General features: G+C 72.9%; 61 protein-coding genes, 1 tRNA gene and 2 pseudogenes. 49 read left to right on the top strand and 15 right to left on the bottom strand.

Translation table 11 applies throughout. From position 1 onward, the window contains the following. Positions 1-5: 5 nt before the first annotated feature. The 9 genes from ABD345_RS27610 (at position 6) to ABD345_RS27570 (ending at position 3,426) form a co-directional block, all read left to right on the top strand. Positions 6-830: a DNA adenine methylase gene (locus ABD345_RS27610; protein ID WP_344555756.1), complete on the top strand. Its 825-nt coding sequence runs from the start codon at positions 6-8 to the stop codon at positions 828-830. A gap of 26 nt (positions 831-856) precedes the next feature. Further along, the gene (locus ABD345_RS27605; protein ID WP_344555754.1) at positions 857-1,093 is read left to right on the top strand and encodes a hypothetical protein; all 237 of its coding nucleotides are present in this window, start codon (positions 857-859) and stop codon (positions 1,091-1,093) included. Between the two features lie 3 nt (positions 1,094-1,096). Continuing rightward, positions 1,097-1,339, top strand: coding sequence for a hypothetical protein (locus tag ABD345_RS27600; RefSeq protein WP_344555752.1), 243 nt, complete (start codon positions 1,097-1,099; stop codon positions 1,337-1,339). After that, a complete protein-coding gene (locus ABD345_RS27595) occupies positions 1,336-1,869 on the top strand; it encodes a hypothetical protein (protein WP_344555750.1) in 534 nt (177 codons plus the stop codon). Before ABD345_RS27600 ends, ABD345_RS27595 begins: the two co-directional genes overlap by 4 nt. Positions 1,870-1,912: 43 nt before the next feature. Then, entirely contained in the window at positions 1,913-2,185 is a 273-nt protein-coding gene (locus ABD345_RS27590; protein ID WP_344555748.1) for a hypothetical protein, read from the top strand. A 47-nt stretch (positions 2,186-2,232) separates the two neighbouring features. Further along, positions 2,233-2,466 (top strand): hypothetical protein, encoded by a 234-nt coding sequence (locus tag ABD345_RS27585; RefSeq protein WP_344555744.1) that lies wholly within the window; start codon positions 2,233-2,235, stop codon positions 2,464-2,466. Further along, positions 2,463-2,588, top strand: a complete 126-nt coding sequence (locus tag ABD345_RS27580; RefSeq protein WP_344555742.1) for a hypothetical protein — start codon at positions 2,463-2,465, stop codon at positions 2,586-2,588. Before ABD345_RS27585 ends, ABD345_RS27580 begins: the two co-directional genes overlap by 4 nt. Next, positions 2,585-2,779, top strand: a complete 195-nt coding sequence (locus tag ABD345_RS27575; protein WP_344555741.1) for a hypothetical protein — start codon at positions 2,585-2,587, stop codon at positions 2,777-2,779. The genes ABD345_RS27580 and ABD345_RS27575 overlap by 4 nt, the downstream gene beginning before the upstream one ends. 128 nt (positions 2,780-2,907) lie before the next feature. Then, entirely contained in the window at positions 2,908-3,426 is a 519-nt protein-coding gene (locus tag ABD345_RS27570) for a WhiB family transcriptional regulator (protein WP_344555739.1), read from the top strand. 49 nt (positions 3,427-3,475) lie between these two features. Here the strand turns inward: ABD345_RS27570 and ABD345_RS27565 are convergent, their stop codons facing one another. After that, a complete protein-coding gene (locus ABD345_RS27565) occupies positions 3,476-3,679 on the bottom strand; it encodes a hypothetical protein (RefSeq protein ID WP_344555737.1) in 204 nt (67 codons plus the stop codon). 181 nt (positions 3,680-3,860) lie between these two features. On the opposite strand from ABD345_RS27565, the gene ABD345_RS27560 reads away from it, so the two are divergent. The 25 genes from ABD345_RS27560 to ABD345_RS27440 all read left to right on the top strand — a co-directional run bounded on the left by ABD345_RS27560 (position 3,861) and on the right by ABD345_RS27440 (position 24,474). Further along, entirely contained in the window at positions 3,861-4,649 is a 789-nt protein-coding gene (locus ABD345_RS27560) for a hypothetical protein (RefSeq protein ID WP_344555735.1), read from the top strand. 62 nt (positions 4,650-4,711) lie between these two features. Further along, positions 4,712-5,035, top strand: a complete 324-nt coding sequence (locus ABD345_RS27555) for a DUF6221 family protein (RefSeq protein ID WP_344555733.1) — start codon at positions 4,712-4,714, stop codon at positions 5,033-5,035. A 63-nt stretch (positions 5,036-5,098) separates the two neighbouring features. Beyond that, positions 5,099-5,251: a hypothetical protein gene (locus ABD345_RS27550; RefSeq protein WP_344555731.1), complete on the top strand. Its 153-nt coding sequence runs from the start codon at positions 5,099-5,101 to the stop codon at positions 5,249-5,251. A gap of 78 nt (positions 5,252-5,329) precedes the next feature. After that, the gene (locus ABD345_RS27545; protein ID WP_344555729.1) at positions 5,330-5,761 is read left to right on the top strand and encodes a helix-turn-helix domain-containing protein; all 432 of its coding nucleotides are present in this window, start codon (positions 5,330-5,332) and stop codon (positions 5,759-5,761) included. Continuing rightward, positions 5,758-7,107: a phage terminase large subunit family protein gene (locus ABD345_RS27540; protein WP_344555727.1), complete on the top strand. Its 1,350-nt coding sequence runs from the start codon at positions 5,758-5,760 to the stop codon at positions 7,105-7,107. Before ABD345_RS27545 ends, ABD345_RS27540 begins: the two co-directional genes overlap by 4 nt. A gap of 13 nt (positions 7,108-7,120) precedes the next feature. After that, positions 7,121-9,406, top strand: coding sequence for a phage portal protein (locus ABD345_RS27535; RefSeq protein ID WP_344555725.1), 2,286 nt, complete (start codon positions 7,121-7,123; stop codon positions 9,404-9,406). Continuing rightward, complete coding sequence (locus ABD345_RS27530; protein WP_344555723.1) at positions 9,406-9,744, top strand: hypothetical protein; 339 nt, start codon at positions 9,406-9,408, stop codon at positions 9,742-9,744. The genes ABD345_RS27535 and ABD345_RS27530 overlap by 1 nt, the downstream gene beginning before the upstream one ends. Further along, complete coding sequence (locus tag ABD345_RS27525) at positions 9,744-10,376, top strand: HK97 family phage prohead protease (protein WP_344555722.1); 633 nt, start codon at positions 9,744-9,746, stop codon at positions 10,374-10,376. Before ABD345_RS27530 ends, ABD345_RS27525 begins: the two co-directional genes overlap by 1 nt. 200 nt (positions 10,377-10,576) lie before the next feature. Then, positions 10,577-11,890: a phage major capsid protein gene (locus tag ABD345_RS27520; RefSeq protein WP_344555720.1), complete on the top strand. Its 1,314-nt coding sequence runs from the start codon at positions 10,577-10,579 to the stop codon at positions 11,888-11,890. Further along, entirely contained in the window at positions 11,890-12,120 is a 231-nt protein-coding gene (locus ABD345_RS27515) for a hypothetical protein (RefSeq protein ID WP_344555718.1), read from the top strand. Before ABD345_RS27520 ends, ABD345_RS27515 begins: the two co-directional genes overlap by 1 nt. Continuing rightward, positions 12,120-12,389, top strand: a complete 270-nt coding sequence (locus ABD345_RS27510; RefSeq protein WP_344555716.1) for a hypothetical protein — start codon at positions 12,120-12,122, stop codon at positions 12,387-12,389. Before ABD345_RS27515 ends, ABD345_RS27510 begins: the two co-directional genes overlap by 1 nt. A gap of 6 nt (positions 12,390-12,395) precedes the next feature. Continuing rightward, positions 12,396-13,085 (top strand): hypothetical protein, encoded by a 690-nt coding sequence (locus ABD345_RS27505; protein ID WP_344555714.1) that lies wholly within the window; start codon positions 12,396-12,398, stop codon positions 13,083-13,085. Continuing rightward, positions 13,085-13,516 (top strand): HK97 gp10 family phage protein, encoded by a 432-nt coding sequence (locus tag ABD345_RS27500; protein WP_344555713.1) that lies wholly within the window; start codon positions 13,085-13,087, stop codon positions 13,514-13,516. Before ABD345_RS27505 ends, ABD345_RS27500 begins: the two co-directional genes overlap by 1 nt. After that, entirely contained in the window at positions 13,516-13,953 is a 438-nt protein-coding gene (locus tag ABD345_RS27495) for a hypothetical protein (protein WP_344555712.1), read from the top strand. The genes ABD345_RS27500 and ABD345_RS27495 overlap by 1 nt, the downstream gene beginning before the upstream one ends. After that, positions 13,950-14,411, top strand: coding sequence for a hypothetical protein (locus tag ABD345_RS27490; RefSeq protein WP_344555711.1), 462 nt, complete (start codon positions 13,950-13,952; stop codon positions 14,409-14,411). The genes ABD345_RS27495 and ABD345_RS27490 overlap by 4 nt, the downstream gene beginning before the upstream one ends. Positions 14,412-14,413: 2 nt before the next feature. Further along, complete coding sequence (locus tag ABD345_RS27485) at positions 14,414-14,983, top strand: phage tail protein (RefSeq protein WP_344555709.1); 570 nt, start codon at positions 14,414-14,416, stop codon at positions 14,981-14,983. 68 nt (positions 14,984-15,051) lie between these two features. Continuing rightward, positions 15,052-15,513, top strand: a complete 462-nt coding sequence (locus tag ABD345_RS27480) for a hypothetical protein (protein WP_344555707.1) — start codon at positions 15,052-15,054, stop codon at positions 15,511-15,513. A gap of 209 nt (positions 15,514-15,722) precedes the next feature. Then, a complete protein-coding gene (locus ABD345_RS27475; RefSeq protein ID WP_344555705.1) occupies positions 15,723-19,022 on the top strand; it encodes a hypothetical protein in 3,300 nt (1,099 codons plus the stop codon). After that, positions 19,019-19,864 carry a phage distal tail protein gene (locus ABD345_RS27470; RefSeq protein ID WP_344555704.1) on the top strand — a complete coding sequence of 282 codons (846 nt, stop codon included), beginning with the start codon at positions 19,019-19,021 and terminating at the stop codon, positions 19,862-19,864. The genes ABD345_RS27475 and ABD345_RS27470 overlap by 4 nt, the downstream gene beginning before the upstream one ends. Positions 19,865-19,877: 13 nt before the next feature. Beyond that, a complete protein-coding gene (locus tag ABD345_RS27465; RefSeq protein ID WP_344555702.1) occupies positions 19,878-21,038 on the top strand; it encodes a hypothetical protein in 1,161 nt (386 codons plus the stop codon). Beyond that, positions 21,038-22,204 (top strand): hypothetical protein, encoded by a 1,167-nt coding sequence (locus tag ABD345_RS27460; RefSeq protein ID WP_344555700.1) that lies wholly within the window; start codon positions 21,038-21,040, stop codon positions 22,202-22,204. The genes ABD345_RS27465 and ABD345_RS27460 overlap by 1 nt, the downstream gene beginning before the upstream one ends. Next, positions 22,204-23,004, top strand: coding sequence for a hypothetical protein (locus tag ABD345_RS27455; RefSeq protein WP_344555698.1), 801 nt, complete (start codon positions 22,204-22,206; stop codon positions 23,002-23,004). Before ABD345_RS27460 ends, ABD345_RS27455 begins: the two co-directional genes overlap by 1 nt. A gap of 98 nt (positions 23,005-23,102) precedes the next feature. Beyond that, on the top strand, positions 23,103-23,891 hold the full coding sequence (locus ABD345_RS27450) for a peptidoglycan recognition protein family protein (protein WP_344555696.1): 789 nt from the start codon (positions 23,103-23,105) through the stop codon (positions 23,889-23,891). 83 nt (positions 23,892-23,974) lie between these two features. Further along, complete coding sequence (locus ABD345_RS27445; protein WP_344555694.1) at positions 23,975-24,208, top strand: hypothetical protein; 234 nt, start codon at positions 23,975-23,977, stop codon at positions 24,206-24,208. Next, on the top strand, positions 24,205-24,474 hold the full coding sequence (locus ABD345_RS27440; RefSeq protein ID WP_344555692.1) for a hypothetical protein: 270 nt from the start codon (positions 24,205-24,207) through the stop codon (positions 24,472-24,474). The genes ABD345_RS27445 and ABD345_RS27440 overlap by 4 nt, the downstream gene beginning before the upstream one ends. Positions 24,475-24,646: 172 nt before the next feature. Here the strand turns inward: ABD345_RS27440 and ABD345_RS27435 are convergent, their stop codons facing one another. Then, a complete protein-coding gene (locus ABD345_RS27435) occupies positions 24,647-26,002 on the bottom strand; it encodes an NsdA family TPR-like regulatory protein (RefSeq protein WP_344555690.1) in 1,356 nt (451 codons plus the stop codon). Positions 26,003-26,136: 134 nt separating this feature from the next. On the opposite strand from ABD345_RS27435, the gene ABD345_RS27430 reads away from it, so the two are divergent. From ABD345_RS27430 to ABD345_RS27420, 3 genes are read left to right on the top strand one after another with little or no spacing between them, the layout of a single operon-like run. Beyond that, positions 26,137-26,721, top strand: coding sequence for a hypothetical protein (locus tag ABD345_RS27430; protein WP_344555688.1), 585 nt, complete (start codon positions 26,137-26,139; stop codon positions 26,719-26,721). Continuing rightward, positions 26,718-26,990, top strand: coding sequence for a hypothetical protein (locus ABD345_RS27425; protein WP_344555686.1), 273 nt, complete (start codon positions 26,718-26,720; stop codon positions 26,988-26,990). Before ABD345_RS27430 ends, ABD345_RS27425 begins: the two co-directional genes overlap by 4 nt. After that, positions 26,987-27,196, top strand: a complete 210-nt coding sequence (locus ABD345_RS27420; RefSeq protein WP_344555684.1) for a hypothetical protein — start codon at positions 26,987-26,989, stop codon at positions 27,194-27,196. The genes ABD345_RS27425 and ABD345_RS27420 overlap by 4 nt, the downstream gene beginning before the upstream one ends. Here ABD345_RS27420 and ABD345_RS27415 read toward each other — a convergent pair. Then, the gene (locus ABD345_RS27415) at positions 27,187-27,414 is read right to left on the bottom strand and encodes a helix-turn-helix domain-containing protein (RefSeq protein WP_344555682.1); all 228 of its coding nucleotides are present in this window, start codon (positions 27,412-27,414) and stop codon (positions 27,187-27,189) included. The two genes, ABD345_RS27420 and ABD345_RS27415, sit on opposite strands and share 10 nt — an antisense overlap. An 87-nt stretch (positions 27,415-27,501) precedes the next feature. On the opposite strand from ABD345_RS27415, the gene ABD345_RS27410 reads away from it, so the two are divergent. Beyond that, complete coding sequence (locus ABD345_RS27410) at positions 27,502-27,732, top strand: hypothetical protein (RefSeq protein WP_344555678.1); 231 nt, start codon at positions 27,502-27,504, stop codon at positions 27,730-27,732. Here ABD345_RS27410 and ABD345_RS27405 read toward each other — a convergent pair. Beyond that, complete coding sequence (locus ABD345_RS27405) at positions 27,707-28,693, bottom strand: hypothetical protein (protein ID WP_344555676.1); 987 nt, start codon at positions 28,691-28,693, stop codon at positions 27,707-27,709. The genes ABD345_RS27410 and ABD345_RS27405 overlap by 26 nt on opposite strands. Before the next feature lie 169 nt (positions 28,694-28,862). Between ABD345_RS27405 and ABD345_RS27400 the strand changes: the two genes are divergently transcribed. Both ABD345_RS27400 and ABD345_RS27395 read left to right on the top strand, forming a co-directional pair. Then, positions 28,863-29,027, top strand: a complete 165-nt coding sequence (locus ABD345_RS27400; protein WP_344555674.1) for a hypothetical protein — start codon at positions 28,863-28,865, stop codon at positions 29,025-29,027. Between the two features lie 115 nt (positions 29,028-29,142). Next, the gene (locus tag ABD345_RS27395; RefSeq protein ID WP_344555672.1) at positions 29,143-29,493 is read left to right on the top strand and encodes a hypothetical protein; all 351 of its coding nucleotides are present in this window, start codon (positions 29,143-29,145) and stop codon (positions 29,491-29,493) included. Positions 29,494-29,524: 31 nt separating this feature from the next. Here the strand turns inward: ABD345_RS27395 and ABD345_RS27390 are convergent. Together ABD345_RS27390 and gcl are read right to left on the bottom strand one after the other, a co-directional pair. Further along, positions 29,525-30,181 (bottom strand): annotated as a pseudogene (locus tag ABD345_RS27390) (S1 family peptidase); the annotation flags it as partial. Positions 30,182-30,332: 151 nt separating this feature from the next. Next, positions 30,333-32,114: a glyoxylate carboligase gene (gene gcl / locus ABD345_RS27385; protein ID WP_344555670.1), complete on the bottom strand. Its 1,782-nt coding sequence runs from the start codon at positions 32,112-32,114 to the stop codon at positions 30,333-30,335. Positions 32,115-32,392: 278 nt separating this feature from the next. Between gcl and ABD345_RS27380 the strand changes: the two genes are divergently transcribed. Beyond that, a complete protein-coding gene (locus ABD345_RS27380; protein ID WP_344555668.1) occupies positions 32,393-33,043 on the top strand; it encodes an NAD(P)-dependent oxidoreductase in 651 nt (216 codons plus the stop codon). A gap of 87 nt (positions 33,044-33,130) precedes the next feature. Here the strand turns inward: ABD345_RS27380 and ABD345_RS27375 are convergent, their stop codons facing one another. After that, complete coding sequence (locus ABD345_RS27375; RefSeq protein WP_344555667.1) at positions 33,131-34,690, bottom strand: APC family permease; 1,560 nt, start codon at positions 34,688-34,690, stop codon at positions 33,131-33,133. A 324-nt stretch (positions 34,691-35,014) separates the two neighbouring features. On the opposite strand from ABD345_RS27375, the gene ABD345_RS27370 reads away from it, so the two are divergent. After that, positions 35,015-36,361 (top strand): acyltransferase, encoded by a 1,347-nt coding sequence (locus ABD345_RS27370; RefSeq protein WP_344555665.1) that lies wholly within the window; start codon positions 35,015-35,017, stop codon positions 36,359-36,361. 59 nt (positions 36,362-36,420) lie between these two features. Here the strand turns inward: ABD345_RS27370 and ABD345_RS27365 are convergent, their stop codons facing one another. Further along, the gene (locus tag ABD345_RS27365) at positions 36,421-37,119 is read right to left on the bottom strand and encodes a TetR/AcrR family transcriptional regulator (RefSeq protein WP_344555663.1); all 699 of its coding nucleotides are present in this window, start codon (positions 37,117-37,119) and stop codon (positions 36,421-36,423) included. A gap of 161 nt (positions 37,120-37,280) precedes the next feature. Between ABD345_RS27365 and ABD345_RS27360 the strand changes: the two genes are divergently transcribed. Both ABD345_RS27360 and ABD345_RS27355 read left to right on the top strand, forming a co-directional pair. Then, positions 37,281-38,696 carry an MFS transporter gene (locus ABD345_RS27360; RefSeq protein ID WP_344555661.1) on the top strand — a complete coding sequence of 472 codons (1,416 nt, stop codon included), beginning with the start codon at positions 37,281-37,283 and terminating at the stop codon, positions 38,694-38,696. A gap of 205 nt (positions 38,697-38,901) precedes the next feature. Further along, a complete protein-coding gene (locus ABD345_RS27355) occupies positions 38,902-40,008 on the top strand; it encodes an FAD-dependent oxidoreductase (protein ID WP_344555659.1) in 1,107 nt (368 codons plus the stop codon). Between the two features lie 101 nt (positions 40,009-40,109). Here the strand turns inward: ABD345_RS27355 and ABD345_RS27350 are convergent. Further along, positions 40,110-40,181: transfer RNA gene (locus ABD345_RS27350), tRNA-Val, on the bottom strand. A gap of 119 nt (positions 40,182-40,300) precedes the next feature. Between ABD345_RS27350 and ABD345_RS27345 the strand changes: the two genes are divergently transcribed. Together ABD345_RS27345 and ABD345_RS27340 are read left to right on the top strand one after the other, a co-directional pair. Beyond that, complete coding sequence (locus ABD345_RS27345) at positions 40,301-41,608, top strand: coiled-coil domain-containing protein (RefSeq protein ID WP_425556879.1); 1,308 nt, start codon at positions 40,301-40,303, stop codon at positions 41,606-41,608. 25 nt (positions 41,609-41,633) lie between these two features. Then, on the top strand, positions 41,634-41,852 hold the full coding sequence (locus tag ABD345_RS27340; RefSeq protein ID WP_344555655.1) for an FmdB family zinc ribbon protein: 219 nt from the start codon (positions 41,634-41,636) through the stop codon (positions 41,850-41,852). A gap of 172 nt (positions 41,853-42,024) precedes the next feature. Here the strand turns inward: ABD345_RS27340 and ABD345_RS27335 are convergent, their stop codons facing one another. The 3 genes and pseudogenes from ABD345_RS27335 to ABD345_RS27320 form a co-directional block, all read right to left on the bottom strand. Continuing rightward, positions 42,025-42,843 carry an HAD family hydrolase gene (locus ABD345_RS27335; RefSeq protein WP_344555653.1) on the bottom strand — a complete coding sequence of 273 codons (819 nt, stop codon included), beginning with the start codon at positions 42,841-42,843 and terminating at the stop codon, positions 42,025-42,027. 31 nt (positions 42,844-42,874) lie between these two features. Then, positions 42,875-45,387, bottom strand: a pseudogene (locus ABD345_RS40355) (phosphoribosyltransferase). Between the two features lie 326 nt (positions 45,388-45,713). Then, positions 45,714-46,886 carry an HpcH/HpaI aldolase/citrate lyase family protein gene (locus tag ABD345_RS27320; protein ID WP_344555647.1) on the bottom strand — a complete coding sequence of 391 codons (1,173 nt, stop codon included), beginning with the start codon at positions 46,884-46,886 and terminating at the stop codon, positions 45,714-45,716. 318 nt (positions 46,887-47,204) lie between these two features. Between ABD345_RS27320 and ABD345_RS27315 the strand changes: the two genes are divergently transcribed. Then, positions 47,205-48,296: a TerD family protein gene (locus ABD345_RS27315; RefSeq protein WP_344555645.1), complete on the top strand. Its 1,092-nt coding sequence runs from the start codon at positions 47,205-47,207 to the stop codon at positions 48,294-48,296. Positions 48,297-48,348: 52 nt separating this feature from the next. Here the strand turns inward: ABD345_RS27315 and ABD345_RS27310 are convergent, their stop codons facing one another. Then, positions 48,349-49,092 (bottom strand): TerD family protein, encoded by a 744-nt coding sequence (locus ABD345_RS27310; protein WP_344555833.1) that lies wholly within the window; start codon positions 49,090-49,092, stop codon positions 48,349-48,351. Positions 49,093-49,309: 217 nt separating this feature from the next. Here ABD345_RS27310 and ABD345_RS27305 point away from each other — a divergent pair, with 217 nt between their 5' ends. Beyond that, complete coding sequence (locus tag ABD345_RS27305; RefSeq protein ID WP_344555643.1) at positions 49,310-50,443, top strand: DUF2637 domain-containing protein; 1,134 nt, start codon at positions 49,310-49,312, stop codon at positions 50,441-50,443. A 105-nt stretch (positions 50,444-50,548) separates the two neighbouring features. On the opposite strand, the gene ABD345_RS27300 is transcribed toward ABD345_RS27305, so the two are convergent. Further along, positions 50,549-51,634, bottom strand: coding sequence for a DUF475 domain-containing protein (locus tag ABD345_RS27300; RefSeq protein WP_344555641.1), 1,086 nt, complete (start codon positions 51,632-51,634; stop codon positions 50,549-50,551). A gap of 60 nt (positions 51,635-51,694) precedes the next feature. After that, positions 51,695-52,270 carry a TerD family protein gene (locus ABD345_RS27295; RefSeq protein ID WP_344555639.1) on the bottom strand — a complete coding sequence of 192 codons (576 nt, stop codon included), beginning with the start codon at positions 52,268-52,270 and terminating at the stop codon, positions 51,695-51,697. Between the two features lie 393 nt (positions 52,271-52,663). Here ABD345_RS27295 and ABD345_RS27290 point away from each other — a divergent pair. Continuing rightward, positions 52,664-53,761: serine/threonine-protein kinase (locus ABD345_RS27290; protein WP_344555637.1), on the top strand; the 1,098-nt coding region annotated here is incomplete at its 3' end.

Below are 53,761 nucleotides of genomic sequence, written 5' to 3'. Positions count from 1 at the left end.
CCACCGTGCGCCCGCCCACCCCCTACTTCGGCAGCAAGGCCAGCATCGCCCCCTGGATCGTCAGCCTCCTGCCCGCCCACCAGCACTACGTCGAGCCCTACGCCGGTGGCCTCTCCGTCCTCCTCGCCAAGACCCCGTCCCGCATGGAGACCGTCAACGACCTCGACCACGAACTCGTCACCTTCTGGCGCGTTCTCCGCGACCGGCCCGACGACCTGATCCGCGCGGCCGCACTCACCCCCCACGCCCGCGCCGAACTCGACGCCACCTGGGACCCCACCGACGACGATCTCGAACTCGCCCGCCGCATCTGGACCCGCCTCACCCAGGGCCGCTCCGGCACCCTCCGCAAGACCGGCTGGCGCCACTACATCGACCCCGCCGGCTCCGCCACGTCCATGCCCGGCTACCTCGACGCCTACCGCGACCGCCTCGCCGCCGCCGCCGAACGCCTCATGGCCGTCAGCCTCGAATGCCGCCCTGCCCTCGAACTCATCGCCGCCTACGGGCGCCGCCCCGGCGTCCTGCTGTACGTCGACCCGCCCTACCTCGGCTCGACCCGCGGCTTCGGCAAGAAGAACTACCGGGTCGAGATGCAGAGCGACGACCAGCACCGCGAACTCGCGGCCGCCCTGTGGGAGTGCACCGCGCCCGTCGTCCTGTCCGGCTACGACAGCCCGCTGTACGACGACCTGTACGACGGCTGGCACCGCTACACCGCGGCAACGTGGACCGGCAACGCCCGATCCGACATGGCGCGTACCGAGGTCGTGTGGTCGAACCGCGAACTCGCCGGCCAGTCCGAACTCGACCTGTTCCCCGCCGCCTGACCACACCAGACCAGGAGACCACCAGCATGACCACCACCGACCGCTCCCCGCGCGAGCAGTTGGAGCGCGCGTTGCACGTCAGCTTCAAGCTCCCCGAGCAGGCCCGCGCGATGCTCGACGCCTACCGCGACCAGGTGCTCGCCGAGGCCACCGAGGTCCTGCGCAGGCTCCCCGCGGCCGAGGAGGACCGGTGGTGGGACACCCGAGACCGGGACCTCGCGATCCGCCTGCTGCTCGCGGCCCGCACCGGCCAGGAGGGCTGAGACGTGGCCGACCAGCCGATCTCCGCCCGCCAGCGTCTCGCCGCGCTGCTGGACGCCGCCGGCGTCGACTACGACACCGCCGACGCCGCGATCACCGCCGCGATCGCCAAACAGATCGCCCTCATCGCGCAGGCCCTCGAACTCGCCAACCCGGCCAGATCGCCGGAGTTCAGCGCGGGTGTCGAGTGGGCCGTCAGCACCCTGTACTCGACCGCTGGGCAGCTCGCCAAGGTGGCTGCCCGGTGAGCGCGCCCGAGCAGCAGGCCGCGCCCGAGCAGCCCGACCTCCGGCAGCGCCTGGTCGACGCCCTCCGCGACGCCGCCTACGACTGCGACGGGCACTGCGGCCTCGACGAACAGGACTGCCTGGCCCAGCACCCGATCGAGGTCGCGGTCGAGCACCACGGCGTCGCCACCGACGTGTACGGGCCGATCACCGCGCTCGCCGAGGTCGCGGCCGACGCGGTGCAGCCCGAGCTGGCCGCCCTCCGCGAACAAGCCGAGCGCTACCAGCTCGGCGCGCTGGAGAGGGCCGCGTTGCTGGAGGAGGCCCGCGACGAGCTGGAGGCGGCCGGACAGAACGGCGCGCACGGCGACGCCTGGCCCGCGATCGCACCCGCCATCCGCGCACTCGCCGCCGAGAACACCCGGCTCCGCGCCCTCCTTGCCCGCGACCACGCCGCCGCCTACCACCAGGGCGAGCCCCGCGACAGCCTGCTCTGGCACTGCGGCCGCGACCACTGCACCGTCGCCCCCGCCGCCCGGCCGACCACCTGACCACCATGCTGGACACCACCAACTCCCCATCCCAGGAGGCGACATGACCCGCTGGACCGACGACCCGACACTGAACGCCCCCGACGGCCACACCTGGCAGCGGCCCACCCACGACCCCGAGCCCTGCCCGAACTGCCAGTGCTGCAGCAAGCGCCTCTGCGAGAAGGCCGCCACCACCGTCATCCCCGCCGGCGACGACCACCCCGAGATCCGCGGCATCGGCTGCGAGCTCGCCCTGCCCGACGCGACCCACTACTCCACCGTCGTCGGCTGCCCCTGCACCGCGCACCTGCCCGTCTACGGCCCGTCCGCCTGACCACCCATCCGGCCGCCCCCCGGGGCGGCCCAACCCAGGAGCCCGACATGGCCCGCTGGACCCGCACCGAGACCACCCTCCGCCGCGTCACCCACGCCGTTCCCACCCCAGCCCACCACGCCGACCTGCACGCCGCCCTCGACGCCGCAGCCGGCCGGTGGTTCCGCGACCACGGCCGCAGCGTTGGCGAGGACTTCCCCGACGACGCCCTCACCATCACCGTCACCGACGGCGCCGTGCTCATCTCCTACGACATCACCGACACCGAGGCCGCCGAGTGACCCGCGTCCTGGCCGCCGCCGGCTGGCTCCTCCTCACCGCCACCGTGGCCGTCGTCCCGCTCGCCCTCACCCTCGCCCTCTGCCGCGCAGCAGCCGACCCGACCGACCAGGAACAGCCGTGACCCCCGAGCACACCCCGCGCCCCGGCCACACCTGGAACACCACCGTCCGCCCCGTCGAGCAGCCGGTCACCGACGAGCAGCCCGAGCCCCGGCCGAACCGTGCTGCTCGCCGCGCCCTCGCCCGCCGCCGACGCTCGATGGGCCGCACCGACCTCCCCGACATCGCCAACTACCCGACCACGCCCCGCTGACGCCCGCCAACAGGCAAACGAAGAGGGCCCCACCCCCTATGCAGCCGGCAAGCACCAGTCGGGGGTTGGCCCTCTTCAGGAAGCCAACCACGGTCTCCAACGCCGAGTATCGAGCCGAGGACACCGCCATGCAACTGCCCCACTTCGTACCCCGCACCGACAGCACCACCGGCGTCCTCCCCTGCGTCGGCAACGCTCACCTCTTCGACGAACCCGGCACCGCCGACCAGGCCGCCGAACTCTGCGCCCGTTGCCCGATCCGAACCGCCTGCGACACCTGGGCCACCACCCACCGCGAGTGGGGCACCTGGGCCGGCCGAACCGACGAAGACCGCGGCACCCCCCGCACCGAACTCCCCGACCGACGCCGCATCACCCGCGACGAGGAGTACGACGACTGCGGCACCGAAACAGCCCACCGCCGCCACGCCGCCCGCGGCGAGCAGTGCGACCGCTGCGACACCGCCCGCGCCGAACGAACCCGCGCCGCCCGGGCCGCACGGCTGATCGAAGAACACCAGCGACCCGGCGGCCCGACGCGGTACGGGTACCGACTACACCTGAAGCTCGGGATCCCCGCGTGCCCGCCCTGCTTGGCGGCGCACACCGCAGAGACCGGGAAGAACTGGTACCGGCACGCGGCGTAGCAACAGAAGGGCGGTGGCAGGAAGCTCCTGCTACCGCCCGCTGCACGTGCTACGCCTCGGTGTTGCGGATGGAGTCCGCCACGCCCTTCGCCAGCTCGCCGTCGACCCGCTCGAAAAACCTGACGATCAGGCCGTGGACTCGGTCCTCGGCGACGCCCTCGCTGACCAGCAGCTCGTGCAGCGCGCCGTGCAGGACGCCTCGGGTGTACGCGGTGGCCCGCTCAGTGGCGGTGCCGTCAAGTGTGTTCGACATGTGACCAGGCAACCACGTTCCGGCGCGGGCGCGCCGGGGTTTCACGGAACTCCGCCTCAAGGGCTACGGGAGCAGCACCCGTTGACGGCCCGCCACCAGGTAGGATCGGGCCACACAACAGAGCGGGCCAGGCACGGGGATCGCAGCCCCGGCCCGGCCCTGACCAAGGAGAAGCACCTCCATGGCTACCGCCCAGCCTACCGGCGCCCGCGCCCCCTGGTACGCGCGCACCGCAACCACCGCCGGCCGCCCCGTCGTTCTCGCCCTGGCCCTCGCGATGTGCGCCCCCGGCGAGTACCAGCTGGCCCGCCTCGCGGGCTGGTCCGACCCTTGGGCGTACGGCATGCCGGCCGCCCTGTCCGCGTACGCGGGCATCGCCGCTGTCGTCGCCGCTTCCCGCCCGAAGGGCGCGCGCGGTCGGGTCTCCGCGATCCTCGGGGCCGGTCTCGCCATCGCTCTGGCGCTCGCCGCGCAGATCGGTGCGCACCTGATCGAGCAGGGGCACATGCAGGGCAACCAGGCGTGGTTGATCGCGTTGATCTCGGCGGTGCCCCCGGCGGTGGTCGGGCACCTGCTGCACCTCGCCGCGACGCCGGTTCCCGCTACCACGCCTGCCACGGGCCAGTTGACGCCCCGCCGGTTCTCCCAGGTCGAGCAGACCCCGGCGGAGGCCGTGCCCGCAGGCGCCCCGTCCAGCCCCGTCTCGGCGGTTCCGCCTCGGCCTGCGGCCGCGCCGCATGTTCCTGTCGCCTACTCGGACCCGCGCTGCACCGTGATCCGCAGCCTGTACGCGGGCGGGTACCGGCCGTCCACCAGCAGCATGCGCGACGCGATCGCGACCGCCGGGCTGGAGTTGCGTTCGGACGGGTTCATCCGGGGGACGTTGCGGCGGCTGGTCGAGGAGGCCGAGCCAGAGCTGCGCCTGCTGCCGGAGGAGCCGGTGCGGCGGCTGGCCGCCGTCGGCCCGTAGCCTGATTCCCTGCTGGCCGCCCCGGGACGCGGGGCGGCCAGCGCGACGGAGAGGACACCAACGTGAGTACCGACGGTCTGCTGGAGTTTCTCCGCGCGCGCCTGGACGAGGACTCCGACGTCATCCGCGCAAGCTGGAACAAGGGAGACGTCACCTCCGAGCGCTACCACGGCACGCCCTTCGACCCCTCGCGGGCCATGGCCGAGGTCGACGCCAAGCGGCGGATCCTGGACAAGTACGAGTACTGGGCGAAGAGGAATTCGTTGGGCCTCCCCGACAGTGTCGATGGCGGCCGTGAATACGGCTTGGAAGACGCGGTTCAGTGCCTCGTCCTGCCGTACGCCGCCCACCCCGACTACCAGCCCGGGTGGGCGCCTCAGGCATGACCGACGGTCACAGCTCGGCAACACCCACCACGTGCCCCGCACCCGCCCGGCAGGCTGTCACCCATGACCAAAACCACCGTCGTCACCCGCCGAGGCGCCAACCACGGCCTGCACCTGTTCCTCACCATCATCACCGCCGGCCTCTGGGCCATCACCGGCTGGCCCATCGCCGCCATCATCGGCCGCCGCACCAAGACCACCACGCACACCGAGTAGCAACCCGGGCCCACCCCGGGTTAGCCCGGCAGCCCCCACCGCCCGCCTGCCTACCCTGCCCACCAGGGAGGCAGCACGATGGGCGCACCGAACAACAACTCCGCGAGCACCACCGAAGTGCAGTTCCGGCGACACACCGCCGTGGAGCTGCGCCGCACCGGCATGTCCTACGTCGCCATCGGCGAGCACCTCGGCGTCAACCGGAAGACCGCGTGGCGCTACGTCCAGGACGCCCTGATCGAACGCGCCCGCGAGACCGCTACCGACCGCGACGCCCTCGTCGGCGAGCAGATCGTCGTCATCGAAACCGTGCTGGAGGGCCTGCTCCCGAAGGTCGCTGCCGGTGACGCCCGGGCTGCCGAGGTCGTGCTGAAAGCCCTCGACCGGCATGCTCGCCTCTTCGGCCTCGATGCGCCCGTCCAGATCAAGGCGGAGCTGACCAACGAGCGGGTCTCCCGGGTGATGCAGCTCGCGGAGCAGCTCGCCGAAGCAGCCGGGTCCGGGCAGTGACGATCGCCCCCGACGTGCTCGCCGAGATCCAGCAGCTCACCCCCGAGGAACTGGAGCTGCTGGAGGGCGAGCTGGCGCGCCGCGCGTGGGAGGCCCGCTGGTCGTCGTGGACGCCGTATCCGTGGCAGGTCTGCCCCGGCGAGGTCGAGACGCACGGCATGTGGCTGCAGCTCGGCGGCCGCGGCACCGGGAAGACCGACGGCTGCGCCCGGTACATGGTGAGCCACGTCAACGGGCCGCCGTGCGACCCCAGGTTGCCCGGCGGGCACCGCATGTCGATCATCGCGCCGACGCAGGGTGACGCGGTCGAGTCGGCCGTCAACGGGCCGTCAGGGCTCAAGGCCCACGACCCGCGGGTGGTGCTGCGCACGACCGTCGGTGGCACGTACGTGCGCTGGCCCAGCGGTGCCGAGGCGAAGCTCTTCGGCGCGCACACCCCCGACGACGTGGAGCGCCTGCGCTCCGGCGGCAACAGGTGCCTCGTCTGGCTGGAGGAGGCCGCCGCGATGCGGCACCTTGGCCCCGCGCTCACCCACTCCGCGATGGGCCTGCGCGTCGGGCCCCGCCCGCACTACATCGCCTCGACCACCCCGAAGCCGCGCCGGGATATCGTCGACCTGCTCGCCCGCGAGGACGTCCTCACCACCCGGGGCCGGACCCGCGACGCCCACCACCTGCCGCAGATGATGCGGGACAAGCTGGTCGCGAAGTACGCCGGCACCCGCATGGAGCGCCAGGAACTCGACGGCGAGCTGCTCACCGACATCGAGGGCGCGCTCTGGTCGTTCGCTCTGCTGGACGCGACCCGGGTCGGCGCGGCCCCGCCGATGTCCCGGATCGTCGTCGCCGTCGACCCCGCCGCCACCTCCAACGCCGAGTCCGACGAGATGGGCATCATCGTGGCCGGCCGCTCCGCCGCCGCGATCCCCGACCGCAACGGCACGACCCGGCAGCACGGCTACGTCCTGGACGACCTGTCCGGCCGGATGCCGCCGCTGGACGCCGTGCGCCGCGCCGTGCAGGCGTACCACGCCCACCAGGCGGACGCGATCGTTGCGGAGGTCAACAACGGCGGCGACTGGATCGGCACCGTCGTGCGGCAGGTCGACCCGACCGTCAACTACCGCACCGTGCGCGCCAGCCACGGCAAGACCACCCGGGCCGAGCCCGTCGCCGCCCTCTTCGAGCAGCACGCCGCGCACCTCGTCGGCGGGCACTCCACCTTGGAGGACCAGCTCGCCACCTGGGTCGCCGGCGACGCCTCCCCCGACCGCCTCGACGCCCTCGTCTGGGCCCTGACCGAACTCATGCTCGCCCCGGCCGGCAACTTCGCCGCCGTGGCCTGAGAGGAGACCGCCCGTGGGACGCCGTCACCAGCCCAGCCGCGCCCGAGGCCGCCGCGCCGCCGCGCCCGGCGCCGCCCTGGACGCGCTCAGGGACCGGCGCCCCATCAGCTTCAGCACCGGCTCCGCCGTAACCCTCAACCTCGACCCGGAGTCCCGCGGCTACTCCCACTCCGCGGTCGCGTACCGGTGCGTCGCGGCGATCGCCGACAACGGGTCCAGCATCGACATGGTGGTGCGCAACGGCGAGGGCGAGGTGATCCAGGGCCACTGGGTGTCCCAGCTGTTCAACAAGAAGCCCAACCCCCACATGTCCGCGCTGGTTTTCAAGAACGTGATCCTCCAGCAGGGCGAGTTGGCCGGGCAGAGCCTCGTCTACCTTGACCGCGGCGAGACCCGCCTCGGGCCCGTGCAGGGCGCGTACATCATCTACGACCCGGTACAGCCGGTCGTCGACAAGCCGGCCGCGGACCAGCCCACCCCCGGCGACCTGCTCGGGTTCGTCGTCAATCGGGCGGACGGGCAGCGGATTCCGCTGCTCCCCGAAGAGGTGCTGTGGCTGCGCTACCCGCACCCGTTCGACCCGCTGGGCTGCCTCGCCCCGTGGAAGGCGGCACGCCACGCCGTGGACATGGACGCGTTCGCCCGGGAGTGGCAGCGCTCCTCGTACCAGAACGGCGCGTCGCCGACGGGCGTGATCTACCTCGGTGAGATGAACGAGACCAGCTACCTGCAGGCGAAGGCCGCGTGGCGCGCCGAGATGCAGGGCCCGGCGAACGCCGGCCGGAACCTCCTCGTCGCGTCCCCGCCCGGCGGCTCCGGCAAGGGCGTCTCGTACGCCCGCGTCGGGCTGACTGCCGAGGAGATGGACTACCTGGAGTCCCGCGTCGCGAACGCCTCGGAGGTGGCGCTCGCGTTCGGGGTGCCGCACGACTACCTGTTCGGGCAGTCCACGTACAACAACCAGCAGAGCGCCAAGACCACGCTCTGGTCCGACACGATCAAGCCGAAGCTCGACATCATCGCGTCCGAGGTCGACCTGCGCCTGCTGCCGTCCGAGGCCGAGGACGCCACCTGGGACTACGACTCCGTCACCGCGCTGCAGGACTCCCAGGACTCCGTGGCCAACCGCGTGCGCGCCAGCACGTACGCGGACCTGATGATGATCGACGAGGGCCGGGCGCAGCTCGGCCTCGGCCCGCTCCCGGACGGCCTCGGCCAGCACACCCTGACGCCGTACCGGGCGCAGTTCGCCCCGGTGCAGGGGCAGGCCGCGGCGTCCGGTGACCGGGCGTGGGACGTCGACTGGTCGCAGGCGCTCGCCCCGGACCTTGATGCGGTGGTCGAGCGGGCCGTCACCAGGGCGTTGACGGCCGTCCGCGGCGTGCTCCCGGCCGTGCCCGCGCCCCGGCTGGAGCTGACCCGCGGCACCGTCGGGCCGTCCGTGGCGCAGGTGCAGGCCGACTACGACGCGATCGAGGCTGAGGGCCGGGCCGCCGTGCGGCGCCTCGCGAAGGAGCAGCAGGCCGCGGTGCTGCGCGACTTCGACCGGCTGATGGCCAAGCCCCAGCGCAGCGCCGACTGGCTGGCCACCCTGCTGACGCAGGCCGCGGCGCTCGCGGTCGAAGGCCGGGTTCGGCTCGCGGCCCCGGACGGCGAGCAGGTGCCGGCCGCCGAGATGTCCGAGTTGGAGCTGGCATCCGGCCCGGACGGCTGGGAGCAGCGCATCAAGGCCCGGGACCTGTTCGACCCGCGGTACTGGCGGAAGCGGACGGCCGAGGCGCTGACGCCGTTCATCCGCCGGGCGGCGAAGCGCGGCGGACAGGGCGTGCAGGACGGGTTCGACGTCGACCAGCCCGATGTCGCCCAGGCGTTGGCGGACCGGGTGGACGAGCTGGCCGGGCAGATCACCGGGACGACGCAGCGCGCGCTGGAGGCGCAGCTGCTGCAGCACGGTGTTGAGCAGGGCGAGTCGGTGGCGAAGCTTCGGGCGCGGCTGCAGAAGGTGTTTACCGACCTCAGCGACTACCGGGCGGAGATGATCGCGCGCACCGAGACGGTCGGGGCGTACAACGCTGCGGCGCTCTCGGCGGCGCTCGACTCGGGCGCGGTCCGCAAGAAGTGGCTGGCCACCAACGATGCGCGGACCCGGCAGTCGCACCGGCTCGCGAACGGCGACGTGGTACCGCTGAACAAGCGCTTCACGGCCAGCCAGTCCAGGTGGCCCGGTGACCCGGCCGCGCCCGCCAACCAGTCGATCAACTGCAGGTGCACCCTGCTGTTCGAGTACGAGGAGAACTGATGGCCACCCTCCTGCGCGGCGAGGTCCCCGCGATCCTCCAACCCGCCGGCGCCGCCCAGTACCAGGGCGCGTACTGCCCGCCCGGCGTCCCGTACGCTGAGGTCCGCCGCGGCCCGTTCGACGGCAAGACGGACATCGCGGTCCGCCCGGACCCGGACGGCGAACTGCCCAGGCACATGACGTTCGGCGGCGGCCGAATCGTCTACGAGTACGACGGCCGCGACGACCGGGGACGCGCGGTGTACCGGTACGCGCCGCGGCTGTCCCTGTCGCACCGCACGGTGATGGACGGCGTGGCGGAGGTCTACGCCCAGCACAAGCTGGAGGGGAAGAGCTGATGGCCGAGTTGGAGCTGCGGCAGCTGGGCGACGTGCAGTGGCGCGTCGCCGACGGCGAGGACGGCACGTTCGAGGGCCTGGCCTGCCGGTACGGCGTCGTCGACTCGTACGGCACCACGTTCCACCCGCGGGCGTTCCGCAAGGGCGGCCTGAAGGGCCAGTACGCGATGCTGTTCATGCACGACCCGGCGCAGCCCGTCGGGGTGTTCACCGCCGAGGAGCGGGACGACGGCCTGCACATCGCGGGTCGGTACGACGACACCGCGGCGGGTCGGGACGCCCGGACGATGGCCCGGTCCGGGAGCGCGCCCGAGCTGTCCGTCGGGTTCGTGCGCACCGACCTGCCGCCGTTCGAGAAGCTCGCGCAGCTCTCGGAGGAGGACTACAAGGAGACGCTGGCGAATATCCGCGGGGCCCGGTTGGTGGAGGTCTCGCAGATCACCGCCCGCATGGCCGCCGTCCCGGGGTCGAAGCTGAAGACCGTCCGGGCCGCGCTCGGGGCGCTGTTCGACGACTCCCCCCTGGACGGCCTGGATACCCAGGTCGCCGCCGAGCGGGCTCGCCTCGCCGCGCAGGGCACTGCCCGCCGCCGCGCCGCCGCGCGCCTCGCACTCGCCGTGACGGCCCGCTGACGGCTCGCTGGCGGGGGTCCGGCCGGGGTTAGCCCGGCAGCCCCCGCCAGCACCCTGCCTATCGTGCTACCCATCCGGGCCGCCCGTACCGGACGTACAAGCCACGGGCTCGCCGGGGCGCTCCACCGGCCGTGAAAGACGGACGCACACCCAGACCACTGGGGCGTGCACACGTCCCACGGACCCGAGAGGACCCGGCGATGAGCAACACCCGCCGCGCGATCGGTACCCGCAGGGGCCGAGCGCACCAGGGCGAGGACCCCACCCTCCGCTACCCGATCTTTCCGATCGCCGGTGGCGCACCGACCCTGACAGAGCAGCGCGACGAGGTCATGCGCCTGCTCGCAGACGACTCCTACGACGGTGACGTCGACGAGCTGATCCAGCGCGCCGACCAGATCACCGGACAGATCGAACTCGCCCAGCAGCGCGACGCCCGACTCCGGGCCCTGCAGGCTGCGGCCGTCCCCACCCCGGGCGAGGGGCAGCAGCGCGCCACCCAGCCCGGCCAGCAGCCGGACGGCACCGTCCCGGACCCGGTCACCGCCGCCGAGGCATTCGTCCGCTCCGCCGCCCTCGCGCACTTCCGGCAGAACGGCAAGGTCGGCAAGTTCTCGGTGGAGCACCGCACGATGCCCGCGGGCACCGTCACCACCAGCACCTACCCGCTGCAGAACCACCGCGTCCCCGGCGTCATCCCGCAGAACCCGGACTACCCGCTCCTGGTGGCCAACCTCCTGGACCGGCAGACCTCGGACGGCACCACGCTGGAGTACCTGCGCGACACCTCCGGCCCGGTCACCGGCTCCGGCACCTGGAACAAGGCTGCCGTGGTCGCCGAGGGCTCAACCAAGCCCCAGTCCGGGCCGTTCTCGTACGACACCATCACCACCACGCTGAAGACCGTCGCCCACTGGGTGCCCATCACGAGGCAGACGGCCGACGACAACTCCCAGATGATGGGCTACATCAACGGCCGGCTGACCTACGGCCTCGACTTCCTGATGGACCGGCAGATCCTCACCGGCAACGGCACGACGGAGATGCAGGGAATCCTCACCACGCCCGGCATCGGCACCTACCAGCCGGGCTCCGGGAACACCGACGCGAAGCTGATCACCGTCCGCAAGGCCCGCACCCAGGCCGAACTGGCGATGTACCCGCCGGACTCGGTCATCATGAACCCCCTCGACTGGCAAGACATCGAGCTCGACACGGACGCCAACGGGCAGTTCCGGGTCATCACCTCGGTGACCGAGCAGGCGTCCGCGATGCGCCTGTGGGGCCTGACCGTCGTGACCACGGTGGCGATGGCTCAGGGAACGGCGCTGCTCGGCGGGTTCCGCGCCGGGGCGACCCTGTGGGAGCGGCAGGGGGTGACGCTCCTGATGACGGACTCGCACGCGTCGTTCTTCATCGACAACGTGCTGGTGCTCCTGGCTGAGCGCCGGGCGAACGTGGCGGTCCACACGCCGGCCGCGTTCGTCAAGATCACGTTCGCGGCGCTGCCGTAATGGCCGGCGTCCAGCAGCAGGTGACGCTCGTCAAGGGCGGCACGCGCAAGGACGGCCAGGAGACCGTCGACCTGCGGGTCATCGGCACTTCCCTGGCCCTGATGGACGGCACCGCCAAGCCCACGATCAACAACCAGGGCAGCACCTTCGCCGACCTGGCCGCCGTCACCACCGCCTACAACAACCTGCTCGCCGCGCTGCGCACCCGTGGCGTGATCGGAGGCAGCTGATGACCACCCGCAAGAGCACCGACGAGACCGAGCAGGCTGCTGTTCGGCCCCGCGAGTACGCGGCCGGCACCGGCTGGGACGTCGGCCAGAGCGCGCCGGACGACGCCTACCGGGCGCTCGACCCGGACGGCACCGGCGCGCCGGTTGGCCCCGTCGTTCACACCCACCCGGGCGGCTACGCCGTACAGATCGTCGCCAAGGGCGCGCTCGTCACCGAGAGCGTGGCGCGCGCCCTGGCGGCCGCTGACGACCCGTCGACGGAGAGCTGACGGCCCGTGTACTGCACTGTCGCCCAGGCCCGCGCCGCTGGCTGCACCGGTACCGACGGCGAGGTGATCGGCTGGATCAGCCGCGCCCAGGCCGTTGTCGACGCCTACACGCAGCAGGCGTTCGAGCCCACCGACCTGACCGTCGCCGGGACGGTCAGCCCGACCGGGCTGATCCTCCTGCCGCGCCGCGTGCGCACGGTCAGCGCGGTGCGTCTCGGCACGGGCCCGGGCGACAGCGACCACACCATCCCGGCCACCGCGTACCGGGTCACCAGCAGCTCGGTCCTCGGGCAGGTCGACGCGGTGCAGCTCGCGCAGTACGGCTACGACGACCTGGTGGCCGGCGCGGAGTCGTACTCGGGCGGCTGGGCGAACCTGTGGTGCCGCTGGGGTAGCTCGGCGCTGGTCGACGGCAGCTTCGGCTACGACACGCCGCCGCCCGGCGTGGACCTGGCGACGGCGATGGTCGCCGCGTGGTCGCAGCTGGTGGCGACGGGCCAGGGTACGGCGGGTGGCGGGGTCGCGCCGGGCGGGATCCAGGTCGACGACGAGGGCAACAACGTCGTCATCGAACCCGCCACCAGCGATGACACGGGTGACGGGCCGTCAACGCCCCGCGCGACCACCGGCGTTCCGCAGGCGGACGTCCTCCTCTCCCTCTACCGCAACGACTACACGCTGATCGGCGGCGCGTGATGGGCGGCCTGTCGTACAACGTCGACAGCGGGGCGTTCCAAGGCGCGCTGCGGGACGCCCTCGACCGGCTGCGTGGTGAGTCCCAGCGGGTGATGGACCGGGTCGCGAACGACATGGTCAACACCGCCAAGGCCCTGGCGCCGGTGGACACCGGCCGCCTGCGCGCCAGCATCCGCGCGATCCCCGCAGGCGGCGGCCGGTTCACCTACACGGTGGCGGTCGGGACGAACGTGGAGTACGCGGCGGACGTGGAGTACGGCACCGCGCCGCACGTGATCCTGCCCAACAAGAAGAAGGCCCTGTTCTGGCCGGGTGCCGCGCACCCCGTTGCGAAGGTCAACCACCCCGGCACCGCCCCGCACCCGTTCATGCGCCCGGCGATCCTGCGCGCCGAGGAGCTGTTGCGCGCCCACGCCAAGGGGGTCCGCTGATGGCCGCCACCACCGCCGGGGCGTTCCGCACCTGGCTCGGCCCGCAGGTCGCCCCCGTCCCCGTCGTCCGCGACGGCGCCAGCCCGGGCCAGACCCTCCCGTACATCGTCGTCCAGGAGGGCACCAACTACATCAACCACCCCACCGCGAACGGCGACTACGGCGACCCCGACCGCGAACTGGTCATCCAGGAGATGGTCCAGGTCGACGTCGTCCAGCAAGCCCGCACCCAGGACGCCGGCGGCGCGCCGAACGCCGAGGACTACAACCTCGTGCCGCTCGTGATCCGCCTCTGCTCCGGGCCGTTCCAGGCCGGGCCCGCCGGGTCCCACGTCTCCGGCGTGCAGTTCGTCTCCGCCCGCCGCGAACCCATCGTCGACAACGTCGTCCGCACCCCGATCACCGTCCTCGTCACCCGCACCCTGGAGCGCCCGTGAGCACCCCCACCGAACCCGACCCGGGCCCCGGCCCGGAAACCACCCCCGACGGGCACACCTGGCTGGACCAGGAGTACTGCGCCGACCAGCGCATGTGGGCCCCGCCCACCCCACAGGACATGCCCCCGGAGTGGCCCGCGTGGCGGCTGCCCGACTGGTACGCGGGCCGCACCGGCATGGTGCAGATCCCCGGGCAGCCTGGCCAGCCGGGCGTCTACCAGTACGTGTGGGGTGGCTGGCTGCCGTGGCAGTCCCTCGCGGACCGGTTCGACCACGCGGGGCAGTGGCCGGACGCGGTGCAGTCCACGGTCGGGGCGATGCAGGCCGAGCTGTGGCCGCCCACTGCGGCGGCGGGGGACGTGCCGCTGATCGCCCTGTCCGCCCCGGACGACCTGGCGGCGCCGCCGCTCTCGGACCCGATCTCCGGCCCTGACCCGACCGCTCCCGAAGGGAACTGACCGTGCCTCTCTCCCACGTCTCGAAGCTGTTCAGCATCGTCGACTGCAAGATCACGCCGCTGCTCACCGACCCGGCCGGCGGCACCGCGACGTACGCCGCGCAGTCCATCGACGTGCCCGGCATCCGGGTCCTCACCGTCGCCGGGTCGGTCCAGGCGAAGACGCTGCGCGGCGACAACAAGCTGCTGGACTCGAACAGCTACGTCGACGGGGTGACCGCGTCGGCGGAGCACGCCAAGCTCTCCCTGGACGTGCTGGCCGCGATCCTGGGCGGCACCGTCATGGACTCCGGCACCACCCCCGCGCAGAAGTCGACGCTCGGCATCACCGGGGCGAACGCCGTGCTGCCCTACTTCAAGATCGAGGGCGTCACCCCGCCCGGCGGCAGCGACGCCCTCGGCGGTGACGTGCACCTGGTGCTCTACAAGTGCCAGCTCAGCAAGTTCCCCGACCTCGGCTTCCAGGGCGACGACTACAGGATCCCCAAGTTCGAGGTGAACTGCGTCCCCCTCGCGTCCACCGACAAGTGGTTCGACTACGTGTTCAACGAGACCGCCGTCCCGATCCCGTAACGCGCCCCCGCCAACCCGCCCGGGGCCGCTACCAGTTCGGCCCCGGGCCCACCCCCCGGAGACACCCTGTGACCCTCACCGCCGCGCAGGCCCTCGGCACCGGCCCCACCATCACCCTCACCGACGGCACCGCCCCGCCGCTGCGCTACACCTTCCGCAGCCTTGCCCTGCTGGAGCAGCGCTTCGGGTCCGTCCTCGCGATCCAGGCCATCATGGAAACCGCCGCCACCGGCCTTGCCTTCGGCCCGCTGCTCGACATGCTCGGCGCCGGGCTCGTCGGCCGCGACGGCGGATTCACCCCGCACGTGAGGCACCGCCAAGACGTCACGGGCAAGCGGGTGGTGGAGGAGATCCTCTACCGCCGCTCCCACGACGGCACCGACCTCGGCGAGCTGCTCGACCTTGTGCGCCTGAGCGAGTACGCCGACGCGATGAACCACGCCTTCAACCTGGCGTTCGGTACCGGCAGCCAGGGAAACGACCCGGGCCCGGCCCCGACGACCGAGACGGCTTCGCCTGGGCCCAGCTGATCTACACCGCCACCGTCCCGCTGCGCCGCACCATCGCCGAGTTCTGGGACCTGACCCCAGCGCAGCTCTACGCCCTCGTCGACCAGCACAACCTCGCCACCGGCCCCGGCCCCGGGCAGGGCGACGACTTCGGGCCCGACGAGCCCGGCCTCTACTCCACCCCCGACGGGCTCGCCCGCCTGTCCCAACTCCCGTACGGAGGATGACCCATGGCCGGCCCGGCGATCGACCTACCCGCGCTGGTCACCAGCCTGAGCATCGACATGTCCGGGCTCGCGGGGTCGCAGGCCGACGCCGCCCGGCAGGGGTCCGTCCTCGGGGAACGCCTGGGCGACGCGATGCGCGAGCGGATCCGCGCCGCGACCGGGCACCTCCCGCCGATCGAGATCGACGCCGACACCAGCCAAGCCGACCGCGACCTCGCCGAGCTGCGCGGCAAGCTCGACGCGCTGGCGGACAAGCGGATCGGCGTCGACATCTCGGCGGAGAAGGCGATCCGCGAACTGGACGACCTGCAGGTCCACCTGGAGCGCGTCGCCCTCACCCACCCCGACGTCGAGGTCACCGCGAACATCGGCCGCGCCCTGGCCGACCTGCAGGCCATCACCGCCGCCGCGCACGCCATCCCCGACGCCGAGATCGACGTCGACGTCGACACCCACAACGGCGAGGCGGACATTGAGCGCCTCGGTCGCGGCTTCACCGCGCTGGCGGGCAACGCCCGCGGCGCGGCCGGCGCGCTGGCCGGGTTCGCGTCCACCGCAGCTCAGGTTGCGGGGATCGTCGGGGCGCTGGGCCCGATCGTCGCTGGCACGGCGCAGGCGATCGCGGGGATCGCGCCGGCTGCGGCAGTCGCTGCCCCGGCGCTGCTGTCCCTGGTGTCTGCGGGAGCCGCGGCGAAGGTCGGCCTCGGCGGGATCGGGGACACGTTGAAGGCCGCGTTCGCGCCGGCCACCGGCGGCGGGGCGGCGGCCGCGACGGCGAACACCAACGCGTACGCGGACGCGCAGCGCAACCTGGCCTCGACGATCCAGCAGACTGCGGACGCCAACAGCCGGGCGCTGCGCAACGTGGGCGATGCGGAGCGGAATCTCGCGGACGCGCAGAAGGCCGCGCTCGCGGCGCAGCAGGACCTGAACGACGCCCGCAAGGAAGCGGCGCAGGATCTGCAGGACCAGAACAACCGGCTCGCCGACGCCATGCTGTCCCAGCGCGACGCGACGCTGCGAGTGCAGGACGCCCAGCTCGCCCTGCAGTCGACGATCAACAACGACCAATCCACGACCCGCCAGCGGGCGCAGGCGCAGCTGACGTACGACCAGGCCCGGCAGCGCCTGGTCGAGCAGGACCTGCAGGTGCAACGGCTGCAGGCCAGCACCGCGGAGGCGAACGCCGCCGGGGTCGACGGCGCACAGAAGGTCGTGGCTGCGCAGGACCGGCTGGCGCTCGCGCAGCGGAACACCGGCGACGAGGCCCGCAACCTCGCCGACGCGCAGCAGGACGTGGTGCGCACCGCGCAGCAGGGCGCGGAGGCGATCCGCCGGGCGACGGAGGCACTGCAGCAGGCCGGGGCCACGGCGGGCGGCGCGGCCGGCGGGGTCGACAAGCTCGGGCAGGCGATGGCCCGGCTCGCCCCGGCTGCGCAGGCGTTCGTTCGCGAGATCATCGCCCTGCAGCCTGCCTGGGACGCGCTGCGCCTTGACGTCCAGCAGCGGCTGTTCGACGGGCTGGCCGCGTCAATTCGCGACAACGCGAACACCGTGCTGCCCGCTCTGCGGCAGGGTCTGGACGGATCCGCCGAAGCACTCAACGCCATGGCGTTGAACCTGGTGTCGGCCGCCGGGCAGCTGTCGTCCAGCGGGACGCTGGGCCAGGCGCTGGACGGCGCGAACACGGGGCTGCAGAACCTGGCGACGGTCCCGGCGAACGTGCTGCAGGCGTTCGCGACGCTGGCCGCTGGGGCGGGGCCGCTGTTCGACCGGTTGACGGCCGGCGCGGGCGGGGCCCTCGACCAGATCAACTCCCGGCTGTCGACCGGCCTGCAGTCCGGTGGGCTGACGGCGGCGATCGACGGGGCCGCCGCGCAGTTCGGTGTACTGCTGCAGGTGATCGGCAATGTCGGCAGCGCGCTGGCTGCGGTGTTCGGCCCGGCGCAACAGCAGGGGGCGACGTTCCTCGACACGCTGGAGAAGTTGAGCGGGGCGCTGGCGGCGGCGTTCAGCACCCCCGAGGTGCAGGCCGGGCTGACCGCTCTGTTCCAGACGGTCGCGGCGATAGCCTCCACCGCGATGCCGCTGCTGAACGCCGCGCTGCAGGTGATGGGCCCGGTGCTGGCCGCCCTCGGCCCGCCGCTGCAGGTCCTGGTGTCCGCGTTCGGGCAGGCGCTGCAGCCGATCATCACGGCTCTGGGGCCGCTGCTGCTGACGGTCGCTCAGGCCATCGGGCAGCTGGTGCGCGCACTCGCCCCGCTGTTCCCCGTGGTGGGTCAGCTGGTGGCGATGCTGGGCGCGGTCCTCCAGCCGATCATCGCCGCGCTCGGCAAGATCTTCGCCCAGCTCGCGCCGATCATCGCGCAGGTCGGGCAGATCATCGCCGCGGTGCTGCAGCCGATCCTGGCGGCGCTGCCGGTCGTGCTGCAGCCGATCCTGGACCTGATCACCACGTTGACGGGCGCGCTGCTCCCGGTACTCGGCGTGCTGCTGGCGGCCCTGGGCCCGGTTCTCGGCCAGCTCGCGCAGGCGTTCGCGCAGTGCATGGTCGCGCTGGCGCCGATGCTGCAGGCCCTCGCGGTGCTGATCGGCGACGTGCTGAAGGTACTGCTGCCGCTGCTGACGCCGATCATCCAGCTCATCGGGCAGCTGGCGCAGGCATTCGCCGGGGTCCTCGCGAACGCCGTGACGAACGTCGTGGTGCCCGCGTTCCGGATGATCTCGCAGCTCCTGTCGGGCGACTTCTCCGGCGCCGCGCGGTCCTTCAAGGAGCTGATCGTCGGGCTCGCGAAGACGGTCATCGACATCTTCTTGGAGCTCCCGCTCAAGGTCGGACAGATCTTCGACAACTTCTTCGGGCAGATGATGCAGATCGGGGAGAAGATCATCAAAAGCCTGATCCAGGGCATCAAGAACCAGCTCGGCGCCCTCGCCGACACCCTCAAGGGCGTCACCAGCTGGATCGCCGACCACAAGGGGCCGCCCGAGAAGGACGCCCGCCTGCTCACCCCCGCCGGCGAACTCATCATGGACGGCCTCATGGTCGGCATCGACAACCGGCGCGCAGCCCTCGGCGCCCAACTCGGCTCCGTCACCCGGCAGCTCAGCGCCGGACTCGCCGGCGCGGTGGCCAGCCCGAGCCTGTCGCTGGCCGGGTCACCCAGCGCGCTGACGGGCGCCTACGCGGGCATGGCCCGGCCGGTCCACCAGACCAACACGATCAACCTGTACGGCAGCCAGGCGACCGCCACCGCAGTGTCCAGCGAACTGTCCTGGAAGGCGAAGGTGGGATCCCGATGAGCGCGATCGGACGGATCGTCTGGAACGGCCTGACGATGGGCCCAGGCACCCAGTACGCCGTCGCGGACCTCCCCGACCTCGACGACATGCCCGAGATCCGCAGCGCCGACGTCGACCGCGGGCAGGCCCACGGCACGTGGACCGGGGAGGACTACACCAGCGCCCGAGTCATCACACTGTCGGTGCTGCTGCGCGGCACGGACCCGGACGACCTCGGGCGGCTGGTGACGGCGCTGCGGGCCGCGGTACAGCCGTGCGCCGAGCCGCAGCAGCTGCAGTTCCTGGACCGCGGGGTGATGGTCATCGCCAAGCCCCGCAAGCGCAGCATCCCCTACGACGCCACCACCCTGCTGCCGTCCACCACCGCGCACCTGATGTTCTACGCTGCGGACCCGCTCGTCTACTCCTTGGACCAGCACTCCCTGTCCACCACCGCGTACGCGCCGGCGTCCGGCCGCTCTTACCCGCGCACCTACCCGTGGGTGTACGGCACCGGCAGTACCGCGGGCACCCTGCAGTGCGTCAACTCCGGCGGCTCTCCGACCTTCCCGGTGCTGCGGATCGACGGACCCGCGGTGAACCCGGTGATCCAGCTGACCGAGACCAGCGCGGTGCTCGCTCTCACCACGACGCTCGGCCCCGGCGAGTACGTGATCATCGACACCGCCAGCCGCGCCGTCCTGCACATGGGCACCACCCCCCGACGCGACTGGATTTCCGGCATCCCCGCCTGGCCTGTCATGCAGCCAGGCCGCAACACCTTCGTATACCGCGCCAGCCCGTACGGCGACGGCTCCATCCCCACCTACCTCACCGTCACCTGGCGCGACGCCACCCTGTAGAGAGGACCCACCGATGGCCATCATCTCCCCGCCGGCCTGGCAGCAGGGCGGCTCGTACGGGGCGCGCACGGACCGGCTGTCCGTGATCTCCGGGCTGCTGTCGTACCCGGGGGCGTCGGGTGACGAGGCGACGCCGCTGCGGGTGCGCTCCGGCGTGAAACCCAGCTACCAGAACCAGCAGCTCCGGGTCGCGGCGCAGGGCACCCCGAATATGTCGGTACAGGTGTCCGCGGGTTTCTGCTACGTGGAGAACAAGGACTTGGCAGGGTACGGGGCATACACCGTCGTCAACGACGGCCCGGTGAACCTGCCGATCGCCGCGTCGTCCGGCAGCCAGTACCGCAAGGACACGGTGGTCGTGCAGGTGCTGGACGCCGAGACTCTCGGCACCGTCAACTCCGGCTCCCTGCTGGTGGTGCAGGGCCCGTACGCTGCGAGTGCCGGCGCCACGACCCGCGGCACGATCCCCCCGAACTCCGTAGTCCTCGCGGACGTCGCGGTCGACGCGGGCGTAACCAGCATCACCGCCGCGAAGATCAGCGACGGACGGCAGTTCCAGGTCGCATCGGGCGGGATCATCCCCGTCACCTCCACCACTCTCCCGGATCACCCGGCGCCGGGCCAGACGTACTACCTCACCGACACCGACACGTTCGTCTACGGCACCCTGGCGGGGACCTACACCAACCTGCTGCAGTCCGCGGGCGCATCCGCGATCGGGCAGTGGCAGTCGAAGTACAAAGCCGGCGACACCCCCCGGGCGTCGACCACCACGGTGTCGGCGGACCCCGACCTCGCCGGCATCCCCGTGGTGTCCGGCGGCGTCTACCGGCTCCAGGCCGTCCTCTTCTACAGCGCCCACCAGGACGGCGACCTGCGCATCCAGTGGACCGCCCCGGGCACGAGTACCCTGCGCTGGCACGGCCACGTCCTCGCGACCGGCAGCACCGGTACCAGCGGCCCCGCGATCTACGACGCCCAGCAGATCGCTACCGTCTACCAGCCCGGCGGCGCCGACGCCACCAACACACCGATCCTGACCGCGTTGGTCAACGGCACCCTCGTGGCCGGCGCCGCCGGCACCGTCGGCCTCACCTGGGCGCAGGCCGCCAGCCACGCCACCGCCACGATCATGCGCCAGGGCAGCACCGTCTCCCTGCAGCGGCTGGCCTGATGACGCAGCACCAGTACACCTACCTGTTCTGCGACCTGCGCACCGACCGAATCCTCGCCGAACTCCCCCTCCAGGATGTGGAGTACTCCACCGAACTCAACGGCATCGGCACCTGCACCGCCACACTGCCGCTCAACTCAACCACCGCGCCGCTCCTGCCGATGGACGCGACCATACCCACCCGCACCGTCCTGTACATCGACCGCGACGGGGTGATCGTCTGGGCCGGGATCGTCTGGACCCGCAGGCCGCTGGAGCGCGGCGGCCAGATCTACGGCGCCCAGCTCCAAGCCGCAGAGTTGCCGTCGTACTGGCAGCACCGGCACGTCAACGTCCTCTTGTCCACGGACCCTACGGTGCTCACCGCCAACGGCGCGAACACCGCGTACGTCCCGGCCGGGCAGCGCATGTACGCCGACCAGGCGTGGATCGTGTGGTCGCTGCTGCAGTACGCGGCCGCGGACATCTCCGGCGCCGGGTCGATCGGAGTCGACACCAACCTGCTGACCGCCCCGACGGGGATCACCCGCACCCGTACGTACGACCCGGCGGAGCGGCCGGTGATCTACGACCTGATCGCCCAGCTTGCCGAAGTAGACAACGGGTTCGACTGGGGGATCGAGACCGGGTGGAACGGGGACGGGAGCAGGTACCGGCGCTGGCAGGTGTACTACCCGCGCCGCGGCCGCCCCGCCAGCTTGACGGGGTTCACGTTCCAGCATGGCCCGGGCGGCAACATCCTGGCCCCGGACTGGCCGGAGGACGGCACCCTGCTGGCGACACGGGCGATTGCTCTTGGCTCCGGGCAGGGCATCGGCGTGGTCGTGGGGCAGGCGGAGGCGACGGACATGCTCGCCGCGGGGTGGCCGCTGCTGGAGACGGTGGCCAAGTACTCGGGGGTGAGCGAGTACAACACCATCCAGAGCCACGCCGCCGCCGACCTGGCCGCGCACTCGAACGCCACCACCGCGCCTACCTTCAGCGTCCTCGCGGACGCGGACCCGGTCCTCGGCTCGTACACCGTCGGGGACTCCGCGCGGTTCATCGTCGACCCGAACCCCTACTACCCCAACGGCCTGGACGACGAGCTGCGGATCGTCACCATCAAGGTCACGGTCACCAGCGGCGGCCCGGAGACCGTCGCTCTCACCTGCGTGGAGGCATGATGGCCCAGTACCTGCGGACCCAGTCGCTGGAGGCCCGGGTGGCCGAGCTGGAGCGGCAGCTGGAGGTGCTGGCGCGCACCAACACGATCGGCAGCACGACGCTGACGAACGGCAACCTCGTGCTTCGCCAGGGTGGCAGCATCTTGGTGATGTCCGTGCAGGACCCGAACCGGGTGGTGTGCCGGATCGGGGACCTCCACAACCCCGACATCAACGGGGTCCCGCAGATGGGCATGCAGCTGTTCCGGGACACCCCGGCGAACGAGCTGACCATGGCGCTGTGGCAGCCGGACGCCTACACCGGCTCCGGGTTCCCGACGCAGTTCTGGGCGGTGTACGACGGCAGCGGGCGCTACGTGTTCACCACGGACGCCATCTCGAAGAAGGGCGTGGCGATGCCGTGGCGGCCGGTCGCGTTCAACGCCACGGCTTTCGCGTCCGCCCCGTACGCGCAGGACACCGGCTGGACTGAGATCTCCAGCACCTACGTCCCGCTGGACGCCCCGAAGCTCTACCTGAACATGGCGTTCGTCGGCGACCAGATCGGCGGCGTGAACACCGGCGGCAACTACCGCGTGCTGGTCAGCGGCACCCAGGTCACCGCCGGGACGGTGCCCGCCACGTTCAACTGGGTGAACGCCTCACTGGACGTCGACATGACCCCGTACTACGCGCCGGGGACCGCGGCGCAGGTGTCGATCCAGGTGCAGCGGACGTCGGGTGCGACGACGGGCGGCCGGGGTGGTGGCGCGGGGGCGATCATCGGCTCGGTGTCGGGCTCGTTCCAGCGCGGGTCGTAGCCGGGGTTAGCCCGGTAGCCCGAACTGGCGTGCTGGCTAGCGTGATTGCGCTACCGGACCTCAACAGCGGGCCCGGAGAACCGCCGCTGGAGGCACCTGTGCAGCTCGTCCCGCGCTCCGACTGGGGCGCACCCGCCACCACCCCCGCCGCCCTGATGCCGACGGCCAAGGGCGTCAAGGTCCACTGGATCGGCGGCCGGTACACCACCGGCGCCCAGCACGGCGACCAGTGCGCGGCCGAGGTCCGCGCGATCCGCCAGGAGCACCTGAGCAACCCGGACCAGCGCTGGGTCGACATCGCCTACAACCTGGTGGTCTGCCAGCACGGCGTCGTCTTCGAGGGCCGCGGTGCCGGCCACGAGTCGGGCGCCAACGGCAACCAGCCGCTGAACCTCGCGCACTACGCGGTGTGCGCGATCCAGGGCACCAACGAGTCCGCGTCCGACATGCTGAAGGTCGGCCTGCGCGACGCGATCGAGTACCTCCAGGCCCACGGCGCCGGCCCCGAGATCCTCGGGCACCGGGACGGGTACGCGACGGACTGCCCGGGCCCCGAGCTGTACGCCTGGTTGCACGCGGGAGCCCCCCGCCCGGGCGGCACCGTCCCGGCGCCCGTGCAGCAACCGACCCCCGCGACCCGGGCCCCGGCGGCCCCGGCCTGGCCCGGCCGCCTGCTGCGCGTGCAGCAGCCGATGCTGCACGGCGACGACGTCCGGCAGTGGCAGCAGCGGATGCGGGATCGCGGATGGAGCATCACAGCAGACGGCTGGTTCGGCCCGGCGAGCGCCGAGGTCGCGCGCCGGTTCCAGGCTGAGAAGCACCTCGCCGCGGACGCCGTAGTCGGCCCGGCCACTTGGGCCGCGGCCTGGACTGCCCCGGTCACGTGACCCGCCTGCTGGAGCTGCTGCTCCACCGCATCGCCGCCTGGGCCGTCCGGCCCCCGGTTACCACCGACCCCACGGAGGGGACCATGCCCAAGTTCTTGCTCGACCTGTCCGAGCGCACCGTCGCGACGTACGCGGAGGCCCTGATCGGTCTGCTGCTCGTCGGCGGCGTCACCAGCCTCTCGGCGCTGCAGTCCGCCGCGGTGGCCGCGGTCCCGGCCGGTCTCGCGGTCATCAAGGGCGCCCTGGCGGCGTTCCTCGGCCGGGCGGACACCGCCGCGCTGCTGCCCGCCGCGGCCGACCCGGCGAGCCGCGAGTGACCGCCCCGCCGCCGCCCGACCTGGGCGTCTACATCAGCCCAGCCCAGACGCACGCGGAGGTACGCCGGGTGGCCGACGGCCAGATCCGCATGGAGGCCAAGCTCGACGCGATCCTCGCCGACCAGCGCGAGCACCGGGAGACGATCGCGGACCACGAGCAGCGGATCCGGCGGCTGGAGGCCGGGCGGTGGCCGCTGCCGACGATCGCGGCGCTGGCCGGCATCGGCGGCTTGGTCCTCGCCGCTGTCCCGCTGCTGCAGCACTGACGGCCCGTCAGCACGCAGTATGCTGGTCCAGCAGCACTTCCCAATCGGGAATGACCCGGGACCCGGATACGGGCCTGACGACCCGCACATGCGGGTTCTTCCTCATGGAATCGCAGCGAACCGCCCCGCTCGCCTCTTCGGAGGTGGGCGGGGCGGTGTCGTGCGTCCGGGCTCAGGCGGCAGTCAGCTGGGCGATACGCTCGGTGTAGTCGGCGACCAGGCGCTGGCCGCCGCCCTTGCCGAACGGCTGCATCCGCTTCTGCAGGTCCACCGCCGCCTCCACCGCCCGGCTGCTCTTGACCTTGCTGGTCAGCGAGAGCGTCCGCAGGCCGGCAGCGTGCGCCGCGTCCAGGTCGCCGCGCTGCAGGTAGGTGCTGGCCAGGACCGCCTGCGAGAGCGCGCCACGACGGGCCCGCTTCTGCTGCCGGGCGTGGTCGATGCTGCGGCGGGCGTGCTCCTGCGCGGCCACCGGGTCGCCGATGTCCCGCAGGGTCACCGAATGCTCGCCGTGCAGGTAGGCCGGGTCGATGAACAGCGCCCACTCGGGCTCGGCGTCGTGGTTGATCTGCTCGGCGGCGGTCTCGGACTGCGCCACCGCGCGGGCCGCCGCGACCTTGTCGCCCAGCTTGGCGTGCGCCCGAGCTTCCAGCGCCCACAGGTCCGCAAGGCAGGCCGCAGACCCGCCGCGCAGCCCGTGACGGCCGGCCTGCGCGATCCGCAGACCCTCGTCGGGGGCGCCGAGGAGCGTTGCCTGGTCGGCCATTCCGGCGAGGACGTGTGCTCCGAGGGCCGCGTTCTGGGATTCCTGGGCGAGCCGGAGGGACTGGATGAGGTAGCGCTGCGCGGTGCCGTGCTCGCCGTTGTCGTAGGCCATCCATCCGAGGAGGTAGGTCTGTTCGGCTGCGGCTTCGCACAGGGCCCGGCGGACGTCGTCAGAACTGGCGCGCTGCAGCAGCGGGTAGACGTGGATGTTCATGTAGGAGGCGAGGAGGAGTCGGCCGGAGCCGCCGCCCTGAAAGATGTCGACCTTCTGAAATTCGCTGAACATGTTGCGCACCGCGGTGACGTCCTCGAACCGCACGCGGGGCCCGGGGTCGGGCTGCTGGTCGAGGGTGTCGAGGAGCCAGTCCCGGCTCGGCCCGACGGATGCGACGGCTGCGAACGGTGCGGCGGTCAGAAACAGGCGGCGGTCCACGTCGGCCCTCCCCAAGTCGGAGACGGTTTCCACGGTAGTCGCCCAGTCCCGGGAGTACAGCAGCGAGCGGTCCTCCGCAGGGCTCTCGCCGAGTCCGAGTTCTGCCGATGTGACCCGATACCCGAGGGCTGCTGAGATGACGTCAGCGATGATGCCGGGCACCGGCCGGCGGGGTCGCTGGCCCTCGATCCAACGGCGCACGGCGGACGCGTCGGGGCCGACTTGGGGGTGTCCTGCCTGGTGAGCGGCCCGCTTCACGCGGCGCGCGAGTTCGGCGTTGCTCATGCCGGTGCGCGCGAGCCAGTCGGCCAGCTGCTGGTTCCTGTTCGCCATGGCTCCTGGGTACCCCTCCCTGGCAATCCGCGCAGAAGTACCACCCTCTGCCACCCCTGGAGAGCGGACGCCAGCGGTCCTCGGGGTGTTGCCTGTTGGTGATGGTAGACCGCCGACCGCATCAAGGAGCTGCAGTGCCAGAATCCGCCCAGACCTGGGCATTAACGCCTGCCGCGTTGGCGTCGCGAGCATGGATCGACGCCACCGCCGACGGCCTCGTCGCCTTCCTCCTGCTCGCCCCGTCCTCGACTGCCATCGGGCTGGAGGACATGGCGGGACTTGCGGCCGCCATCGGCCTGGCCGGCCCTCAGGAGTCGATGCCGGCTGTCGGCGAGCGCGTCACCGTGGCCGGCGCCCGGGCCGTCCTGCAGGTACCGGAGATCGGTCGGGCCTTCAGGATCGTTGCGACCGAGGAGTGGCGCCTGCTCGTGCGCCGCGGCGGAACGATCGTGATACTCCTCAGCGCCGACCCGCTGCCCGAAGGCGCCGCCAAGGCCGACGTCGACACCCATCTGCGTGCCGGCACGGCAGCGGGTCGGCTCTGGCTGGGCAAGGCGCTGAGGAGCGGGGGTACTGGCACCTGGGTTGCCTGCGGGGAGTGCTCTCGCTGCGTGTCCGGCACCGGCCGGAACCGCGACCCAGAGGCCGCCGACTGCTACGCGGAGTGGCTCGACGCCTCGGTGGCCGCAGCCGCCCTAGAAGCTCGGCGGTCGGCGTGAGCGGCCAGCAGGCCGCCCTAGCGGCCTTCGAGTGTGCCTCCACCGCCGCCATCCTGCTGGGCCGCGAGGTCCCGCTGAGGACGCTCACGTGCGGGTGCTACCGAGTCTGGGTCGACCTGGCCGGTGTAGACCGGGTCGTTGAGGGCGAGGTCGTACAGCACCTCTTGTCGGCCGCCCCCCAACTCGCCGGCCGCGCCTCGTCCAGCGGCAAGCACCGGGACCTGCACGCAGACTTCCACGAGCCGTCCTGCACCGGGAAGTCGGCATGAGCGCCCGCCCGACGGCGCCCGCCGCCTACCGGGTCGAGACGCTGCGGATGGCCGACGGCATGCCCGTCCTGGGCATCCGCCGCCCCGACGACACCTGGCACCAGTCGATGGGGCAGCCCGCCTCGTACTACAACCTCCCCAATGCGGAGCGGTCCGCCGCCGAGCTCAACCGAATCCACGGGCTGGCGGGGACGGCTCAGCCGTAGAGGAACCGCCACGACTCCACCCCCAGCGCCCGCGCAAGGGCCGACAGGTCGTCAACCGTCGGCGGCGTCACCGCCCGCTCCCACGACCCGACGGCCTGCCGGTCCCGCCCGATCGCCTCAGCGAGCCGCTCCTGCGACAGGCCCCGCTGGTGGCGGAGGTACCGGATCCGTTCACCGACCAGGCGGCGGTCGCGGAGCTGATGTTCGTCGGGTTGCACCCCTTGACGCTGTCGATCATGTAGCCGATTGTCTGTATACCAAACCCGCCACTAGTTCGATCACACGTTCGACACAAGGACCGCCCCGTGCCCGAGACCGCCCTGACCGCCGCACACCGCCTCGTCAGCGCACTGCGCGAGGAGTTCACCCTCCACGGCATCAGCGCCCCCGGCCTCCAGGTCGACATGGCCGCCGTGCTGTCCGGCGTGCCCGGCGTGCAGCTCGGCGGGGTGGACGGGGATGCGGCGCAGCACCTCCTTGACGCGCTGCGCCACTCCGCGCCCCCGGCGCCTACGACTCCGTGCCCTGCTGCATAGCCGCCCAGCGCATGCCCAGGCCGAACTGAGTGGTCACCCCCAGCGCGACCTTGAGGCGCGCTACCTCGGCGTCCACCAGCTGCCGGCTCACGCCGAGGCGGGCCGCGATCGCCCCGTGAGTGTCCCCATCGGCCAGCCCCGCCAGGATCAGGCGACCGCGGTCCGAGATGACCGCCTGCGGCCGCGGGCCGCCCCACGGCTCGGCCCGGGCCCAGACGCGGTCCACCTGCTGGGCCACCCACCCGGCCACCCCGGGGTCGTGAACCACGTACGCGATCGCCTCCTCCGACGAGTCGATCAGGTCGTCGCCGGGGATGACCGCGATCAGGCGGTCGATGACGATCAGGCGGCTGAACGGTTCGTTCAGCGTCCGGAACTGGGACCCCCGCCCGGTCATCTCCTCCACCCACGCGTCCATGCCGTCGCCGCCGCGCGCGGCCTCCTCGTAGAGCACCCGCATGGCGACGCCGCGGGCGAGCGTCTCGGTGTCGCGCGCCGCGCTGATCGCCCGCGCCTTCTGGCTGCGGGGCCCGCCCGGCTGGCAGCTGATGATCTCGCTGGTGGCCGAGTCGAGCAGCGTCACGAGCCTGGCGTTGATCGCGCCGGTGCCGCGCAGGTACTCGATGCCGCCGCCGGCCGCCCGTGGGTGGCTGAGAAACGCCTGCTGCAGGCCGCCGAACTGCTCGCCGACCTCGGCCGCGAGGCGTAGCCGCTCAGTGGCCTGGTCGATGGCGGAGCTGGCCTGCCGGTACAGGTCGGCGGTGGAGCGGGCGACGACGGAGGAGGGGTCGACCACGGAGTATCCGGTGTGTCGGTCCTCGCGGATGAGGCCGAGGTTGAGCAACTCGCCTAGCGTGCCGCCGTCTTGGGGCAGGTCAGGGGGCGTATTGTCGAGCATCCGGGTGTACAGCTCGATGGCCTCGGTGGTGACGAGCTGGGGGGCCGCCAGATCAGGGGTCATAGGGAAAACCCTATCTGGCATTTCCCTACTGTGCAGAGGTTGTGTTCAAGTCAGGCGTGCGGAATCGTTTCACCACGGACCACCTCAGCAACTCCAGCCCCCACAGGCCCCGCTGACGTCCGACAACCCCTCACCGGCCCCCTCAGCCAACCCCCGCAGGAGCACCCCCTTGAAGACCCGCGCCGCCCTCTTCCTCGCCTCCGCCATCGCCATCGTCACCGCGCTGCTCGCCGCCCCCGCGAACGCCGACAGCACCACCCCGAACCCCGCCAGCAGCCCGACCTCGACGCCGGACCCCATCTACACCACCAACGACACGTTCTGGGGCAACTAGAGGCCCTCCACCCTGCGGCGCCGCTCCACCCCGGGCGGCGCCGCCGCCGCTCCACCCCTGCACCGCAGCGCCACCCAGCACGGCGCACCACCCTCAGCACCGCAAGGAGACCGGCATGGCCGCAGCAGCAGCAGCAATCCTGGCGTTCCCGGCCCCAGCCCCCACGGCTGAACTCCCCCGCCCCGTCCGCTACATCGGCGCTGCCGCCGCCCGCACCGACCTCGCCCGCGCAGACCTGGCCCGCGCGCGAACCATGCCCTCCAACGCCCCAGCCGCCGAGCTCGTCCAGGTGGTTGAAGCCCTACGCGGCAGCCTGCACGACATGCTCCAGATGACCATGGCACCCCAGGAGGAGTGGGCGGTGCTCGACCGCGCCGAGAGCGTCGACCTGGCCGCCCTTCGGCCGGCGTCGCTGGCCCAGCTCGTGTCCGACCTGAGCATGGACCTCAGCAACAGGATTTCCTAACCCCTGGCCGAACACTACGGATCGGATATTACTGGCCGTCCTCGTTGATCGTGTTGTTGACCGCGACGACCTGGCCGCTGGTGGCGTCGATCACCGGGGAGCCGGAGGTGCCGCCGATGATGTCGCAGCCGGAGGTGTAGCGGACCGAGTCCTTGAAGGTCCAGCCGCCCTCCTTGAGCCGGTAGGCGAAGCCGTCGACGCTGCAGGAGTAGGTCTTCTTCCAGTAGCCGGAGACCACCTTGATCGCGCTGCCGGCCACCGGGTGGGCGGTGGACACGGTCAGCGGGGATATCCCGTAGCGGCTCTTGATCGTCGCGTAGCTGGTGCTCAGCCGGTAGAGGGTGACGTCGGTGTCGGTCATCGTCGAGTAGAGGACCCGGTTGGCGCGGACCGTGCCGAGGCTGCCGCCGGTGGAGCTGAGCAGGGTGAAGCTGCGGGTGGACGCCTGGTTGGTGACGACCTGTCCGGCGGCGGGCATGCCGCTCTCCAGGCAGTGGCCGTTGGTGAGGATCAGTCCGGGGTCGCTGTCCACCGAGGTGGGCATCCGCACCAGCGATCCGGAGCAGTTGCTGAGCGCGACCGTGCCCGCGAAGGTCACGGTGGCGGCGGAGGCGGGGGCGGCGGTGGCCAGGGCGGTGGCCCCGGCGAGGGTCAGCGCGCAGAGCGCGCCGGTGAGCGGCTTCTTCATGAGGGTGCCTCTCGGGGGGTGTGGGGGTACCACGGGGGTCCTACGGGGGTTCCCCTAAGTTGGCGCGCCCATGACATTGTGTCAAGAGCCCCACCGTCCCCGACGCACCGTCAACCCGCCCGCCCCGCCGGGCCGCCGGCCGCCCCCGCGGTCAGACCGCCAGCGGCCGGATCGCGGTCGGGGCGTCCTCCGGGCCGGTGGCCAGCTCCTCCCACTCCACGACCTTGTCGATGTCCGCGGCGGCCATCGAGATGTTGGTGACCCGCTCCAGGATCGCCTCGACCACCACCGGGACCCGGAACTCGGCGGCCAGCTTCTTGGCCTGCTCGAACGCGGGCAGCAGCTCCTCGGGGCGGGTGACCCGGATCGCCTTGCAGCCCAGGCCCTCGACGACCCGGACGTGGTCGACGCCGTAGACGCCCAGCTCGGGGGCGTTGACGTTCTCGAACTCCAGCTTCACCTGGAAGTCGATGTCGAAGTTGCGCTGCGCCTGCCGGATCAGCCCGAGGTAGGAGTTGTTGACCAGCACGTGGACGTAGGGGATCCGGTGCTGCGCGCCGACCGCCAACTCCTCGATCATGAACTGGAAGTCGTAGTCGCCGGAGAGCGCGACCACCTGCCCCTGGGGGTCGGCGGTGGCCACCCCGAGGGCGGCCGGGATCGTCCAGCCGAGCGGGCCGGCCTGGCCGCAGTTGATCCAGTGCCGGGGCCGGTGGACGTGCAGCAGCTGGGCGCCGGCGATCTGCGAGAGGCCGATGGTGGTGACGTACCGGGTCTCCGGGCCGAAGGCGCGGTTCATCTCCTCGTAGACCCGCTGGGGCTTGAGCGGCACCTCGTCGAAGTGGGTCTTGCGCTGGAGCGCGGCCCGCCGCTCCTGGGTGCTCGCAGCCCACTCCCGGCGGTCCTTCAGCCGTCCGGCGGCGGCGAGTTCGCGGGCCACCTCCAGCAGCAGCACCAGCGCGGCCCCCGCGTCGGAGGCGATGCCCAGGTCGGGGGCGAAGATCCGGCCGATCTGGGTGGGCTCCACGTCGATGTGGACGAACTTCCGGCCCGCGGTGTAGACGTCCAGGCCGCCGGTGTGGCGGTTGGCCCAGCGGTTGCCGATGCCGAGGACGAAGTCGGAGGCGAGGAAGTTCTCGTTGCCGTAGCGGTGCGAGGTCTGCAGGCCGACCATGCCCGCGTTGAGCCCGTGGTCGTCCGGGACGACGCCCCAGCCCATCAGCGTCGGGACGACCGGGACGCCGGTCAACTCGGCGAACTCCAGCAGCAGTTCGGCGGCGTCCGCGTTGATGACGCCGCCGCCGGCCACGATCAGCGGCCGCTCGGACTCCTGGAGCAGCGCGATCGCCTTCTCGATCTGGATCCGGTTGGCGGCGGGCCTGTGGACCGGCAGCGGCTGGTACGCCTCGGGGTCGAACTCGATCTCGGTGAGCTGCACGTCGATCGGCAGGTCGATCAGCACCGGGCCGGGCCGGCCGGAGCGCATCAGGTGGAACGCCTGCTGGAACACGCCGGGGACCTGCGCGGCCTCCAGCACGGTGGTGGCGGCCTTGGTGACCGGCCTGGCGATCGAGGCGATGTCGACGGCCTGGAAGTCCTCCTTGTGCAGCCGGGCGACCGGGGCCTGGCCGGTGACGCACAGGATCGGGATCGAGTCGGCGATCGCCGAGTACAGGCCGGTGATCATGTCGGTGCCGGCCGGCCCCGAGGTGCCGACGCAGACGCCGATGTTGCCCGCCCTCGCCCGGGTGTAGCCCTCGGCCATGTGCGAGGCGCCCTCGACGTGCCGGGCCAGGGTGTGCCGGATCCCGCCGGACGCCTTGAGCGCGGCGTAGAAGGGGTTGATCGCGGCGCCGGGCACGCCGAACGCCACCTCGACGCCTTCGAGCTTGAGGATCTCCACGGCCGCGCGGGCGGCTGTCATGCGGGGCATCGGCTACTCCTGCCGTCGACACTACTTCCGCGATGCGGAAGAATAGTTTTGTAATGCGAAAGCAAGCTAAGGCGGCCGCGCCGGGGCCGTCAAGGTGCTTTTCAACAGAACGTTGCAGAGTCGCGCCCCCGGGCCGATCTCCCCGCCCCGACCGGTGTCCGTTTTTCACCAGGAGCTGTCGGCCCGGCACCTCGCCCGGCTGGCCCGGGCACCCGTACGGTCGATCCGACGACGGAAAACGCCAAGCGGCTGAACCCACCAGAGGAGACACGTCCACGATGAGCACCATCACCCTGTACGGCGCCACCGGCACCATCGGCTCCCGCGTGCTGGACGAGGCGCTGCGCCGCGGCCACACCGTGACCGCCGTGGTCCGCGACCCCGCCAAGCTCCCCGTCGCGCACCCGGCGCTGACCGTCGTGACCGGCGACGTGCTGGACCCGGCCTCGGTGGCCGACCGCGCCAAGGGCGCGGACGTGGTGGTCAGCGCGGTCGGCGGCGGCGACGGGCCGGGCCACCAGGCGCTGATCGCGCCGTCCTTCGAGTCACTGGTGGCGGGCCTGCGCACGCTGGGCGCCGACGCGCCGCGGCTGCTCACCGTCGGCGGCGCGGGCTCGCTGCGCACCCCCGACGGCAAGCAGGTCTGGGACACCCCGGGCCTGCCGGAGTTCCTGCTGCAGATCATGCACGCGCACGGCGACGCGCTGGACTACCTGCGCACCGTCACCGACCTGCGCTGGACCAACCTCTCCCCGGCGGGCACCATCGCCCCCGGCGAGCGCACCGGCACCTACCGCGAGGGCCTGGAGGACCTGCTGATCGGCGCGGACGGCGAGAGCCGGATCTCCACCGAGGACTACGCGGTGGCGCTGCTGGACGAGGTCGAGGAGCCGAAGCACCTCGGCGAGCGCTTCACCGTCGCGTACTGAGACGTCCGCCGCGCGCCGAGACGCCCGTCCGGACCCGTCGAAGGGCCCCGAACCGCGCGGTTCGGGGCCCTTCGCGCGCTCCCCGGCTCAGTCGGGGATGACCAGGGCGGGGGTGTCCCGGGTGAGCACCTCGCCGCGGAAGAACGCCGGGCTGCGGCGCGTCATCACGGCCATCACCACCAGGCCGAGGGCCAGCAGGCCGGCCCCGACCACGAACACCGAGCCGACGCCGAACACCGAACTGCCGCTGCCGTAGGCGGGGTCGGCCATGTCGACCAGCGACTTGCCGAAGATCGCGGCCAGGGTGAGCCCGCCGATCAGCGGGAACACGCACTTGAGCAGCGCGTCGCGGACCGAGGCGCGGAAGTCGTGCCGGAAGTACCAGGCGCAGGCGAACGCGGTCAGCGAGTAGTAGAAGCAGATCATCAGGGTCAGCGCGGCGATGGTGTCGGCCAGCACGTGCGAGCTGACCAGGGTCATCACGGTGTAGAACGCGCCGGTGCCGACGCCCGCGGTGACGATCGCCCGCCCCGGGGTCTTGTAGCGCTCGTTGACGGCGGTGAAGGAGGCGGGCAGCGCCTCGTACACGCTCATCGCCAGCACGGTGCGGCTGACCGGGATGAAGGTGGTCTGCAGGCTCGCCGAGGCGGAGGCCAGCACCGCGACGAACAGCAGCACGCCCAGGCCGGTGCCCATCACCGGGCCGGCCAGCACGGCCAGCACGTTGGAGGAGGTCTCCGGGTTGCCCAGGCCGGTGCCGGTGGTGCCGACGCCCGCGTACATCTGCACCGCGACGGCGGTGAACAGGTAGGAGCCGACCAGCACCGCCATCGCCAGCATCGCGGCCCGACCCGGGGTCTTCTCGCTGCCGCCGGTCTCCTCGTTGGCGCTCAGGCAGGCGTCCCAGCCCCAGTACATGAACAGCGAGAGCGACAGGCCCGCCACGAACGAGGTGAAGGAGCTGGCCCGGAACGGGTCGAGCCAGCTCCAGGAGAAGTGCAGCGAACCGGCCGCGCCGTGGCCGGCGGACTTGGCGATCGCCATCACGCCGAACAGGCCCAGCACGGCCAACTGCAGCCCGACCAGGGCGTACTGGACGCCCTTGGTGGCGGTCATGCCGCGGTAGCTGATCAGGGTGGCGACCGCGATCAGCGCCAGGCAGGTGACCACGTGGACCAGCCTGTCGCCGTTCAGCGCCGCGACCGAGTCGCTGCGGGTGATCTCGCCGAGCAGCAGGTACAGGTACTCGGTGGCGACGCCCGCCAGGTTGGAGAGCACGATGATCGTCGCGATCACCAGGCCCCAGCCGCACATCCAGCCGACCTTGGGGCCGAACGCCTTGACCGTCCAGGTGAACGAGGTGCCGCTGTCCGGGATCGCCTTGTTCAGTTCCCGGTAGGCGAAGGCCACCAGCATCATCGGCAGGAAGCCGGCCAGGAACAGGGCCGGCATCCGCAGGCCGACGGCGGCCACCGTGGTGCCCAGGGTGGTGGTCAGGCAGTACACCGGGGCGACGGTGGACACGCCGATCACCGCGTTGCCGAGCAGGCCCACCGAGTTGCTGTTGAGACCCTTGGAGCGGACGCCCCCCGAGGCTTGGACGCCGGGGGCTTCGTCGACGCCCGGGCGGTTGTGGAGCTGAACCATTCCGGAACCGTAACCCCCACTGTTTCCGCAGCGAGCCGAGGCCGAAGCCGGTCGATCACCTTCACTTCATCTGGGTGATAGGGTCAGTTTCCGTTGATTGCATGATCTATTAGCGTCAATGGCCTTCGTTTCAAGCCGTCGGACTGCCGCTCGGCCGGGGACGAAAACCGCAGCTCGCCCTGTTCCCATCTTTTCGGGCATCAGTATGAGAAACGCCACATACCCGTGCGAAGCGGAACCGTTCGTTCGGACACCCCTGGTGTCCCCCGCCCGCGGGCCCCTATCGTTCCCCCGTCATTTCAGGGATCAGGGGAGGGAACCGGGATGACCGGCACGCTGACGTCCGACACCGAGGTCCGCACCGTCCGGGCCGGCCGCCCGGGCCCGGGCCCGGTCCGCTGCTCCGTCGGCGACCTGCTGCTCGCCGACCTGCCGGTCTCCGTGGTGCTCTTCCACGACGGCCCGCTCGACCCCGACGCCCTCGCCGCCGGACTCGCCCGCGCCCTCGGCCACCTGCCCGAGTTCGCCGGCCGGCTGCGCACCGACCCGGCCGGGGACCTCTGGATCGACACCGACGACGCCGGCGTCCCCTTCACCGTCGCCGACGCCCCCTACACCCTCACCGAGGCGCTCGACCGGATGGTGCTGCCCGCCGGCGGCCTGGTCGACCACGTCCGCGCCACCGAGGCCCGCCGCGAACCGCTGCCGCTGCTCACCGTCCGGCTCAACCGGCTCGCCGACGGCACCTGCGCGCTCGGCCTCTCCTGGCACCACGCCGTCGGCGACATGCAGACCTTCGCCCTGCTGCTGCGCACCTGGTCCGCCTGCACCGAGGGCACCGACCTGCCCGAGGTCCACCGCGCCGCCGACCGGGACGGACAGCTCGACGCCCACCTCCCCGCCGAGGACTGCGGCACCCCCGGCCTGCGGCTGCCCGACCCCGGCGAACGCGCCGCCCTGCGCCGCACCGTCGCCGGGGCCGCCCTCGCCAACCGCACCGTCCAGGTCTGGTTCTCCCCCGCCGAGACCGAACGGCTGCGCGCCGCGCACAGCGCCGCGGCCGGCCGCCGGCTGTCCGCCAACGACGCGCTCTGCGCCCACCTGCTGCACGTGCTGCGCGAGGTCGACGGCGCGGGCGACGAGGAACAGACCCTCACCGTGCCGGTCAACCTCCGCCGCGTCCTCGGGCTGCCCGACGGCACCCTGGGCAACCTGCTCGGCGAGATCCGGCTGCCCTACCGGCCCGGCACCGGGCCCGCCGGGTACGCCGCCGAACTGCGCACCGCCGTCGAGGAGTTCACCGAGAAGCACCTCGGCGTCCGGAGCAACCTGCGCTTCCTCGAAACCGTCGGCCGCGACCGTGCCGCCGAGTGCGTCCCGGCCGGTTTCGACCCGGCCCGCCGCACCCTCACCATCTCCAGCTGGTGCCGACTGGGCCTGCAGGACCTCCCGCTCGCCGGACGCCGCCCGATCGCCTTCAGCCCCGCCGCCACCCTCCAACTCCCCTGGACCTCCTGGCTGGTGGAGGGACCCCGCGGCGAGGGCCACCTCTACACCCTGGTCCTCCCCACCCGCGCCGCCGCCAGGCTCCGCGGCGCGGCCGCCCTGCTCCACCCGCACCGCCACCCCGGCGACCCCGCCCCGGCCGTCGCCCCGCGCAAGCTGCTCTGAGCCCGGCCGCCCGCGCCCCGCACCCGCGTCGCCCCGCGCCCGGCCCCCCGCGCGCCGCGTCAGCCGTCCGTCCGCCGTGCGTAGCCGTGGAGGAAGGCGTCGACCCCGGAGGTGACCGACTCCAGCACCTCGGCGGCGCTCGGCGCGGGGGCGTTGTAGGGGCGGATGGTGATCTCCGCGCTGACCAGGGCGATGAAGTGGCGGGCGGCGCGGGCCGGGTCGTCCAGCCGTAGCGCTCCGGCTTCGGCCAGCGCCCGCAACCGGCGCCCCAGCTCCCGCTGGACCCGGGAGGGGCCGGCCTGCTGCCAGGCGTCGATGACGGCCGCGGGGAAGTGCTGGGCTTCGGCCTTGATCTGCCTGATCATCGCGAAGTGCTCGGGGAACCTGGTCCGGTGGGACACGAACGCCTCGCCCAGGGCGATCAGGTCGGCCCTCGGGTCCACGCCCCCGACCTGCCGCTCGGCCGTCTCCACGAAGGCTTCGGCGACCTGGCCGGCCGAGATCCGGACCACCTCGGAGAACAGGTGCTCCTTGCTCTCGAAGTGGTTGTAGATGGTGCGGGTGGAGACGCACGCCTCGGCGGCGATCGCCTCGATGCTGGTGCGCGAGTACCCCTCGCGCCCGAACACGGCCCGGGCGCCCTCGACGATGGCCAGGCGCTTGCCCGCCCGCCCGCCGGTCCGCGCGGGTTTCCGGTTGCCGGTGACGTCCGTGGCGCTCAGGGGGTCCTCCAGTGCTCGCTGCGTTCCGTTGCTCAATTTACCATGCACGTTGTACTTTACTTATCTGACCGACCGTCAATCACACCGAGCGTCAATCACACCGGCCGGCGGCCGCACCGGCCCACCCGGCGCGGACCGCCCTCGGCTGGACCCCCGACCACCGCGGCACCCGAGCCTCCACAGGAGGAACGCACCCCATGGCACAGAAGTGGTGGACCCTGACGGCAGTCGTCGCCGGGGTGTTCATGCTGGTCCTCGACATCACCATCGTCAACGTCGCCCTGCCCGCCATCGGCCGGGACTTCCACGCACCGCTGTCCGGCCTGCAGTGGGTCATCGACGCCTACGCGCTGGCCCTCGCCGCCGGACTGCTCACCGGGGGCTCACTGGCCGACCTGTGGGGCAGGCGCCGGCTCTACGCGGTCGGCACCGCGGTCTTCACCGCGGGGTCGCTGCTGTGCGGCCTGGCCACCGGGCCGCTCTTCCTGTCGCTCGCCCGGGCCGGGCAGGGCATCGGCGGGGCGGTCGTCTGGGCCACCTCGCTGGCCCTGCTCAGCGACGCCTTCCAGGGGCGCGAACGCGGACTGGCCTTCGGCGTCTACGGCGGCGTCCTGGGCATCGCGGTGGCTTTGGGACCGGTCCTCGGCGGCGCCCTCACCAGCGGACTCGGCTGGCGCTGGATCTTCTGGGTCAACGGGCCGATCGGCATCGCGGTGGTCGTGACCACCCTCACCAGGCTGCGGGAGTCCCGCGGTCCGGCGGCGGTCCGTCCCGACTGGCTCGGCTTCGCCGCCTTCAGCGGCGGACTGGCCCTGCTGATCCACGGCCTGATCAGCGCTGGCGACGGCTGGTCCCACCCACAGACGTACGGCAGTCTGATCGGCGCCGGGGTGCTGCTCGCCGGCTTCCTGGCGCTGGAACTGACGCAGCGCCACCCGATGCTGGACCCGGGGCTGTTCCGCAAGCCCACCTTCATCGGCGGGCTGGTCGCCGCGGTCGGACTCAACGGCTCCCTCTACACCCTGATCACCTACCTGGCGCTCTACCTCCAGCAGCACCTGGGCTTCTCCCCCGCCCAGACCGGGACCAGGCTGCTGACGCTGACCGGGGCGATGTTCGTGTCCTCGACCCTCGCCGGACGGCTGAGCAGCGCCGTCCCGGTGCGCCTGACGATCAGCGCCGGCTTCGTGCTGACCGGCGCCGGCCTCGCGCTGATGACCGGGGTGACCGACACCTCCCCCTGGACCCACCTGCTGCCCGGGATGGTCGTCGCGGGGCTCGGCTCCGGCATGGTCACCGTGCCGCTGGCCGCCACCGCGGTGGGCGTGGTGGCGCCCGCGCAGGCCGGCACCGCGTCCGGGATCAACGCCACCGCCCGCCAGGTCGGTCTCGCCACCGGGATCGCGGCCCTGGGGACGGTCTTCACCGCCCGCAGCGCCTCTTCGGGCTTCACCGACGGGCTCAACGAGATCCTGTGGATCGGCGCGGCCGTGGCCCTGGTGTCGGCGGTGCTGAGCGCCGCGCTGATCCGCGGGAAGGACTTCGTCGGCCAGCCGCCCGGGGCCGCCGCGGCGGACGCGGGGACGGCCGCGGCCGCCACCGGGGCGCACTGAACGGCGGGACCGGGGACGGCGGTCTGGCGGCACCGGGGCGCACTGAACGGCGGGACCGGGGACGGCGGTCTGGCGGCACCGACCCGGGCCGTCACGGCTCCCGGCGGCCGCCCGGTGACAAATCTGCCATGCAGGTTGTACTTTACTTCGCGGTGAAGGTACGACCACGACCCCACGAGCACGAGACGAGAGCGGGAGGACGCACATGGGAAGGACAGTCGCGGTCATCGGCGGCGGTTACGGCGGAGCGGCCCTGGCCAAGGCCCTGGACCCGGACTTCGAGGTGGTGCTCATCGACCCCAAGGACTCCTTCGAGCACGCCGTCGCCGCGCTCCGCGGCCTGGTCAGCGCCCCCTGGGCGGAGCGGATGTACTACGGCTTCGACCGGCTGCTCACCCGCGGTCGCTTCGTCCGGGGGCGCGCCGCCTCGGTGGACGAGGACGGCGTGACGCTCGCCGACGGCAGCAGGATCGACGCCGACTTCACCGTCCTGGCGAGCGGCTCCAGCTACCCCTTCCCTGCCAAGTCCGGGGTCGACGACACCGCCGAGGCGCTGCTGCGGCAGGCCGACACCAGGGCCCGGCTCGCCCGGGCGCGGCGGGTGCTGCTGATCGGCGGCGGCCCGGTGGGCCTGGAGTTCGCCGGGGAGATCGTCGAGCAGTGGCCGGACAAGCGGGTGACCGTGCTCGACAGCGCCGGGGACGTCCTCGGCGGGCAGTTCCTGCCCGGGCTGCGCGCCGCCCTGCGCGAGCAGTTGGACGCCCTGGGCGTGCGACTGGTGCTCGGCAGCCCGCTGACCGGTCCGCCGCCGACCGAACCGGGCCTGGACGCCCCGTTCACCGTGTCCACCGAGTCGGGCGAGCAGATCGCCGCCGACATCTGGTTCCGGTGCCACGGGGTCCGCCCCAACAGCGTCGCCCTGCTGGGCGCACTGGCCGGAGCGGCCCGCCCCGACGGCTTCGTCGAGGTGGACGACCGGCTCCGACTCCGGGGCTCCGCACGGGTGTTCGCGATCGGCGACATCACGGCGCTGCCCGAGCCCAAGCGCTCCAAGGCGGCCACGGACCACGCGGTGGTGGCCGCCGCCAACATCCGGGCCCTGTCCGCGGGCCGGCCCGCGGACACGGCCCACCGCCCCGGCCCCGCGGCCATCATCGTCCCGTTGGGCTCGGCGGGCGGCGCCTCCCAGGTCCCGGGACCGGACGGCCCGGTGGTGCTGGACGCGGCGGCCACCGCCCGGTACAAGGGCGGCGATCTGCTCACCGGCCGCTACCAGGACCTCTTCTCCGCCGGGGCACCCGCCGCCCCCTGACCCCGGCCCCCGCCGGGGACAACGGCTCCCACCCGCGCGCCGCAAGCCCGGAGGCCGCCCCACCGGAACGGTGGGGCGGCCTCCGACCTGCTTCTTCGCTGTGGGCGCAGACGGTTTCGAACCGCCGACATCCGCCTTGTAAGGGCGGCGCTCTACCGCTGAGCTATGCGCCCCCGCCGCAGTGGGCCGGCGCGGCCGGTCACACGACGAGTGGACAGACTACCTGGTCCGCGGAGTGCTTCGCCGCCCCCTTCCGGAGGGCGGACGGGACGGGGGGTGCCGGGCGGGGCGGGTGATCGGCAAGAATGGCAGGGAGGAAGCGGCAGGACGGACACGGAGCAGGGAGCGCGCGGTGAGCAGTGGCGGTGGTCGGGGCGGCTGGTGGGGCGGCGGCCGTCGGGACGGCGCCCGCGCCGACGCCAGGGCGGCCCGGGAGGCCGCCCAGGAGTCGTTCTACGAGCTGGACTCGGCCCAGCGGGACGCGCTGCTCGCGGTGGAGACCGTGAAGTCCGCGGGCGAGCCCGCCACCGCCCGCCGGGTGGAGCAGGAATTCGCCGAGTTGACCGCCCGGATCGACCAGGTCACCGTCGCCTACCTGGGCGCGCTGGACTCCGTCGACCTGGAGTCCGCCGAGGCCGACCCGGGGGCCGTCGCCCGGGCCCGGCAGCAGCTCGACCAGGCCAAGCGCGAACTCGACGCCAAGCGCGCCGAGTTGGGCGCCTTCGTCAGCCGCCTGCAGCCGATCGTGGACCACGCCGAGGCCCAGCTGATCCGGGTCACCCCCGCCGTCGAACGGGCCCGGCAGGCGCTGCTCGCGGCGACCACCGCCCTGGAGCAGGTCCGCGGCGCGGGCCTGCGCGCGGACGACCTGGCGACCCGGCTGGCCGAGCTCGCGCCCGAACTGACCAGGCTGAACCAGGGCGTCTCCCAGCACGGCGTGCCCGCCACCCTGCAGCGCGCCGAGGACGTCGCCCGGCGGGCCGAGGCGGTCCGTGCCGAGGCCGCCCAGCTCCCGGAGCGGGCCGCCGAGATCGACCGCCGGGTGACCTCGCTGCGCACCCGCATCGATGCCCTGGAGAACCGGGCCCACACCGTGGACCCGGCGCTCAGCGAACTGCGCCGCCGGTTCTCCACGGCCTGCTGGCAGGACCTCCAGCGGGTGCCCGCGCAGACCGCGGACGCGGTGCGCACCGCCCGCGGCAAGCTGACCGAGGCCGGCCGGGCCCGCGACGAGCAGCGCTGGGCGGACGCGACGGCGGCGATCGGCACCGTGCGCGCCCTGCTCGACACCGCCGGGGGCGCGGTCACCGCGGTCAACGACCGGCTCCAGCAGCTCAACGAGGTGCAGCACGACCCGAACCGGGAGATCGAGCGGGCCCGGTTCGCGCTGCGCGACGCCCAGCGCCTCGCGATGGCCGGCCGGCAGGCCCCCGACCCCCGCCACGCCGGGCCACTGGACGCCGCGGTGGGGCGGCTGGACCGGGCGGTGGCCGCGCTGGAGGAGTCCGGCCGGCACCCCGACTACTGGCACTTCCTGACCGAGCTGGCCGCCGTCCGGGAGACCGCGGCCGAAGTGGTCTCGCTGATCCGCGGCCACTGAACCGGCCGTCGGTACCCTGCTCGGTATGCCTCGCTACGACTTCCGCTGCCGCTCCTGCGGAGCCACCTTCGAACTCAACCGCCCGATGGCCCGGGCCAACGACCCGGCCACCTGCCCCGAGGGCCACCCGGACACCGTCAAGCTGCTGTCCACCGTCGCCGTCACCGGCGTGGGCGCCGCCGCGCCGGCCCCCGCCGGCGGGGGCGGAGGCGGCGGCTGCTGCGGCGGGGGTTGCTGCGGCTGACGAGCGGAGAAAACAGGGGCCCGGGGAACGGCGGGTCCGTGCTGCTGCGTGTAGTGAACAGAACCGGAAGCGGCCGCACCCAACGGCAGTGAACCGTCAGCAGCCACGGCCTCGCCGTTCCCCGAGCCCCTGAATACGCGCTCTCGTGAACCCCTGGTGCCGCCCGCTGGGCTCAGCTGACGTGCTTGAGCACCTGCCGGAGGATCTCTTCCCCCGCGCCGACGCCGGTCTCGGTGAGCGCGGTGACGCCCGGCGCCGTCCAGCCGGTCTCGGCGAGTTCGCCGTGGCCCGGGCGCCAGCCCAGGTCCGCGGCGAGCAGGAGTTCGGCGTCGAGCAGGGAGTCGCCGGCCGCCAGGACGGTCGTGGCGCCGGTGCGCCGCCGCACCTCGTCCAGCGCGGCGCCCTTGGAGAGCGGGGCGGGGACGGCGTAGACCTTGCGGCCCTGGAGGGAGACCGTCCAGCCGCGCTCGGCGCACCAGGCGGTGAGGTCGTCGATCCAGCCGGGCGGGAGTTCGGCGCGCTCGACGACCAGGTAGGCGAAGAGCTCGTCGGCGACGCGCCGCTTGTGGGTCCACTCCGGGTCGGCGGTCAGCGCGAGGTGCTCGACGACCTGGGCGAGCGGGGCGCTGCCCTCGTCGAGGCGGGTGCGGACCTCGTGCTGCCAGTCCCGGTCGGGGAGGCCGTCGACCAGCAGGTGGCCGCCGTTGGCGCAGACCGCGTACGGGGGGATCCAGTCCGCGGTGGGGCCGGGGAGGTGGATCCGCTCGTACTGGGCGCGGGTGCGGGTGGTGACGGGGACGACCGGGGCGAGGGCCGCGATCTCGGCGAGCAGGGCGGCCGCCTGCTCGGTCATGAAGGAGAGCGCCTTGCCGTCGTGCACCTCCACCGCGAGCAGCCGCGGGGCGAGCCGGTCGGGCACGTCCAGGCCGAGGGCGCGGTTGGAGTAGACGAGGGTGCGGTCGAGGTCGCTGGCGACCAGGAACTGCGGCACGGGCGGGGTCTCCTTCGTTCGGGGGCGGGGGTCAGGTGTGGACGGCGGTGCCGTCCGCGCCGGTGGCGCCGCGGGTGTAGCGCGGGTGGATCAGGCCGACGCAGGTGTACGGCAGGTCGTCGGTCTCCTCGACCGGGACGCCGCGCTGTTCGGCCAGCAGCCGGACGTGGTCGAGGTCGGGCCCGGCGCCGCGGCGGGCCAGGATCCGCCAGGGGACGCGGCGCAGCAGGACGCGGGTGGTCTCGCCGACGCCGGGCTTGACCAGGTTGACGCTGTCGATGCCGTACTCGGCGCTGATCCGCTCGACGGCGGCCCAGCCCTCCCAGGTGGGGGTGCGGTCGACGGCGGCGAGCCGGGCGGTCTCGGCGGCGACGGCGTCGGCGACGGCCGGGAAGGCGGCGGCGACGGTGTCGACGAAGTGGCGGGAGACGTCGGCCCCGGCGAGTTCGCGGTAGAACTTGGCGCCGTGGAACTCGTCCGGCCCGGTCAGGTCGGCGCGCAGCACGGTGCGGGAGACCAGGCCGGAGACGGTGGAGTTGAGGCAGGCGGAGGGGATCAGGAAGTCGTCCCGGGTGCCGTAGGTGCGCACGCAGCCGCCGGGGTCGGCGAGGACGGCGAGTTCGGGGTCGAAGCCGGTGCCGGCCAGGGCCTGTTCGAGTTCGCGGGTGATGGCGCCCTTGCCCGTCCAGCCGTCGACGAAGACCACGTCGGCGGCGCGGTGGTGGGCGGCGAGGTGGCGCAGGGCGACCTGGTCGATGCCGCGGCCGCGGACGATGGAGACGGTGTAGTGCGGCACGTCGAGGCCGTGGGCGTGGGCGAGCCAGCGGCGGATCAGGACGCCGACGGGGGTGCCGGCCCGGGCCAGCGAGGCGAGCACCAGGTGCGGGCCGCGTTCGCGCAGCAGCGTCTCGGCGACGGTGCCGACGGCGGTGGCCAGCCGGGTCGCGGAGGCGTCCAGGGCGGTGTGGAAGAGCTGCTGGTAGGCGGCGCTGGGCTGGTACTCGACGGGCAGCGACTCGGCGTAGTGGGCGCCGCCGGACTGCACGGCCTCCTCGCGCTCCTCGGTGGGCGCTTCGAGGTGGACGTCGGAGAGGTCCTTGAGCAGCCAGGTGACGTCGGCGGCCGGGTAGCTGGAGAAGGCCGGGCCGTGCAGCGGGCGGGTGGCGGGCGGGGCGGTGCGTGCGGTCATGCTGGGTGCCTCCGACGGGTACGGGGTCATGCTCGGGCAGCGGGGCGTCCGGCGGGTGGCGCGGGGCGGTACGACGGGAGAACGGCGAGCACCACCCGGTCGGTGGCGGTGCGCAGGGCGGGCAGCAGGGCGTCGGGGCCGTGGTGCAGGGCGGGGGTGTCGGCGGGGTCGTCGACGACCAGGACGACGGTGTCGAAGCGGCGGGCCGGGTCGGTGCCGGGGGCGACGTTGTAGGCGTAGCGCTCGGTGGAGCGGTCGGCGGGGTCGTCGTGGGCGGTGAAGGCGAGCCGGGTGCGGATGGCGTAGCCGGGGTCGTCGAGGGCGAACACCGGGGAGCGGGTGGTGGTGGAGAAGCGCACCTCGGCGTCGGGGAGGGCGTGCTGGAGGGCTTCGGCGAGCCGCAGCGGGGCGTACATCAGCTCCTCGCAGCCGAGCACCAGGACCCGGCCGGGGCGGGGGCCGACGGCGGCGGCGAGGTGGGCGCCGAGGGCGGGCAGGGCGGCGTCGAGGCGGCGGCGGTGGGCGGGGGTGAAGCCGTGCCGGCCGCCGTCGGGCAGGTCGGCGGGCCAGGGCAGGTCGAGCCGGGTGAGTTCGCCGGGCGGGCCGCCGGGGGGCGGCGGGGCGGGGGCGGCCGCGATCAGCTCGCGGGCCCGGTCCAGGACGCCGTCGGGGAGTTCGACGCCGCCGGCGGCGGTGGCGACCAGGTCGAGGCGGGCGCCGAGTCCGGCGGCGGCGGCGCGCAGGCGCTCGCGGTCGGCCGGGGTGCGCAGGTCGACCAGGGCGACGGCGACGTAGCGCTCGCGGGGGTGGGCGGCGTGCAGGGCGCGGATGGTGTTGATGACGGTGGTGCCGGTGGAGAACTCGTCGTCGACCAGCACCAGCGGGCCGTCCCCGGCCAGCAGCAGCGGGTCCTCGGGGAGCAGCAGGTGGCTGGTGGCGTGCGAGTGCTCCTCCTCGAAGCCGCCGAGCGGGGCGACGCCGGGGACGGGCCGCCGGGTGGAGTGCAGGTAGGGGGCGTCGAGCCCGTCGGCGACGCTGTGGCCGAGGGCGGTGGCGGTCTCGGCGTAGCCGAGCACGACGGCGCGGGCGGCGTCCTCGGGGCCGAGCAGTTCGGCGACCCGGCGGCCGAGGTCGAGCCCGGCGCCGTGCACCGTCGCGGGCCGCTGCGGGACGTGCTTGCCCAGCACCCGGGAGACCAGCAGGTGGGCGCGTTTCGGGTTGACCCGCAGGGCGAGGCCGATCAGTCCGGTCAGTTCGGGCCCGCCGGTGAGGCGCAGGCCGAGCCGGTCGGTGACCCACTGGCCGGTCCAGGGGTCGGCCCCGACGGGCCCGGGGGCGGTGGTGTCGGCGGTCATCGGGGGCTCCTCTCGACGAGCGAGGCAGTGCGGGACGGTGCGGGACGGGACGGGGGACGGTGCGGGGCAGGACGGGGCGGAGCAGGACGGGCAGGGCGGTACGGACGGTGACGGGAAGGACGGGTGGTGCCAGTGGGACGGACGCGGGCGCACGCCCGCACGGTTCGCGGTTCGTCATCGAGCCTACGGGGCCCGCCGGGGAGCATGGATCGGCCGACCGGCCAGGACGTCGACGCCGACCGGCCAGGACGTCGACGCCGACCGGCCGACCCTCCCGTCAGCCGATCGGTTGACCCTCCGTCAGCGGCCCGGCACGCGGCGGCCGTTCAGCCGATGCAGGCCGACAGCAGCTCCGCGAAGGTGACCTCGGGCCGGGCGACGCCGAACACCTCGGCGCGCAGCAGCACCCGCTCGGCCCAGGCCCGGTGCGGCTTGGCCTCGTTCATCTTGTTGGTGTACGCGGAGCGGCTGACCCCGCCGCCGCCGCGGTGCTGCTGCAGGATGTCCTGCGCGTCGCAGAGTTCCTCGTGGGTGACCACGGACAGCGCGTGCACGGCGGCGACGTGGCTGGGGTGGATGCAGGTCTTGCCGAGCAGCCCGTTGGCCCGGTCGAGTTCGATCTCCCGGATCAGCCCGTCCAGGTCGTGCTCGATCAGCCGCTGGCGGACCCGGTCGGCGGGCGGGATGACCTCGGCGAACGGGGTGCGGCGCAGCTGGGGCTTGAACATCCGTTCCTGGAGCGGGAAGTACTCCCAGACCGGCCCGGTGACGGTGTGCCCGGTGCCGTCGGCCCGGCCGAGCACGTTGACCACGTCGCCGATCACGCCGGCCACCAGGGCGACGTCGTAGGCGGTCAGGTCGGGCGAGCGGCGCAGCCCGTACGCGGAGCACAGGTCGGTGACGCCGAGCCGGACGGCGAGGACGCGTTCGCGGTGCTTGTCGAGCAGCCGGGCGATGCCGTGCAGCTGCTCGCGGCGGCTCTCCAGGTGGGCGAGTTCGGGCGATTCGAGCACCGGCATGACGAACAGCCGCTGTCCGCTGCGCTCCTCGGCGCCGGTCAGCGCCTCCAGGTAGGGCAGGCCGCTGTCCTCGGTGAACTTGGGCACCACGAAGCCGCTGAGCAGGCGCAGCGCGGGGCCGAGGCGCTCGGTCAGGTCGGTGATCTGCTCGGGGGCCCGGACCCGGACGAACAGCAGCGGCAGTTCGGCGTCGGCGCCCTCCGCGGCGAGTGCGGTGAGCTGTTCGACGAGGTTGTGCTCGGCGTCGTCCACCTCGTGGTCGGCGATCGCGTCCTCCAGGCAGAGCACCATGGAGACGACGCCGCGGGCGGCCTGCTTGCGGACGTCGCGGGCCAGGGCGGGCCGGGTGGCGGGGCTGTAGAGCGTGGCGCCGAGCGCGGTGGCGAGGACGGACGCCTCGCTGTCGCGGTCGAAGGGGGCGGGCTGCTCGTGAAAGAGCCGGCTGCGGACGTCGTCCGCGAGATGCCCGAAGTGGCGCAAGGTGCTCTCCCGCTGTGGTCTGGTGGGCCCGCCGTCGGCGGGAACGGCTGACGTCTCCCTCCTTGGGACGGACGGCGCGGCCGGAAAGTTCGCGGGGAGCACCGACGCCGTCGCGGGTGGGAGCACCGGGGCCGTTGGCCGCTTATCGTACGGCCGTATGACCTCGGCGAAAGAGTTCGAAACATCGAATTCTCGCAAGATTGTCAGCCCCGTCACCGACCGCGCCGCGAACGCCCGCGCGGCGATCCGCCGACGGGGCGCGCCGATGCCGCGCCCCGCGTTGTCCCGGGCCCCCGGCAGGCGGCAGGATGGTGCGCCATGACGCACGTGATGGCGAAGGGCGCCAACATCCCGCTGACGGCCGCCGCCGTCCGTGCCGTCCTGCGGTGGACGGACACCCCGGGCATCCCGGACGTGGACGCCTCGGCCCTGCTGCTGACCGCCGGGGGCAAGGTTCGCGACGACTCGGACTTCGTGTTCTACAACCAGCCCCGGCACCCGTCCGGCCTGGTCCGCCACCTGCCCAAGCAGGTCGTGGACGGGACGGTGCTGGACGGGCTGGAGATCGACCTGGAGCAACTGCCGTCCGAGGTGGACCGGGTGGTGCTGGCCGGTTCCGCCGAGGGCGGCGCCTTCCCCGCGGTGCCCGACCTGCGGGTGCTGCTGTTCGACGCGACCGCGCCCGCCGGGACGCCCGCGCTGGCCGAGTTCGCGGTCGACGAGGGCGAGCAGGTGACCGCGCTGGTCGCCGCCGAGCTCTACCGCCGGTCCGGCGGCTGGAAGTTCCGCGCGGTCGGCCAGGGCTACCTGGACGGGCTGGTCGCGCTGGCCACCGACTTCGGCATCGCGGTCGAGGACGACGGGGACGCGGACGGTTCCGCGGTCGACCTGACCGACCACAGCGGGGACCCGCGCGTCCCCGCCCAGGCCCCGCAGCCGCAACCGCGGCCCGAGCCGCAGCAGTCGCAGCCCGCGCCGCCGTCCCCGGTCGACGAGGACGACTGGACGATCGCCCCGGCCGCGCCGCTGTCGTCCGCCCCGGCCGCCGAGCCGCCCGCCCCCGAGCCCCGGCCCGCCCACCCGGCCCAGCCCGCCCAGCCGCCGGCCGCGCCGGCCACCGCCCCGGCCGCCCGGGCCCCGCCCCCGCCGACCGTGCACCAGGGCGGCTACGGCTACCCCCAGCCGCAGCCGCAGCCGGGCTACGGCTACCCGCAGCAGCCCCCGGCCCAGCCGCAGTCCCAGCCCGGCAGCTACGGCTACCCGCAGCCCGCCGCCGCCCAGGGGTACGGCTACCCGCAGCAGCCGCCGCCCCAGGGGTACGGCTACCCGCAGCCGCAACAGCCACCGCAGCAGCAGTCCGGCCCGCCGTTCGCGCTGCCGCCGCAGGGCCCGCAGTTCCAGCCCCGCTAGCGGACCTGGCGGACCACGAACCCCCGGGCCCGCGAGCCCCCTCCCCCGGACGTCAGTTGCCGGACCCGGAGGGGGTCTTGTAGCCGCGCTCCCACTGCATGCCGAAGCCGTACAGCCGGTCCAGGTCGGACTGGAACCCGTGCACGTACCGCACCTCGCGGCGGATCGTCAGCTTGCCCTCGCCGTCGTTCTCGATCAGCACCACCGCGCACGAACGGGCCGCCGGGGCGCGCTCGTCGAGCTTGATCTCGATCCGCGGGCCGCTCTGCGGGACGATGGTGAGCACCGCGTGGGTGCGGTCGAAGGCGGGGGTGTCGTCGTAGATGTAGACGAAGATCAGCAGCCGCTTGAACTGGTCCTTCTTCTCCAGGTTGATGTGCATGGTCTCGCCGGAGGGCGCGCCGGACACGTCGTCGCCGGAGAGCTTGATGTACGGCGGCTTGTTGAGGTCGCCGAAGAGCCGGCCGAGCGGCTGCACCACGCCCCGGGTGCCGTCGGCGAGTTCGTACATGCAGGCCAGGTCGAGGTCGACGCCGACCGGCGCGGACCCGGTGTCGGCCGTCGCCAGCGGGCGCAGGATCCGCGGGTCGAAGAAGCGGCGCAGCGCGCCGCCCACGCTGGGGCGGTCGACGGTCAGGGTCGACCAGTGCAGGTTGATGTACAGGTAGCCGGTGGTGGCCGCGGAGCCGGTGATGGCGTGCTGCGGCTGGGACTTGGTCAGTGTGACCTTGAACTGCCCTCCGGTGTCGAAGCTGTCGCCGCGGTCCCCCTTCAGGAACTCCCACACCGAGACCATCGTGTCCTCCCCCAGCACCGGCTAACGTCCTCGCCTCTCCAATACCCACCCGGAGGGCCCTGAGTCAACGTCAACCCTCCCGCGCGCCCCGCTGGCAGAGGGTTCGTCACTCCCGTACGATGCCCGCTCCCCGGACGCGATATCGTCTCTCCGCACAGGTGTACCGTGCGTCACCTCTCTTCCCCCTGCCCTGCGGAAAGCCGAGGCCCTCCCCGCGATGAACCTCTCCTCCATACAGCTGGTCTGGGCCGTGGTAGGCGGTGCAGCCCTGCTGTTCACCGCCATCCTGGTGGCCTTCCTGCGCTTCAAGAACAACAAGCCGACGGACTCGTCGTCCGGCGACTCGTGGGAGCGCAGCGAGGAGCGCCGCCGTCGCAAGGAGGCCATCTACGGCGGCGCCTCGTACGTGCTGCTGTTCTGCTGCGCCGGTGTGGCCGCCGCGCTGTCGTTCCACGGCCTGGTCGGTTTCGGCCAGCAGAACCTGAACCTGTCCGGCGGCTGGGAGTACCTGGTCCCGTTCGGCCTGGACGGCGCGGCCATGTTCTGCTCGGTGCTCGCCGTCCGCGAGGCCAGCCACGGTGACGCCGCGCTCGGCTCCCGCATGCTGGTGTGGCTGTTCGCGGTCGCCTCGGCCTGGTTCAACTGGGTGCACGCGCCGCGCGGCGGCGCGCACGACGGCGCCCCGCAGTTCTTCGCCGGCATGTCGATCTCGGCGGCCGTGCTGTTCGACCGGGCGCTCAAGCAGACCCGCCGGGCGGCGCTGCGCGAGCAGGGCCTGGTGCCCCGCCCGCTGCCGCAGATCCGGGTGGTCCGCTGGCTGCGCGCCCCGCGCGAGACCTACGCGGCCTGGTCACTGATGCTGCTGGAGAACGTGCGCAGCCTGGACGAGGCCGTCGAGGAGGTCCGCGAGGAGCGGCAGGCGAAGATGGACGCGAAGCTGCGCGCCCGCAGCGCCGACCGCCGCGAGCGGGCCGAGCTGAAGGCGATCGCCCGCCAGGGCGGCGTGCTGGGCCGGGCCCGGCACGCCCGCGAGGTGCCCGCGCTGGCCGCGGCCGGCAGCGACGGCCCGTCCGCAGCGGAGCCTGCCCTAGCCCCCGAGGAGACCACCCTCGACCGGGTGAGCGCCTCCGCCCTGGAGCCCGCCGCCCTGAACGCCGGCCGCCGCCCCCGCGCCGCCGTCGAGTCCACCAGCAGCACCGGCAGCAGCTACTCGTCGAGCAGCAGCTCCTCCTCGTACAGCTCCCCGTACTCCTCCAGCGTCGACCTGACGATGGACGAGGACACCCTGTCGATGCCGAAGCTGGACTCGCTGGAGCGCAAGCTCCGGGCGATCGAGCAGCAGCTCGGCTGACCCGCAGCACCCGCAGCACCCGCAGCACCCCCCGTACGCCGAGAGCCGCGTCCGGCGAGGAAGTTCCTCGCCGGACGCGGCTCTCGGCGTGTCGCGGGCGCTGCGCTAGCCCTCCGCGCCCGCGCCCTCCAGCGCCTGCTGGCGCTTGTTGCGGACCATCGAGGAGGCCAGGGCGGCGCCGATGAAGGCGACGCCGATCAGGCCGGTGACGATCTCCGGGATGTGGTACTTGATCGAGGCGAGCAGGATCAGCGCCAGCGCGCCGATCGCGTAGTGCGCGCCGTGCTCCAGGTACACGTAGTCGTCCAGGGTGCCCTTGCGGACCAGGAAGACGGTCAGCGACCGGATGTACATGGCGCCGATGCCGAGGCCCAGGGTGATCTGGAAGATGTCCTGGGAGATGGCGAAGGCGCCGACCACGCCGTCGAAGGAGAACGACGCGTCGAGGACCTCCAGGTAGATGAAGAGGAAGAACGCGGCCTTGCCGCCGACCTGGACGATCGACTTGCCGGTGCGCTCGGCCTCCTCCTCGGCCTCCTCCTGGGCCTCCAGGCCGGACTCGAAGACCGCGGACAGGCCGTTGACCGCGAGGTAGGTGGCGAGGCCGCAGACACCGGCCAGCAGCACCGTCTCGGCGCGGTCACCGGCGAAGAAGCGGGAGGACAGGGCGAGCACCACCAGGGCGACGACCGAGGAGAGCGCGTCCAGCTTGCCGATCTTCTCCAGCGGCTTCTCCAGCCAGCGCAGCCAGTTGAAGTCCTTCTCCTCGAAGATGAAGTCGAGGAAGATCATCAGCAGGAAGACGCCGCCGAAGGCCGCGATGGCCGGGTTGGCCAGCTCCAGGTACTCGGCGTAGGTGTGGCCGTCGTGCGTCTTGCCGGAGTCGAGCGCCAGCTCGATGACGGTGCCCGGGTTGAGGTGCGCGGTGAGGCCGACGACCAGCAGCGGGAAGACCAGCCGCATGCCGAAGACCGCGATCAGCACACCGACCGTCAGGAACAGCTTCTGCCAGAAGGCGTTCATCCGCTTGAGGACGGTGGCGTTGACGACGGCGTTGTCGAAGGACAGGGAGATCTCGAGGATCGAGAGGATCAGGACGACGCCGAATCCTTCGGCCCCCCAGATCAGGCCGGCGGCGATCAGGCCGGCGATCGTGATGGCGAAGGACCATCCGAACGTACGGAGGAACACGGGGTCAGCTACCTTTCTGGCTGCCGGAATCGACCCGTTCCGGACTTGGGTGTGGTGCGGTTACTGGACGTTGACGCCGAAGTCGAGCGCGATGCCGCGCAGGCCGGAGGCGTAGCCCTGGCCGACGGCCCGGAACTTCCACTCGCCCTGGTAGCGGTACAGCTCGCCGAAGATCATGGCGGTCTCGCTGGACGCGTCCTCGGAGAGGTCGTACCGGGCGATCTCGCTGCCGTCGGCGAGGTTGACCACCCGGATGTAGGCGTTGGAGACCTGGCCGAAGCTCTGCAGGCGGGCGTCGGCGTCGTAGATGGAGACGGCGAAGACGACCTTGTCGATCTGCACCGGCACCAGGTCGAGGTGCACCTGCACCACCTCGTCGTCGCCGTCGCCGTCACCGGTGAGATTGTCGCCCTGGTGCTCGACCGAACCCTCGGGGCTGCGCAGGTTGTTGTAGAACACGAAGTACTCGTCGCCGGTGACCCGGCCGCCGGTGCACAGCAGTGCGCTGGCGTCCAGGTCGAAGGGCGCGCCGGTGGTCGATCGGGCGTCCCAGCCCAGGCCGATCTGGACCTGCGTCAGGTTCGGCGCGGCCTTGGTCAGCGAGACGTTCCCGCCCTTGGCGAGGGTGACGGACATCGACTTCCTCCCAGCTCCCGTCTCCGGGGCTCCCGGGGTGTGCTTCGGTGGACTGCCGCCGACCGCCCGGGAGGGCCGGCGGGACGCGCCCGGCGGACGCACCCCAAGAGATCTACGCCCCCGAGCGGCCGTGCAGTGCTGCACACCCGACTGAACTTCCTGAACTCCGCCTCCGGATCCGGCCGGTGCCCCCGCCCGGCGGCCTCGGACCGCCCCGCGCGCACCCCGGCCGGGGTGCGGATCGTGGCCGAATCTATCAAGCGGCGGCCCCCGGCAGGCCCGGCGCGGACCGGCCGGGGGGTGGCCGGAACCCGGCGGGTACGCTGCCGGGACCGCCGGACGAACCATCGCGCGGCACCACGTACACGGACGAACAGAGGGAGCGCGGTAGCGATGCCGTTCGAACCGCTCGACCGGACCGACCCCGAGGCGGTCGGCCCCTACCACCTGCTGGCGAGACTCGGCGTCGGCGGCATGGGCCGGGTGTACCTGGCCCGGTCCGCCGGCGGCCGCACGGTCGCGGTCAAGGTGGTCCGCGCCGACCTGGCCGGGGACGCCGACTTCCGCGAACGGTTCCGCCGCGAGGTGTCCGCCGCGCAGTCCGTCGGCGGCACCTTCACCGCACCGGTGGTGGACGCCGACCGGGACGGCGAGTCGCCCTGGCTGGCCACCGCGTACGTGCTGGGCCCGGCGCTGGACGACGCGGTGCGCGGCCACGGGCCGCTGCCGGTGGAGACGGTGCGCACCCTCGGCACCGGCCTGGCCCAGGCGCTGGCGGCGATCCACGCCGCGGGCCTGGTGCACCGCGACCTCAAGCCGTCCAACGTGCTGCTGGCCGCCGACGGGCCGCGGGTGATCGACTTCGGCATCGCCCGGGCGCTGGACGGCGACAAGATGACCTCCACCGGCGTGGTGGTCGGTTCGCCCGGCTTCATGAGCCCCGAGCAGGCCGCCGGGCGCCGCCTCGGCCCGGCCGGCGACGTGTTCTCGCTCGGCTCGGTGCTGGTCTTCGCCGCCACCGGCCACGGCCCGTTCGACCACGTCGAGGACGGCGGCGCCCCGTCCGCGGCCTCGCTGCTGTACCGGGTGGTGCACGACGAGCCCGACCTCTCCGGGCTGCCCGAGCAGCTGCGGCCCGCGGTCACCGCCTGCCTGGCCAAGGACCCGGCCGCGCGCCCGACGCCCGCCGAGCTCGGCGCGCTGCTGGGCGAGGCGGTCGCCCCGGCCCGCTCCGGCTGGCTGCCGGTCTCGCTGGCCTCGGACCTCGCCACCCACGCCGCCGAGGTGATGGACCTGGAGGCCCCGGTCCGCCCCGCCGACCCGCGGCTGGCCGCCGCCCCGGCCGCCCCGACGCCCACCGAGGTGTCCGCCGTCGACCCCGGCACCGTCCGGCTGCGCGCCGACGGCCCCGCCCCCGTGCCCGTCCACCCGGCGACCGTGGCCGTGGCGCTGGCCGGGCCGGTCAGCGCCGCGATCGGCGCCGCCCCGGCG

Source organism: Kitasatospora saccharophila (assembly GCF_039529925.1).
Taxonomy (GTDB): domain Bacteria; phylum Actinomycetota; class Actinomycetes; order Streptomycetales; family Streptomycetaceae; genus Kitasatospora; species Kitasatospora saccharophila.
The sequence above is the reverse complement of the archived record's forward strand: the minus strand, read 5'-3'. Positions and strand labels throughout refer to the sequence as shown.

Coding starts and splice junctions, on each gene's coding strand:
- ABD345_RS27370 (WP_344555665.1), top strand. CDS start 35,015: ATGACCGGCACGCTGACGTCCGACACCGAGGTCCGCACCGTCCGGGCC.
- ABD345_RS27605 (WP_344555754.1), top strand. CDS start 857: ATGACCACCACCGACCGCTCCCCGCGCGAGCAGTTGGAGCGCGCGTTG.
- ABD345_RS27295 (WP_344555639.1), bottom strand. CDS start 52,270: ATGTCCGTCACCCTCGCCAAGGGCGGGAACGTCTCGCTGACCAAGGCC.
- ABD345_RS27565 (WP_344555737.1), bottom strand. CDS start 3,679: ATGTCGAACACACTTGACGGCACCGCCACTGAGCGGGCCACCGCGTAC.
- ABD345_RS27435 (WP_344555690.1), bottom strand. CDS start 26,002: ATGGCGAACAGGAACCAGCAGCTGGCCGACTGGCTCGCGCGCACCGGC.
- ABD345_RS27315 (WP_344555645.1), top strand. CDS start 47,205: ATGACGCACGTGATGGCGAAGGGCGCCAACATCCCGCTGACGGCCGCC.
- ABD345_RS27570 (WP_344555739.1), top strand. CDS start 2,908: ATGCAACTGCCCCACTTCGTACCCCGCACCGACAGCACCACCGGCGTC.
- ABD345_RS27310 (WP_344555833.1), bottom strand. CDS start 49,092: ATGGTCTCGGTGTGGGAGTTCCTGAAGGGGGACCGCGGCGACAGCTTC.
- ABD345_RS27550 (WP_344555731.1), top strand. CDS start 5,099: ATGACCAAAACCACCGTCGTCACCCGCCGAGGCGCCAACCACGGCCTG.
- ABD345_RS27520 (WP_344555720.1), top strand. CDS start 10,577: ATGAGCAACACCCGCCGCGCGATCGGTACCCGCAGGGGCCGAGCGCAC.
- ABD345_RS27375 (WP_344555667.1), bottom strand. CDS start 34,690: ATGGTTCAGCTCCACAACCGCCCGGGCGTCGACGAAGCCCCCGGCGTC.
- ABD345_RS27305 (WP_344555643.1), top strand. CDS start 49,310: ATGAACCTCTCCTCCATACAGCTGGTCTGGGCCGTGGTAGGCGGTGCA.
- ABD345_RS27360 (WP_344555661.1), top strand. CDS start 37,281: ATGGCACAGAAGTGGTGGACCCTGACGGCAGTCGTCGCCGGGGTGTTC.
- ABD345_RS27420 (WP_344555684.1), top strand. CDS start 26,987: ATGAGCGCCCGCCCGACGGCGCCCGCCGCCTACCGGGTCGAGACGCTG.
- ABD345_RS27445 (WP_344555694.1), top strand. CDS start 23,975: ATGCCCAAGTTCTTGCTCGACCTGTCCGAGCGCACCGTCGCGACGTAC.
- ABD345_RS27380 (WP_344555668.1), top strand. CDS start 32,393: ATGAGCACCATCACCCTGTACGGCGCCACCGGCACCATCGGCTCCCGC.
- ABD345_RS27405 (WP_344555676.1), bottom strand. CDS start 28,693: ATGACCCCTGATCTGGCGGCCCCCCAGCTCGTCACCACCGAGGCCATC.
- ABD345_RS27465 (WP_344555702.1), top strand. CDS start 19,878: ATGGCCATCATCTCCCCGCCGGCCTGGCAGCAGGGCGGCTCGTACGGG.
- ABD345_RS27545 (WP_344555729.1), top strand. CDS start 5,330: ATGGGCGCACCGAACAACAACTCCGCGAGCACCACCGAAGTGCAGTTC.
- ABD345_RS27470 (WP_344555704.1), top strand. CDS start 19,019: ATGAGCGCGATCGGACGGATCGTCTGGAACGGCCTGACGATGGGCCCA.
- ABD345_RS27585 (WP_344555744.1), top strand. CDS start 2,233: ATGGCCCGCTGGACCCGCACCGAGACCACCCTCCGCCGCGTCACCCAC.
- ABD345_RS27395 (WP_344555672.1), top strand. CDS start 29,143: ATGGCCGCAGCAGCAGCAGCAATCCTGGCGTTCCCGGCCCCAGCCCCC.
- ABD345_RS27460 (WP_344555700.1), top strand. CDS start 21,038: ATGACGCAGCACCAGTACACCTACCTGTTCTGCGACCTGCGCACCGAC.
- ABD345_RS27455 (WP_344555698.1), top strand. CDS start 22,204: ATGGCCCAGTACCTGCGGACCCAGTCGCTGGAGGCCCGGGTGGCCGAG.
- ABD345_RS27515 (WP_344555718.1), top strand. CDS start 11,890: ATGGCCGGCGTCCAGCAGCAGGTGACGCTCGTCAAGGGCGGCACGCGC.
- ABD345_RS27590 (WP_344555748.1), top strand. CDS start 1,913: ATGACCCGCTGGACCGACGACCCGACACTGAACGCCCCCGACGGCCAC.
- ABD345_RS27525 (WP_344555722.1), top strand. CDS start 9,744: ATGGCCGAGTTGGAGCTGCGGCAGCTGGGCGACGTGCAGTGGCGCGTC.
- ABD345_RS27475 (WP_344555705.1), top strand. CDS start 15,723: ATGGCCGGCCCGGCGATCGACCTACCCGCGCTGGTCACCAGCCTGAGC.
- ABD345_RS27340 (WP_344555655.1), top strand. CDS start 41,634: ATGCCTCGCTACGACTTCCGCTGCCGCTCCTGCGGAGCCACCTTCGAA.
- ABD345_RS27500 (WP_344555713.1), top strand. CDS start 13,085: ATGGGCGGCCTGTCGTACAACGTCGACAGCGGGGCGTTCCAAGGCGCG.
- ABD345_RS27355 (WP_344555659.1), top strand. CDS start 38,902: ATGGGAAGGACAGTCGCGGTCATCGGCGGCGGTTACGGCGGAGCGGCC.
- ABD345_RS27530 (WP_344555723.1), top strand. CDS start 9,406: ATGGCCACCCTCCTGCGCGGCGAGGTCCCCGCGATCCTCCAACCCGCC.
- ABD345_RS27560 (WP_344555735.1), top strand. CDS start 3,861: ATGGCTACCGCCCAGCCTACCGGCGCCCGCGCCCCCTGGTACGCGCGC.
- ABD345_RS27495 (WP_344555712.1), top strand. CDS start 13,516: ATGGCCGCCACCACCGCCGGGGCGTTCCGCACCTGGCTCGGCCCGCAG.
- ABD345_RS27510 (WP_344555716.1), top strand. CDS start 12,120: ATGACCACCCGCAAGAGCACCGACGAGACCGAGCAGGCTGCTGTTCGG.
- gcl (WP_344555670.1), bottom strand. CDS start 32,114: ATGCCCCGCATGACAGCCGCCCGCGCGGCCGTGGAGATCCTCAAGCTC.